The following is a 55,735-nucleotide window of genomic DNA, read 5'->3' as shown; positions in this document are numbered from 1 at the left end:
AGCTGAACTGACGCGATCTGAACTCCTTAAAAAAAGGCCGGCGCGAGCTCATCGCGCCGGCCTTTTGTTTTGTCCAAATTCGTCCGTTTGACGCGTTTTCTTCACGCGAACCGGCGTCCACTTCGCTCGAAAACGCGCTGTTACTTCTTCTTGTGTGGCGCGCGGGCCTTGGGCTCCGGCTTCAGGGCCTGCGGGTCGAAGCCGATATAGAAGATGTAATTGTCGTTGTCGGCCGGAGACGGCGCCGGATAGACGACGTCCTCGGCGACCAAGCTGAATGGCACGCTGCCGCTTTCGTCCATCTGCACCGTGGTGGTGTAGGCCTTGGTCATGATGGTCTTCTCGCCGACGCCGCCCTGCACCACGGCAACGCGCAGCGGCACCTGAATGCTCGGTGGCGCGCCCTGGGGACCGACAATGATCCGCCCCTGAATACCGATCTTGGCCGTGATCTGGCCGCTGTTCAGATTGCATTGCCGCGCCGTGCGCGTGATCGAGGCCAGGAACTTGACGTCGTTGCCGACCGCTTCCTTGCCGTTCGCGGCCACCGAATAGGTCGAGGCTCCGGAGCGGATCTGCACCGGCGGGCAGGTCAGTTCGGCGTCGGCATCGTTGAGCTGCTGCGGCGCTGCGGGCGTCGCCGGCTTGTCCTGGTCGGACGAGCCGCCGCCGAACAGGCTCTTGAAGCGGTCGCTCAGCGACTGCGCAGGAGCTGCCGAAGGCAACAAAGTGGCACCGAGACCGATCGATACCGCCGCTGCGAGCGCGAACCTGATCACCCTTTCACCCATCAATGTCCTCAAATTTCCCAACCGGGTTCCCTGTTTCGCGGCCGTTATAGCAAGGCAATGGCGGCGAACCCAAGGCATCGAAGGCGGCACCGCCATCCGCAAAAAGGCTTACGGATCAGCCGCGGAAATCCTCGTGCAGCAGGCCGAACAGCAGGTGGTCCTGCCAGATCCCATTGATGCAGAGATAGCGCCGCGCCAAGCCCTCGCGGGTGAAGCCGCACTTCTCCAGCACGCGGATCGACGAGGCATTGGAGGGAATGCAGGCCGCCTCGATGCGGTGCAGGTTGAGCTCGCCGAACAGCGAGGGCAGCAGCACCCGCAGCGCCGTCGTCATGTAGCCGCGATGGGCATGCGGCAGCCCGACCCAGTAGCCGATCGTGCCGGCCTGCACGATGCCGCGGCGGACATTGGCGAGCGTGATGCCGCCGATCATCACCCCGTCCGATTCCCGGAAGATGATGAACGGATAGGAGCGGTCGGCGGCGATATCCTCGGTGTAGCGGCGAAGCCTGCGGCGGAAGCCGGCGCGGGTCAGGTCGTCGGAGGGCCAAATCGGTTCCCATGGCGTGAGATAGGCGCGGCTGAATTCGCGCAATTGCGCCCATTGCGGGAAATCCGACATCTGCGGCGCGCGCAGCAAGAGCCCGTGACCGCGCGGCATCAGTGCAGCGGGTCCATTGGACGGCAAACGAAACAGGGCCATGGCCCAACACTCCCCGCCACTTCTCCCTCGCCCCGCCCTTGCGGGGAGAGGGTCGGGGTGAGGGGTCTTACCGCAGATTCAGTCTTGCGGCTCTACCCTCACCCGAAGCCTTCGGCCATAGCTGAGGCTCCGCCTCGGCGTATGTCCGTCAACGGCCGCCGGTAGGCGGCCTATGCTCTCCCCGCAAGCGCGGGGCGAGGTAAGCAGAATTCTTAATGCAGCAGCGTCTTTGCCTTCGAATTCGTCAATCCTTCCGCAAAAGCCACCGCCGTGTCCAGACCCCTGCCGCTGCCGAGCGCGACAACGGCGGGCCGGCTGCGCGCCAGCAGGGCACGGGCGGCGTTGCGGCTCGATTCGACGCTGACCGCGTCGATTCGGGCCACCAGTTCTTCCACCGTCTGCGGCCGGCCATAGGCTAGCACATGGCGTGCCAATTGTTCGGCCCGCGATGAACAGCTTTCCAGCGCCATCAACAGGCCGGCCTTCATCTGCGCCTTGGCGCGGGCGACCTCGGCCTCGGTCAGGGTTTCGACCGCGTCGTTGATGACGTCGACGATGACTTCCATCATTTCCGGCGCATCCGCCGGATCGGTCCCGGTGTAGAGGCCGAAGAAGCCGGTGTCGGTGTAGGGCGCGTGGAAGGTATAGATCGAGTAGCACAGCCCGCGCTTCTCGCGCACCTCCTGGAACAGCCGCGACGACATCCCGCCGCCGAGCGTGTTGGTGAAGACCTGCAGCGAGAACAGCGACGGGTCGGTCTGCGGCACGCCTTCGAGCGCCAGCGTCAGATGCGCCTGCTCGAGATCGCGATGCACCACCCGCGAGCCGCCCTTGCCGAACATCGCAACCTGCGGCTTCGGCGCCGGGGTGGCGTCGAAGCTCGCAAACTTCTGCGTGACGTCCTCGACGATCCGCGCGTGATCGACCGCGCCGGCGGCCGCGACCACCATGTCGGGGGCGCGGTAATGCGTCGAGAGATAGCCGCGCAGCATGTCGCGATCGAAGACCTTCAGCGTCTTGGCGGTGCCGAGCAGCGAGCGGCCCATCGGCTGCTCCGGATAGCAGAGCTCGTTGAGATGCTCGAACACGACGTCGTCGGGCGTATCCTGCGCCGCGCCGATCTCCTGCACGATGACGCTCTTCTCGCGCTCCAGCTCGTCCGGCACGAAGGACGGGTTGGCGAGGATGTCGGACAGCACGTCGAGCGCCAGCGGCACGTCGGCCTTCATCACCCGCGCATAATAGGCCGTGGTCTCGGTCGAGGTCCCGGCATTGAGGTCGCCGCCGACCGCCTCGATCTCCTCGACGATCTCGCGCGAGGAGCGCCGCGCCGTGCCCTTGAATGCCATGTGTTCGAGCAGATGCGAGATGCCGTGCTCGTTCGGCTTCTCGTCGCGCCCGCCGACGCCGGCCCAGACCCCGAGCGCCGCGGTTTCCAGATGCGGCATGGTGTCGGTGACGATTGTCAGCCCGCTCGGCAGCTTGGTGATTTCAACGCCCATCAGGCAACTCCCTGCTTGGCAGCACGGCTGACCGACAGCACGAAGCGCTCGACCTCGGCAGAATCATTCTTCATGACCGTGATGTGTTCGGATTTGCTCATCAGGCCTCCGAGCCAGACCGGCAGCTGCGGACGCACCCCGCAGGCGGCTTCCACCGCGTCGGGGAATTTGGCCGCGTGCGCGGTCGACAGCACGATGTTCGGGATCCTGGAATCCGAGGTGTCGCGGTCGGCGACCGCGAGCGCCACCGCGGTGTGGGGATCGACCAGATCGCCCGCCTCGCGCCAGGCGGCGCGGATCGCGGCCGCCGTCTCCGTCTCGTCGGCACGGCCGGCGTCGAAATCACGGCGCACGGCGGCCAGCGTCGCATCCGGCAGCACGAAGCGGCCGGACTGCTTCAGCGAGGCCATCAGGCGGCGGACCTGATCGGCGTCGCGGCCGCTCGCCTCGAACAGCAGCCGCTCGAAGTTCGACGACACCTGGATGTCCATCGACGGCGACGTCGTGGCGTGCACCTCGCGGACCTCGTAGATGCCGGTCTTCAGCGTGCGCGCCAGGATGTCGTTGACGTTGGCGGCGATGCGCAAGTTCCGGATCGGCAGCCCCATCCGCTTGGCGACATAGCCCGCGAAGATGTCGCCGAAATTGCCGGTCGGCACCGTGAAGTCGACGGTGCGCTGCGGCGAGCCGAGCGCGACCGCCGAGGTGAAGTAATAGACCACCTGCGCGACGATGCGCGCCCAGTTGATCGAGTTGACGCCCGACAGCGCCACCTGGTCGCGGAAGCGATGGTTGTTGAACATCGCCTTCACCAGCGCCTGGCAATCGTCGAAGGTGCCTTCGATCGCGAGCGCGTGGACGTTGGCGGCGCCGGTCGTCGTCATCATGCGGCGCTGCACCTCGGAGATGCGCCCGTTCGGGAACAGCACGACGAGGTCGACATTGTCGAGATTGGCAAAAGCCTCGACCGCGGCGCCACCGGTATCGCCCGAGGTCGCGACCACAATGGTGGTGCGCTGCGCGCGCTTGGCCAGCACGTGATCCATCAGCCGCGAGATCAGCTGCATCGCGACGTCCTTGAACGCCAGCGTCGGCCCGTGGAACAGCTCGAGCAGGAACTGGTTCGGCCCGGCCTGGTCGAGCGGCACCACCGCGGGATGGCGGAACGTGGCATAGGCCTCGTTGGCCATGCGGCCGAGCTCGGCGTCGGAAATCTCGCCGGCGACAAACGGACGGATGATCTCGACCGCGACCTCCCAATAGGGACGGCCGAAGAAGGTGGCGATGGTCTCGGGCGACAGCTGCGGCCAGGTCTCGGGCACGTAGAGCCCGCCGTCACGGGCAAGCCCGGTCAGCATCACATCGCAGAAGCCAAGCACCGGGGCCTCACCCCTGGTCGAAATATACCGCGTCAAACCGCCCTCCAAAGGCCTCGATCCGAGCCTTAAGCCTTTGATATCATGGAATTATCGAGTTCGCTCCATGCGACCCGAACGGTTCACCATAGAAGATCGGCCCGGCAATGGGTAGCCCGAAGCGCGCGCTTCGGGGTCGCGGGGTGAGTGACAAGGGGTATCGCTCGCGACCGACCGCCAGCTGCGCCGCATTCACCAATGTCGTCCTGGCGAAAGCCAGGACCCATAGCCACCGCACTTGATGATGAACGGGATCGTGGCCCCAGCATCGCACAACAGTTCTCATTTGGGGTAATGGGTCCTGGCTTTCGCCAGGACGACGATGAGGATGGTTCGTGATTCAAGACGTCAAACACCGCGGTGTCATCATGCGCGCATGCGGGTGATCCAGTATTCCAGGGGCTGTCGTTGCTTGAGCCGATGGGCCGCGGCGTACTGGATCGCCCGCATCTACCGGTGTCGTCCCCGCGTCTTTCGCAGGGACGACAGCAAATGTGTGGTGCCGCTTGTGAGTCATAATCACACGGTCTCGCGACATCCGCGCGCGAGGGGTACACGCCAATCAGCCTGGGTCGCGCCATCCACTAGCCGCTCGGCGGCGCCAGCGGCTGCACGATCTCCTGGAACGGCGGCAGCGCCTCGCAGCGCGCGGCGTGGGCCTTGAGCGCCGGATAGCGCGCGTCGAACAGATGCGGATGCGCCTCGCCGGTGAAGCGCAGCGCGCAGGCCACCGCGACGTCGGCATGACCAATGCGATCGCCCAGCCAGTACGGCGTCGGCACCGCCGCGCGCTCCTGCTCCAGCACCGCGAGCACGCCCGCGATCTGCGCCTCGCAGCGCTCGACCCAGAGCTTCAACTGCTCCTTGCGCAGCACGCGCTCATAGACAAGGCTCACCGCCTTGTCGGCAAGCCCGGTCGCCAGCGCCGTGATGCGCAGATGCTTGCGCCGCTCCGGCCCCGAGCGCGCGATCATCGCCTTGCCCGGCCCGACCAGCTCGTCGAGATAATCCAGGATCGCACTACTCTCGATCAGCGCCTCGCCGTCATCGAGCACCAGCGTCGGCACCCGCCGCACCGGATTGTAGGCCGCAACCTTCTCCGCATCGCCGAAGGTCGACCACGGCTTGTGCTCGAACGGCAATCCATAGAGCCGCAGCGCGATCGCGGTGCGGCGGACGAAGGGCGAGTCGTACTGGCCGATCAAAAACATCTGTCATCTCGTCGGTCATGCCGCAGGAGGCCGTGCCTCGAAAGCAGAGCTTTCGAAGTGTGCGGCCACGCCGGGTCAAAGGTTGCGCTTTGCACCATCGTAGATGGGCCGCGCCGCATTGCAACCGGATCCTGATCCGGTCCGTTAGGCGAGCTATGCAATCACCGGCACGTGCCGCGCCGCATCGCGCGGCAATTTGCCGTCGAGCCTCGGATCATCGGCCACCTCGATCTGCCGCAGGAACGGACGGAAGCCGGAGCGCTGGTAGAACGCGACGGCCGAGGGATGGTCGAAGGTGCAGGTGTGCACCCAGACGCGGCTGACGTCGCGTGACCAGGCGATCTCGAGCGCGCGGTTCATCAGGAAGCGCGCGGCGCCGGTGCCGATGAATTTTGCGGTGACGCCGAAATAGAGCAGCTGGCATTCGCCGGGCACGCTGAAATCGAGTTCGAGCAGGCCTTCATCCTGGCCGTCGACGGCCAGCCCGTAGAGCTCGTTGCCGGGGTCGTGAATCCTCGAAGCGAGATCGGCGTCTTCGAGCCCGGTGCGGGTGAACCACAGCCACTCCTCGCCGACCCGGCGATAGATATCGCGATACCAGTCGAGCGCGGGCGGATCGACCTTGCGCAGGCGCCACGCGCCGGGCGGGTCGACGCGCAGCGGCGGACGCGCGGTCATTTCCAGATGGGTGACGACGGCAGCGATCTTGCCGTGGGGGATGTCGGAGTAACCATCGGGCAGCAGCATCGCGCGACCTCTGTTTGCAGGCTGTCGGCGGGACATAACCGCACGTCGCCGCAGATGCAATGCAACGCTGCACGCAATGCCTGGTCAGGAGAAGCAGACGAGGTAACCCGCCGCATCCGCCGCTGCTCATTCGAGCGGCCAGGTCCAACGAGCGGGATAAACCAGTTTGAACGCGCTTTGAGGGAGGGCTCCCCAGGCCCTCCCGTACCCGGTTAGTTGCCGACCCACACGTTGCCGTTCGCGTCGAAATCGTTCTTCGGGTTGTAGCCGGACTCGCGAAGACTCCGCATGCGCATCGCGCGGTCGCTGACATCGCCATTGAGACTGGCGTTGGCATTGAGCACGGCAGGACTCAGTGCGGTACCCATCACGAGACGCTGGTGGGTCCGGTGTTGTGCCGTGCGTACATCGGCGAGTGCCGCCGTGGACAGAGAAACAACTGCGATCGAAACAAGAATAGTTTTCGTCATGGTCAGCTCCTGTGAAGTAACCAGCTGAGCTTTCAATCGCTTCCAGAAAATGCGTGCTCGCGCCGGATGTGAGAACCGTCACAGGCCGGCGGCGATCACGATCGGTCAGACTAGCAGGCAGATGCCAACGCTTCTTGGACGCCCGCGCACAGCGTCGCGGGAAGTCCGTGCGCAAATCGCAAACGTCAACTTGTAGTGATCCAGATGCGCCGCCGCGTTGATGGCACAAAGTGAATAGTGGCTGACGGCTGCTGTCCGCGTCGGCATTCGCACTGATGAGTCCCGGGTCGCGCTTCCGCTTTCAGGAGAAGCAGGAAAAGTGAGCGCGGTGCTCGCCACACGTTTGACGTCGACCCGGCGAAGGCCGGGACCCATTACCACAGGACTACGTTGTTGAACGACGCTGCGGCCCCAACATCGCAGGACAATTGGCATTCGTGGTTATGGGTCCCGGCCTTCGCCGGGACGACATTAGAGTTTGTGGCGCAGCCGATGAGACGTACTCGCTCCCTCATCTCGGCGTCAGCGTGATCGCTTCCGCAGTTGCGGCTTCCACCGCCGGCCGGCTGTAGAGCAGCGGCACATACTGGCCCGTCGCCCATAGCGGCGCGAGGTCGCGGTAGTGGCCGCTGAAGGGATCGCCGGATTGGCCCGGCGTGTTGACGGCGCGGCTCGCATCCCAATTGCCGACATCGAGCACCATGCGGAATGAAGCGCCGGAGATCAGATGATAGTCGGAGCGGCGATAGGTGGCGGCGCGCGGCACGTTGGCGGCGCCGCCGAAGGCGAGCGGGCCGACCTGCATCTGCGCCGCGGTTGCCTTGTCAGCGAGCGGCATTAGCGCGTGATTGAATTGCGCGACATGCAGCCGGCCCCAGCGCCAGGTCGACGCATCGGGGCCGAGCTTGTCGGCAACATCAGCGACCGCCTCGCCGAGACTGTCGCGCAGCACGCGGTCGCGCTCGGTTGAGGGATCGCTGCCGAGGGCGGCGTCGGGCTTTTCGAGATAGCCGACAATGGCGGAGATGCTGGAGGCCTCCGGCGCGATCAGCTCGGCCGCCTTCGGCGCGGTGGTCTTGAGCAGCACCGGGCCGAGATGGTTTGCGATCCACACCTCATAGACCGCGGCGGCTGCGCTGTCGGCCGCGTCGCGCGCATCCCACGCCTTGAGCAGATCAAGGCCCTTCTTGACGTTCACATCATCCGACGTGAGCGGCTTCAGCAGCGCGACGAGGCGCCGCGCGAGCATGCCGGTGTCGTCGTTCTGCAGCGCCATCGCGTCCGCCAGCGTCACCTTGCTGTTGGCCAGCAGCACCTCGGTGATGCGCTGCCAGCGCGCGCTGTCGGCCCATTCGAATCCGACCCTGCGCTCACCCACCGGATAATCCGCCGGCAGGTTCATCTGGTTGGCGGTGGCGATAAAGCCCTGCTTCGGCTGATACAGCTTCGGCAATTCGTCGAGCGACAGAAAGCCCTGCCACTCATAGCGGCCGTCGCCGGGCACCGGCATCAGGCCGTCGAAATTGGCTCGGCGCGGCGTCTTGCCGGCGGCGACCCAGCCGATATTGCCTGACGTGTCGGCATAGACCTGGTTCTCCGACGGCGCGCCCCAGCGCCGCATCGCGCCGAGGAAGCCGTTCCAATTCTTCGCCGTCATGTAGTCGGACGAGCCGAAATAGGCCGAGGTGCCCGGCTCGAACCAGATCGAGCGCACCGCGAACGCATGCTTGTTGTCGGCGTCGACGAAGATCACCGGGCCGTGGCGGGTGAACCTCAGCTCGAGGTCGCGGTCGGCCTCGCCCTTCACCGCTTCCTTCTCATGCACGATCCGCATGTCCTCCCAGCCGCTGCCGTAGCGGTACTGGTTCGGATTGTCGGGGTTGAGCTCGTAGACGTAGAGGTCTTCCTGATCGACGTTGAAGATGGTCAGCCCGAACGCGATGGTGTCGTTGTGGCCGATCGAGATGCCCGGCAGCGCCGGCTCGCCGGCACCGATCACGGAGATGCCGGGTGCGTTGAGCCCGACGATGTAGCGCAGCGACGGCACCGAGTGCTCGCGATGCGGATCGTTGGCGAGGATCGGACGTCCGGTCGCGGTGCGCGATGCCGCGATCACCCAGTTGTTGGAGCCGATGGTGTCGCGCTGCTGGTCGGCCTCGGCGAGGTAGGTGTCGGGATCATGCGCCAGCGCCGCCTTCTGGTCCTTCGGCGCGGCGAACTTCACCGGCCGCGTGGCAAGATCGTAGGCGGCGAGTACCGCCTTCGGCACGCTGCAGGGATCGAGCCCATCGGGGATCCTGGTGGTCCAGGTGGGCTCCAGCTTGACGCGGAAGCGATCGGCATCGAGGCCTGCAGCGCAGGCGACCCGCGAGCGCTTCACCTCGGAGGCGACATTGCGGGTCAGGCCATGGCTGCGGACGCGCACGACATCCTCTGCCGACCACAAATCCGGCATCGTGCCTGCGATCCTGAACTCGATCGGCAGCGCGCGCTTGCCCGCCTGGACGTCGGCGACATAGGCGTTGACGCCGGCGACGAACGCCTCCGCATAGGATTTCGCCTTCGGGCCATAGGCGGCCCATTCCGCATTCATGTCGCCGCGATAGAGGAACAGGCGCAGCGCCTTGTCCTGCTCGGCATAGGCAGGGCCAAAATCCTTCGCCAAGAGGCCGAGCCCGCGCTTGCGCCAGAGATCGATCTGCCAGAGCCGATCGCGCGCGGCGTTGAAGCCCTGCAGGAAGAACAGGTCGTGCTCGTTGCCGGCATAGATGTGCGGGATGCCCCAGACATCGACCAGGATCTGCCCCGGCGCCTTCAGCCCGGCGACGTCGGTCTTGACCTCGCGCGCCGCGACGAGCGGGCTCGGCTTCTCACGCGCGGTGGCGGGAGCGGCAAGTATTGCGGCGCAAAGTGCGGCAGTCAGTAGCTTGGTGACGCGGTTGAGATCCGTGTTCATGTTGTTCTCCGATGGTTGTTATTGGTTGTTGCGCGCACTTGGCGAGATTGAGCGGCAGCCGCAGCGGCGCCGCTTGCTTGGTGTGGAGAGAGCCCCCTCCCGTAGCGCATCTGATGATGCGCTACGACCTAAGAGCGAGCTTCGCTCGTCTCGACCCCGCTAGCGGGAGAGGTGCAGCGAGCTTGCCGCAGCATCAGATCATTACTACTCCCCCTCGTCGCTCGCCAGCACGCCCTTCACGGCGCGGGCCCAGCCGGCGAGCTTGCGCTCGCGTGTCGCCTGGCTCATCGCCGGCCTGAAGCGGTGCTCGAGCCGCCAATTGTCGGCGAATTTCGCGGGCTCCGGATAGACGCCGGCATCGAGGCCGGCGAGATAGGCGGCGCCGAGTGCGGTGGTCTCCTGGATCATCGGGCGGTCGACCGGGGCGTTGAGCAGATCGGCGAGCCGCTGCATGGTCCAGTCCGAGGCGGTCATACCGCCGTCGACGCGCAGCACGGTGTTGGCGGCGTTGGCCTCCGGCCAGTCGGTGCGCATCGCGGCCCACAGATCGAAGGTCTGGTAGCAGACGCTCTCCAAGGTCGCATGCGCGAGCTCGGCCGGGCCGGTGTTGCGGGTCAGCCCGAACAACGCACCGCGCACGCGCGGATTCCAGTACGGCGCGCCCATGCCGACGAAGGCGGGCACCAAATAGACGCTCTGCATGGAGTCCGATTTGTCGGCAAGCGGTCCGGTCTCCGCGGCGTGCTTGATGATGCCGAGCCCGTCGCGCAGCCACTGCACCGCGCTGCCGGCGACGAAGATCGAGCCCTCGAGCGCGTAGGTGCGCTGACCGCCGAGCTGGTAGGCGATGGTGGTGAGCAGCTTGTTCTTCGAGGCCACCGGCGTGGTGCCGGTATTGAGCAGCGCGAAGCAGCCGGTGCCGTAGGTCGACTTCATCATGCCGGGCTCGAAGCAGGCCTGGCCGATGGTCGCGGCCTGCTGATCGCCGGCAATGCCGGAGATCGCGATCGGGCCGCCGAACAGATCGGCGGTGCTCTCGCCGAAGCGGGCGGAGGAATCCCTCACTTCGGGAAGCATCGAGCGCGGCACGCGCAAGAGGTTGACGAGGTCGTCGTCCCAGGCGCCGGTGTGGATATTGAACAGCAGCGTGCGCGAGGCGTTGGTGGCGTCGGTGGCGTGGACTCTCCCGCCGGTGAGCCGCCACAGCAGATAGCAGTCGACGGTGCCGAACAAGAGTTCGCCGCGCTCGGCGCGCTCGCGCGCGCCCGGCACGTGATCGAGGATCCAGGCGACTTTGGTGCCCGAGAAATAGGGATCGATGATCAGACCGGTCTTGGCCGAGATCGCCGGCTCATGGCCCTCGGCCTTGAGTTTTGCGCAGATGTCGGCGGTGCGGCGGTCCTGCCAGACGATGGCGCGGTGCACGGCCTGTCCGGTGGCGCGGTCCCACACCACGGTGGTCTCGCGCTGGTTGGTGATGCCGATCGCGGCGATGTCCTTCGCCTTGAGGCCGGCCTTCTCCAGCGCCTCGCGGCACACCATCACGGTCGAGGTCCAGATGTCCTCCGGCTCGTGCTCGACCCAGCCGGAGGCGGGGAAATGTTGCGGAAACTCCTGCTGCGCGACGGCGGCGATGGAGATGTCGCCGCGAAACACCATGGCGCGCGACGATGTGGTGCCCTGATCGATGGCCAGCACGAAAGACATGAGCGTTTCCCTTAGAGAGCTTCATCCCGAGCGGGATTGGTGCAAGCGCCAAGGGAGCGGATTACCGCGGCGAGGTCAAGATTGCCGGTGAGTGCCGAGATGGTCGAAGCAAAAGCCCAGCCCCGTCATCCTGAGCTGCGAGCCCTTGCGAGCCTCGAAGGATGCACGGCCACCAGCCGGGCCGTCGACCCTTCGAGGGCCGCTGAAGAAGCGGCCACCTCAGGGTGACGGTGATGGAAATGAGCACACCGCCTCCACCGTCATTGCGAGGAGCGAAGCGACGAAGCAATCCATCCATCAGCGCAAGCGGACGAATGGATTGCTTCGCTTCGCTCGCAATGACGGTTGGAGCGGCCGGGCAGCCCGATCACATCGGCCGGTACGTCCTGACATCGGCGGGGACGTTGACGCCGATCTTGATCGCGCCGACCGAGCGGATGATGTCGTCGCCGAGCAACTGGGCGAAGCAGGCGTAGCCCCAGTCGTTCATGTGCAGGCCGTCGGCGATGACGAAATCGGTGATCGGGATCGCCTGTTTCTCGTGCCAGTCGCGCATCACCTCGAAGCGCGGGAAGATGCCGACATGGCGCAGCGCGGCGATGCGGCCGAGCAGCTTCACCATGCCGCGCGCGCTCTCGGGGCGCTCGGTGACGCGCGGCGAATATTGCGGATCGACCAGCACGACGTCGGCGCCGGACGCCTGAAGGCGCGCCACGCCGTCCTCGACCTGCTTGGCGGTCTCGGCAGGATCGAGGTTGCGCAGCACCGCGTTGGTGCCGACCTGCCAGATCACCATGTCGGGATGGACGTCGATGACTTCGGTCTGCAGCCGCTTCATCATCTCGGGCGCGTCCTCACCGCCCTTGCCGCGATTGAGCACGGTGATGTCGGCGGACGGATACTGCCGGCGCAACTGTCCGGCGAGCCGGTTCGGATAGGTGAATTCCGGCGCCGACGAACCATAGCCCTGGGTCGAGGACGAGCCGAATGCGATGATGACGACCGGCTTGCCGGCGGCGAGCTTGGCCGCGACATGCGGCAGCGAACCGGTGCTGTTCGGCACGCCCTTGGGCTGCTGACAGGGCACGCGGTGGAAGATGTCGCTGGCGGATTTCGCGGCCTGCTTCACCCTGTCGAACGCCTTCGCGGCGACGCCGGGTTGCGGCGGATTGGTCGCATCGGCCGTCGCAGCGGGCTGCGTTGCATCAGGCTTTGCGGCCTCGGTCTTGCCGTCGGACGAAAGCGCTGCATGCTGGTCGGTCTGCGCGCGCGACGGCACGACCGCGAGCGGCGCGAGCAGTGCCAGCGTCGCAACGGCGCACAGACTCCGCCCTGCAGAAGCACAAAAAGGGAAGGCAAAACGCATTTACTCTGCTTCCTTAATTCTGCTGCACCGGGCCCAGATGGGCCGCATCGATCACGAATTTCGCCAGTGCGCGGCCGAGACAGGCATGAACCTTCTTGGCCAGATCGACACCATGCGAGGTGCTGAACAGGTCAAAATATCCGGCGTCGCTCCACTGCTTCATAATCGCGAACCGGTCGAACAGCGGAACGTCGTGCTGCTGCGCCACCACCTTCATGTTGTCGAGATAGGGCGGTGCAGAGATCATCGTCTCCGTACGCGGGCTGTATTGCAGATTGACCAGCACCACGTCGGTCCCGGCGTCCCGCAACGCAACAACGCCTTCGTTGATGGCGGTACGGAAATCGTCGGGATCGATTGCTCGCATAGCATCGACGGTTCCGGTCTGCCAGATAACCAAAGTAGGCTTTTTTGCTTCAACAAGCTTAACAAGAGTTCCCGCGGTCTCCTCGGCGGTGCTCTTTCCCTGTAATTCTACGGATAGGTCGATCGTCGACGACGGCAACGCTTCCTTCAGCGCCGCCTGCAGCGTGGCCGGATAGGCGCTCGCCTCGTTGCCCTGGATGGTCGAGGAGCGGCTGCCGACCACCAGCACGTTGAGCGGCCGGTTGGACTTGATGGCGTCGGTGACCTTGGGCAGCGAGCTCTCGCTCGTAAGCAGATAGGCGGGCACGTCGCAGGGCGGCGGCGGGGGCGGCTCCGCGGTGTCGCCGGCGCGCGCGGGCGCCGCCGCCAAACCGGCCGTCAGGCAGGCTGCGAGCAGCGTCAGGCCCAGCATCGTCCGCGCGGACTTCATGCTCCCCCTCCCGCCAGATCGGCGTTGCCGGCGGCGCCTTTTTTCGAGGCGCCTTTGTCGGCGGAGTGTTTGTACCACGAAATGATCCACGCCATGCCGCACATGATGAGGATGCCGCAGACGCTGATCAAGGCGTGCAGTGCGGCACCGCCAGATACTTCGGCAAGCACGAAGTGACCGGCGAAGGCGAGGAAGACCCCGAGGCAGAATATCTCAAGCGAATGCTGGCCACACAGGATCAAAGGTCGCAGCCAGGGCGATTTCAGCCCCGGCCAGTCCTTGGGCAGGAAGCGCACGGTGAGCGCGGCGAGCGCCAGGAAGTGCGCGAACCGCAACACGTCCAGGTCGGTCTTGTTGATCGGATACATCCATTGCTCGATCACCTTCGGCATGATGTGGCCGAGCTGCGGCACGTACCAGGTCAGGGTCACGAAGAACGCCGCGACCAGATAGACGATGCAGATCCACATCGTGATGTTCGACGACAGGATCCGCGACATCCGCCGCGCCCCGCCAAGCGCGCACCAGGCGCCGAACACGAACAGCAATTGCCAGGCGAACGGATTGAACGCCCAGAAGCCGTTCGGATAAGCCGAGAGGTAAAGATCGAACTGCCAGGTCAGCGCGTAGAGCACGACCGACAGGCCGAGCGTGACGTCGGGCTTCCACTTCATCAGCCACAGGATCAGCGGCAGGAACAGCATCAGCACGATATAGAGCGGCAGCACGTCCATGTTGACGGGACGGAAGCGCAGCAGCAGCGCCTGGACGATGGTGACGTCGGGCTGCTTGAGGAAGTCCATGATCCCCATTTCCTCGCTGTAGAGCGGGTTCTCGAACGAGGTCGCGACATAGGAGATCTCGGCGAGGAAGATCGTGAACAAGAAGACGTGCGCGACGTAGATCTGCCAGACCCGGCGCAGGATGCGCGCGGTCGCGATCACGAAGCCGCCCTCCAGCATGGCGCGGCCGTAGACGAAGGCCGCGGTGTAGCCGGAGATGAAGATGAAGATCTCGGTGGCGTCGGAGAAGCCGTAATTGCGGATCGTCAGCCAGGTCAGAAGATTGGTCGGCAGATGATCGATGAAGATCAGCCACAGCGCGAGCCCGCGGAACAGATCGAGGCGGAGCTCGCGCTCGCCGGTCGCCGGCAGCGTGATCGCGGGCGCAGCAACCTTCGCCTCGGCCTCAGCCTTTACTTCGGTCTTGGCGTCAGCCACCGGCGAACCGGCTATGGGATCGGCAATCGAGCTCATCAAACACCGTGTCGGCCGCGGACGCCCCGCATGCCGTGCTGAAAAGATAATATCGGTCCGCGAGTTGCCGACAAAGCACGGAGTGCGGCGGCATGCGGCCGCGCTTTAGAGCGGAACTATGTTGAAACCGCGATGAACGGGCCGCCCCAAAATCCGGCTTTCCAAGCCCGCCTTTTCGCAGCCTGGCAGGCGATTGGTTCCGGCGGTTCAATTGGCTATGATAGCGCCCTGTTTGAGCATGATCCGGTCGAAAACGGACCATGCGCCAGGACCATCGGATTGAGCCGCATGTACCGCGCCGTTACCCGCCAGATCGAAGTCACCGTCGAGCCGAACTTCATGCCGGAGCGCTCGTCGGTCGACCGGCGCGAATATTTCTGGTCGTACAAGATCGTGATCGTCAATTCGGGCCCGGAGACGGTGCAGCTGCGGACGCGGCACTGGATCATCACCGACGCCACCGGCCGCCGCCAGGAGGTGCGCGGCGAGGGCGTGGTCGGCGAGCAGCCGGTGCTCGCGCCCGGCGAACGCTTCGAATACACGAGCGGCGTGCCGCTGCCGACCGCCTCCGGATTCATGACCGGCAGCTATCAGATGGTCACCGAAGCCGGCGAGCGCTTCGACATCGACGTGCCGACATTCTCGCTGGACAGCCCGAGCCCGGGCGGGAAAAGGGTGTTGAACTGACGCGCAGCAATGCACGTCATCGCCGGGCTTGACCCGGCGATCCATCGCTTCAAAAGCGCTTTTGCCATGATGAATGGCCGGGTCGAGCCCGGCCATGACGAAGGTCGCCTGTCACTCCACGCCGGCTTCCTGCGGCGTGAATTCATACACCGACGAGCAGAACTCGCAGGTCACGACGACCTTGCCGTCCTTGACCATCTCGGCGCGGTCGTTCGGCGCAAAGCTCTTCAGCATCGACGACACCGCGTCGCGCGAGCAGGAGCACTGCGCGCGCAGCGTTTGCGGGTTGAAGACGCGCACGCCGCGTTCGTGGAACAGGCGATAGAGCAGCCGCTCGCCGGACAGATCGGGATCGATCAGCTCGACGTCCTCGACGGTCGAGATCAACGACTGGCCCTCGACCCAGGCGTCATCGTCCGGCACGCTATGCGTGGCCGTGCCTTCCGGCGCATCGCCGGGATGCAGATCGGCCTGCTTGGCGCGCTCGGGCGCCTTGGGCAGGAATTGCAGCAGGATGCCGCCGGCGCGCCAGCGCAGCTTGCCGCCCTCGCCGCCGCGCATCTCCTCGCCGACCGCAAGCCGCACCCGCGTCGGAATCTGCTCCGAGCGCAGGAAATATTCATGGGCCGCCTCTTCCAGGCCGCCGCCGTCGAGCGCGACCAGTCCCTGGTAGCGGCTGGTGTTGGAGCCCTGATCGATGGTCATCGCAAGGTGGCCCTTGCCGAGCAGCTCGCCCGAGCTCTGGCCGTTCTTGAGGCGCGATGCGTCGTAGCGCGCATAGGCGCGCAGCCGGTCGGGCGCCTGGAAATCGACGATCAGGAGCGAGACCGGTCCTTCGGTCCGGGTCTGCAGGATGAAGCGGCCCTCGAACTTGACCGACGAGCCGAGCAGCGTGGTGAGCACGATCGCCTCGCCGAGCAGCTTGCCGACCGCGGGCGGATAATCGTGCTTGTGCAGGATCTCGTCGAGCGCGGGGCCGAGCCGGGTCAGCCGGCCGCGCAGGTCCAGCGCGCCGACCTCGAAGGCCAGCACGGCATCGTCGACCGGAACCGCTGAGGGCGCGCGAACCGGCGCCTCGGGCGTGATTTTGATGTCGGGGGATTGTGAAACCATGGCGCTCTATCTGGGGTCTCGGACCATGAAATAAAGGGGTTCACTAACGCGGATATCTCCGTCGTCCCTGCGACGGCAGGGACCCATAACCACCGATGTGAGTTGCTGCATTCAGCTGGTGCCCCAGCCTTCGCAACAATTGACAGCGGTGGTTGTGGGTCCCGGGTCGCGCTTCGCCCGGGACGACAACGCTTACTGATCTACGGCTACGCGACCGCGTCGAAACACCAGGCCAGAATGCCCTTCTGCGCATGCAGGCGGTTTTCCGCCTCGTCGAACACCACGGATTGCGGCCCGTCGATCACCTCGTCGGTGACCTCCTCGCCGCGATGCGCGGGCAGGCAGTGCATGAACAGTGCGTCCGGCTTGGCGAGCGACATCAGCTTGGCATTGACCTGATAGGGCCGCAGCACGTTGTGGCGGTGCTCGCCCTCCTTGTCGCCCATCGACACCCAGGTGTCGGTGACGACGCAGTCGGCGCCGCGCACGGCGGCTTCCGGATCGGTGCCGAGCATGATCGGCGCGCCGGTCGCCTTGATCCAGTCGCGCATCGGCTTTTTCGGCGAGAGCTCCGGCGGGGTCGCGACATTGAGCTGGAACTTGAATCGCTCTGCGGCATGCGCCCAGGAGGCCAGCACGTTGTTGTCGTCGCCGGTCCAGGCCACGGTCTTGCCCTCGATCGAGCCGCGGTTTTCCTCATAGGTCATGAGGTCGGCCATCACCTGGCAGGGATGCGAACGCCGGGTCAGGCCGTTGATGACGGGAACGGTGGCGTGCGCCGCGAGCTCGAGCAGCGCGTCATGGTTGAGGATGCGGATCATGATCGCATCGACATAGCGCGACAGCACGCGCGCGGTGTCGGCGATGGTCTCGCCGCGGCCGAGCTGCATCTCGGCGCCGGTCAGCATGATGGATTCACCGCCGAGCTGGCGCATGCCGACGTCGAACGACACCCTTGTGCGGGTCGACGGGCGCTCGAAGATCATCGCCAGCGTCTTGCCTTCGAGCGGCTTCCTGCCCTTCTCATGCGCCTTCAGCTTCGCCTTCATGGCGGCTCCGGCGGACAGCATGTTGCGCAGCTCGCCGAGCGGCAGCTCGTTGATATCGAGGAAGTGACGGACCGGCTTGCTCATTATCCAGCCGCCTTCTTCGGCTGCGCCGCCGACAGCACAGAGCAGGCGCGCTCGAGCGCGGTGATCGACTGGTCGATCTCGGGCTCGGTCACGATCAGCGGCGCCAGGAACCGCACCACATTGTCGCCGGCGCCGACAGTGAGCAGCTTCTCGCTGCGCAGCGCTGCGATCAGGTCGCCCGACGGCACCACCGCCTTGACGCCGATCAACAGGCCCTCGCCGCGCACCTCCGACAGCACGCCGGGATAACGGTCGACGACGGAAGCGAGCTTCTGCTTGAGCAGCAGCGACATCTTCTGCACATGCTCGAAGAAGCCGGGTTTCAGCATGACGTCGAGCACGGCATTGGCGGCGGCGACCGCGAGCGGATTGCCGCCGAAGGTCGAGCCGTGCGAGCCGGGCGCCATGCCGGCCGCAGCCTGCGCGGTCGCCAGCACCGCGCCGATCGGAAAACCGCCGCCGAGCGCCTTGGCCAGCGACATCACGTCCGGCGTGACGCCGGTGCGCTTGTAGGCGAACAGCTCGCCGGTGCGGCCCATGCCGGTCTGCACCTCGTCGAAGGCGAGCAGCAGGCCGTGCTCGTCACACAGCGCGCGCAGCGCCTTGAAGAACGCCTGCGGCGCCGAGCGCACGCCGCCCTCGCCCTGCACCGGCTCGATCAGGATGCCGGCGGTGTGCGGGCCGATCGCCTTCTTCACCGCCTCGATGTTGCCATGCGGCACCTGGTCGAAGCCGTCCATCGGCGGGCCGAAGCCCTCAAGATATTTCGCCGAGCCTGTCGCCGCCAGCGTGCCCAGCGTGCGGCCGTGGAAGGCGCCCTCGAAGGTGATGATGCGGTAGCGCTCGCCATGGCCCTTGGAGAAGTGATAGTGGCGGACCAGCTTGATCACGCCCTCCATCGCTTCCGCGCCGGAATTGCAGAAGAACACGAAGTCGGCAAAGCTCTGCTCGCACAGCCGCGCGGCAAGCGCCTCGCCGTCCGGGCTCTTGAACAGGTTCGACATGTGCCAGAGCTTGGTCGCCTGTTCCTGCAGCGCCTTGACCAGATGCGGATGCGCATGCCCGAGCGCGTTGACCGCGACGCCCGAGGTGAAATCGAGATAGCGGTCTCCGTTGGTTGCGATCAGCCAGGCGCCCTCACCGCGCTCGAAGCCGAGATCGACCCTGGCGAAGACGGGGAGCAGATGCGACGTGGCAGCGTTGGTCATGGCGTTCACTGACGGTTTTTAAGCCGACAATTGCCGCTGCGCCTTGACGCCAGCGCAGCAACGGCCAGCTTCGGAAAACAAAACGGCCGCCTTTGCGGGCGGCACGTGGCGGGCATTCTATGCTGCGGTCGGTAAGTGTCAATCGCTACGAAGTGGCCTTCCTGCAATGCGAAACGAGCGCAATCCGGAGCATTCCGGTGCGGTGGAAAAGCCTCATCGCGATGCTTAACTGTGTGGGAACATGTGGACGCACGACCGCGGACTCTTGCGCCAGAGTCACGCCATATTGTAGCGTTTGGCCTGTCGGGTACGACATCTCGTGCGGCGGTACTGGACCCTCTAAGTAGCCTTTGTGTCTCGCGTAAACGTTCGGGCGCAACACCGTGCCCGGCGAGGGCTAAGGGATTCTGGCCGCAGGGATATTTGTCCAGATTGGCTCGCAGCGCCGCTCCAATGATTGGCCGGCGCTACGCGAAGGGAAGAATGCGATGACTGTATTGACCTGGTCCGACGATCGCGTCGAGCAGCTGAAGAAACTCTGGGAGTCCGGCCTGTCGGCCAGCCAGATCGCGGCGGAACTTGGCAATGTGACGCGAAACGCCGTGATCGGCAAAGTGCATCGGCTCGGCCTTTCCGGCCGCGCCAAGGCACCCTCCACTGCCGCGCCGCGGCAGCGCAAGGCTCGCCCGGCCCAGCACATGATGCGGGTGGCGCGTCCGGTCTCGCGCGGCAACACCGCGCTGGCGCACGCCTTCGAGGTCGAGATGGAGCCCGATCCGATCTCCTACGACAATGTGGTGCCGATGAGCCAGCGGCTCTCGCTGCTCGAGCTCAACGAGGCCACCTGCCACTGGCCGGTCGGCGATCCCTCGAGCCCGGAATTCTTCTTCTGCGGCGGCAAGGCGCTCGCCGGCCTGCCCTATTGCGCGCATCACTCGCGCGTCGCCTACCAGCCCGCCGCCGATCGCCGCCGGCCGTCGGCGAAACCGCAGATCAAGTGAGCACTCGGGAAAACGACGGAAGACCTCAAAGACAAATCCCCGCGAAAGCGGGGATTTTTTTGTGTGACGCAGCCCGGATGGAGCCAACGGGGCGCTCGTTCGCGCGACCCGTCGGCTCCATCCGGGCTACCGCTACATCACCGGCGTCGTCCCGGCGCAGGCCGGGACCCATAACCACGAATGGGTGTTGTTAGAAAGCCGTCTGGCCGCGTGCCGATTGCGCTGGCCGCGGCGTATGGGTCCCCTGGCTTTCGCCGGGACGACGCCGTGTTGCGGTTTATGAGTGCCGCATGGCCGTTACGGCTGCGGCTCGGCCTTGGCAAAGCGGTCGTCGAGCGCGTAGCCGGCGCCGCGCACGGTGCGGATCGGATCCTGCTCGCGGCCCGGATTGAGCAGCTTGCGCAGGCGGCCGATATGCACGTCGACGGTGCGCTCATCGATGTAGATGTCGCGGCCCCAGACGCTGTCGAGCAATTGCTCGCGGCTGAACACGCGGCCGGGATGCTCGAGGAAGAATTCAAGCAGGCGATACTCGGTCGGCCCGAGATCGATCGGACGGCCCGAGCGCGCCACGCGGCGCTTCTCGCGGTCGAGCTCGATGTCGCCATAGGTCAACACGGTCGCAAGCCGCTCCGGGCTGGCTCGGCGCAAGAGGCCCTTCACCCGCGCCAGCAGCTCCGGCACCGAGAACGGCTTGACGATGTAATCGTCCGCGCCGGTGGCAAGCCCGCGCACGCGCTCGCTTTCCTCGCCGCGCGCGGTCAGCATGATGATCGGAAGCTGCTTGGTCTCGGGCCGCGCCCGCAGGCGGCGGCACAGTTCGATGCCGGACAGGCCCGGCAGCATCCAGTCCAGCACCACGAGGTCGGGAACGCGCTCCTTCAGCCTTGTATCCGCATCGTCGCCGCGCCCCACCGTCTCGACATCGTAGCCTTCCGCATCGAGATTGTAGCGCAACAGCGTCGTCAGCGCTTCCTCGTCTTCGACTACCAGAATGCGTGCGCTCATCGGTTTAAGTTCTTTCTCTGTAGTGATCCGTTGCCCAGACGCAAACCGAAACGCTTACTTCCTTGAGCATAGTCCCCGCGGAAACGATTTGTCGCGAGGATCGTCCAGTTTCGCTCTTGCCGGTTCCGTGCTTGCCGATCATGCCTCAGTTGCCCGGCACCGTGGTGGCAAAAGTGGTCATGTCGCCCTTCGGGCGCTTGTCGGTGATCTGCTGGCCCTCGATCATGTAGAACACGGTCTCGGCGATATTGGTGGCGTGATCGCCGATCCGCTCGATGTTCTTGGCGCAGAACATCAGATGGATGCAGAACGAGATGTTGCGCGGATCTTCCATCATGTAGGTGAGCAGTTCGCGGAACAGCGAGGTGCAGATCGCATCGACCTCCTCGTCGCCCTTCCAGACGTTCATCGCCGCCGGCAGGTCGTGCGCGGCATAGGCGTCGAGCACCGACTTGACCTGCGACAGCACGAGGTCGGTCATGTGCTCGAGGCCGCGGATCAACTTCAGCGGCTGGAAATCGCTCTCCAGCGCCGCGACGCGCTTGCCCATGTTCTTGGCGAGGTCGCCGATCCGCTCGAGATCGGTGGCGACGCGCATCGCGCTGACGATCTCACGCAGGTCGATCGCCATCGGCTGGCGGCGCGCGATCGTCAGCACCGCGCGCTCTTCGATGTTGCGCTGCAGATTGTCGATCTCGATGTCGGCGGCGACCACGCGCTTGCCGAGCGCGACGTCGCGACGGATCAGCGCGTCGACCGACTCGGTAATCATCCGTTCGACCAGGCCGCCCATCTCGGCGACCAGGCGGGTCAACTCCTGCAGGTCGCTGTCGAATGCCTTGGCGGTATGTTCAGAAGCCATCGCTTGTCTCCCTCAACCATGATCCCGGGGATCATGGCTTCGTGTCCTGAATTTTAGCATGACCTGATCGGAAAACCGGTTTCCACTTTTCCGGATCATGCGCCGGTCAACCGAACCGGCCGGTGATGTAGTCCTGGGTGCGCCGATCGCTCGGTGAGGTGAAGATCTTGTTGGTGTCGTCGAACTCGATCAGCTCGCCGAGATACATGAAGGCGGTCTTGTCGGAGACGCGCGCCGCCTGCTGCATGTTGTGGGTGACGATCGCGATCGTGTAGTCCTCGGAGAGCTCCTGGATCAGTTCCTCGACCTTGGCGGTCGAGATCGGGTCGAGCGCCGAGCACGGCTCGTCGAACAGGATCACCTCGGGACGCACCGCCACGGTGCGCGCGATGCACAGGCGCTGCTGCTGGCCGCCGGAGAGCGACAGGCCGGAGGCGTTCAGCTTGTCCTTGACCTCGTTCCACAGCGCGCCGCCGCGCAACGCCTTCTCGACCCGGTCGTCCATCTCGGACTTCGAGATCTTCTCGTAGAGGCGGATGCCGAAGGCGATGTTCTCGTAGATCGTCATCGGGAACGGCGTCGGCTTCTGGAACACCATGCCGACCCGCGCGCGCAGCAAGTTGAGGTCGAGCTTGGGGTCGAGAATGTTGGTCTGGTCCAGCATCAGCTGGCCGACCGCACGCTGGCCCGGATAGAGGTCGTACATCCGGTTGAAGATGCGCAGCAGGGTCGACTTGCCGCAGCCGGACGGGCCGATGAACGCCGTGACGCGGTTGGTGCCGAGCGTCAGGTTGATGTTCTTCAGCGCGTGGTGCTCGCCGTAGTAGAAGTTGAGGTTGCGCACCGTGACTTTCGGCGGCGCTTCCGGCAGCGGAACCTGCGGAATGTGGCCTGCGGCAGTCGTGGAGACGGAAAGCTCGGTCATTTTGCGGCCCTTTCGGCACCAAGGATACGCGCGCCGATATTCAACGCGAGCACGGTGAATGTGATGAGCAGCGCACCGCTCCACGCCAGCTCTTTCCAGTAGGCGTAGGGGCTCTGCACGAAGTTATTGATGGTCACCGGCAGGTTGGCCATCGTCTTGGTCAGATCCAGGCTGAAGAACTGGTTCGACAGCGCGGTGAACAGCAGCGGCGCGGTCTCGCCGGCGACGCGGGCGGTCGCCAGCAGCACGCCGGTGATCAGACCCGATCGCGCAGCACGATAAGCGATCCGCTTGATCACCAGCGAACGCGGCAGGCCGAGCGCGGAGGCGGCCTCGCGCAGCGGATTGGGCACCAAGAGCAGCATGTCCTCGGTGGTGCGCAGCACGACCGGGATCACGATCACAGCGAGCGCGAGACTGCCCGCGATCGCCGAGAAGCCGCGCATCGGCACCACCACCGCACCATAGATGAACAGGCCGATGATGATCGAGGGCGCGCTGAGCAGGATGTCGTTGATGAAGCGGATCACCGAGGTCAGCTTGTCGTGCTTGCCGTATTCGGCGAGGTAGGTGCCGGCGAACAGGCCAAGCGGCGCGCCGATGCCGACGCCGATCACGGTCATGATGACCGAGCCGACGATGGCGTTGAGCAGGCCGCCTTCGGTCGAGCCGGGCGGCGGCGTGTTCTGGGTGAACAGCTGCACGCTGAGGCCGGCAAGGCCGTTATAGAGCAGCGTGATCAGGATCAGCGCCAGCCAGGTGACGCCGAACAGCGCGGCGCCGACACAGAGTGCGCGGATGACGATGTCGCTGCGGCGGCGGGATTTGTAGATCGGGTTCATGGCGTTACTTCCCCGCCTTCTTTTCAAGCCGCATCAGCATCAGCCGCGCGCCGGCGAGCACGAAGAAGGTCAGCACGAACAGCAGCAGGCCGAGCAGGATCAGGCCGGACTGGTGCAGGCCGTCGCTCTCGGCGAATTCGCTGGCGATCGCCGCCGAGATCGTGGTGCCCGGCGCGAAGATCGACGACGAGATCCGGAACGAGTTGCCGATGATGAAGGTCACCGCCATGGTCTCGCCGAGGGCGCGGCCGAGCGCCAGCATGATGCCCCCGATCACGCCGACGCGGGTGTAGGGGATCACGACGCTGCGAACGACTTCCCAGGTGGTGCAGCCCATGCCGTAGGCGGCCTCTTTCAGCACCGGCGGCACGGTCTTGAACACGTCGACCGAGATCGCGGTGATGAAGGGCAGCACCATGATCGCAAGGATCAGCGCAGCGTTGAACAGGCTGAGATAGGACGGCGGGCCGGCGAACACCGCGCCCAGCACCGGGACGCCCTCGAAGATCCGGATCATGAAGGGCTGGAACGTGTTGGCCAGGAACGGGCCGAGCACGAAGAAGCCCCACATGCCGTAGATGATCGAGGGGATGCCGGCGAGCAGCTCGATCGCGATGCCGATCGGGCGGCGCAGCACTTGCGGGCAGAGCTCGGTGAGGAACACGGCGATGCCGATGCCGACCGGAATGGCGATCAGCATCGCGATGACCGAGGTAATCAGCGTGCCGTAGATCGGGCCGAGCGCGCCGAGCACCGGCGGATCGGCCGAGGGCGCCCAGCGCTGCGTCCACAGGAAGGCGAAGCCGTATTCCTTCATCGCCGGCCAGGCGCCGACGATCAGCGACAGGATGATGCCGCCGAGGATCAACAGAACCGAGATCGCCGAGATACGGGTGATCCAATAGAAGGTGAGGTCACCAAGCTTGAAGGCGCTGAGGGCCTTGGCGCGATCGTAAGGTCCCGCGGCTTCCATCACATCGCTCTGAACAGCCATGTCTGCCACGCCAATCCCCTCTTTAGTATGCAAAAGCCACGCAAACCGCTACGCCCCGAAGCGATCTTCACTGACGCATTTGGCCGGGCGTCGTCGTTCCAGCCACGCCCCTTGAGGCGCGAACCCCGGCCTCGATCCCGCGCTTGTCGCCGCGGTGATGGAGGCCGGGTCTTGGTCGCTCAACCTGTGCCGCGATCCTGTCGGCACAGGCCCTGTCGCAGCGTCGGACTTAGCTCTTGATGTCCGACGACCAGGTCTTCTCGATCAGCTTGACGACCGAGTCCGGCATCGGAATGTAGTCGAGCTCTTCGGCCGCCTTGTCGCCCTTCTCGAAGGCGTACTTGAAGAACTTGAGCGCTTCCTGCGAGGCCGCCTTGTCGGTCGAGTCCTTGTGCATCAGGATGAAGGTCGCCGCGGTGATCGGCCAGGAGGCTTCGCCCGGCTGGTCGGTCAGGATCACGTAGTAGCCGGGAGCCTTGGCCCAGTCGGCATTCGAGGCGGCAGCCTGGAAGGCAGCCATGGTCGGCTGCACGGTCTTGCCGGCCTTGTTGACCAGCCCGGTGTAGGTCAGCTTGTTCTGCTTGGCGTAGGCATACTCGACATAGCCGATCGCGTTCTTGGTCTGGCTGATGTTGCCGGCAACGCCTTCGTTGCCCTTGGCGCCGACGCCGACCGGCCACTCGACCGCGGTGCCGGAACCGACCTTGGACTTCCAGTCGGCGTTCGACTTGGAGAGATAGTCGGTGAAGTTGAAGGTGGTGCCCGAACCGTCCGAACGGCGCACGACGGTGATGGCATCGCCCGGCAGGGTCAGCTTCGGATTGAGCTTGGCGATCGCCGCGTCATTCCACTTGGTGATCTTGCCGAGATAGATGTCGCCGAGCACTTCGCCCGACAGGATCAGGTCGCCCGGCTTGATGCCTTCGAGGTTCACGACCGGGACGATCGCGCCCATCACCATCGGCCACTGGACGAGGCCGTCCTTCTCGAGCTGCTCGTGCTTGAGCGGCGCGTCGGTGGCGCCGAAGGTCACGGTCTTGGCCTGGATCTGCTTGATGCCGGCGCCGGAGCCGATCGACTGGTAGTTCAGACCGTTGCCGGTCTCCTTTTTGTAGGCGTCAGCCCACTTCGAATAGATCGGGAACGGAAACGTCGCGCCCGCGCCGGTAATATCGGCAGCGAAGGCCGACGTCGAAGCGGCGATCATGCCGGCTGCGACGATTGCTTTGATGAAATTCATGGGTGGTCTCCATCCTGTGAGCGAAGCGCCGAATGCGCCCGATCGCGCTCACGCCGGTCCATCTAGGAGCGGTCGGTGCTGCTTTTACGAAGGTTGGATGACAGTTGGATGACAACGCTAAGCTTCTGAAAACGCTTAGCTTTGGGTTGGTAACGGGGTCTTCGGCCGGGGAAAACAGGCGGTAAAAGTGGCGCCGTTCTTCGGCACGCTCTCGATCAAAAGACGCCCACGATGACGGTTAAGAATATGTTTCACCAGCGATAATCCGAGGCCCGTTCCGCCCTGGTTGCGGCTGTCGCCGACGTCGACCCGGTAGAAGCGCTCGGTCAGCCGCGGCAGGTGCTCCGGGGCGATGCCGGGGCCGAAATCCCGTACCATGACACGGATTTCGGGGGTCCCCTCGCCCGATGCGCCCGAAGCGGCCTGATTCAGCGACACTATGACGCGGCCCCCGGAGGCGCCGTATTTGAGGGCGTTCTCGATCAGGTTCTCGAACAGGCGGAGCAGTTCCTCGCGGTCGCCGGCGATCATGACCGGAGCCTGAGGCAGGTCGACCTCGATCTCGACCTGGCGCTCGCTGGCCAGTGCCTCGAGCCCGTCGGCGACCTGGCGGATGATCGGCACGATATCGATCGAGGCCTCGGGCCGCACATGGGCCGACAGCTCGACCCGCGACAGCGACAGCAAATCGTCGATCAGCCGCGCCATGCGGGTCGCCTGGGTGTGCATGATGCCGAGGAAGCGCTCGCGCGCCCGCGCGTCCTCGCGCGCCGGCCCCTGCAGCGTGTCGATGAAGCCGGACAAGGCGGCGAGCGGCGTGCGCAGCTCGTGGCTGGCATTGGCGACGAAATCGGCGCGCATCTCCTCGACCCGGCGCAGCGGCGTCAGGTCGTGGAAGGTCATCAGCATGCACTTCTCGGTGCCGCCGAACTGGGTCGGCACCGGCACCGGCGTGATCACCAATTCCATCCAGCGATCGACCGGAACGTGGTCGGTGTAGGTGGCGCGGCGCGGCTCGGTGGTCGCGATCGCCTCGCGCAGCGCGGTGATGATCTCCGGCGAGCGCAGGGCAAATTGCGCCAGTTCGTTCTTGCGCAGCGCGGGCGCGAGCTGCGCCGCGGCGGCGTTGAGATGGATGACGCGGCCGGCGCGATCGAGCAGCACGGCCGGATCCGGCATGCCGGCGACGACCGCGCTGACGGCGGCGGCCTCGACCGGATTGACGCCGCGGACATCCTCGCGCGAGGTTCCGGCATCATGCAGCCGCCACGGCACCAGCGCCGCGGCCGCGATGCAGACGAACACGGCGCAGGCGCGCACCAGCGACAATTCGCCAAGCGCGACCACCACGCTCAAGGCCAGCGCTGCGGCAAGCAGGATCAGCGCGGAATGGCGCAACCGGTCGGGCCAGGGCGAGAAGATGGAGGAATGCGAATCGTCAATTGCCATCGCGGCGGCTTTCATCCCGTCGGTTCATGTCTCGCCCAGGCGCGGTCATAGCGACCTTCCCTCGGGAGGCATCGGGCCGCTTCATCAGACCCCGGAGTCACCGCGCTTGCGAACCAGAACCGCCTCATGGTGCGGCTCGGCGCGGGGACCCGAATCAGCCTGCGGCAGCCGTTTGAGTCGGGCGCCGACGATAACCTCCCGAAACGTCAGCAAGATTACAGATATGACGAACGGCGCAATATAGTAGAGGAGCCGGAACAGCAGCATACCGCCGAGCAGGTCCTCGCGGTCCATCTGCCAGAGGCCGACCAGCATGGCGGCGTCGAATACCCCGAGGCCGCCGGGGGAGTGGCTGGCGAAGCCGAGCAGGGTCGCCGACACGAAGATGACGGCGACCACGACGAAGCCGAGATTTGGCTCGTCCGGCACCAGCACGTACATCGCCAGCGCGCAGAAGCCGAGGTCGAGGATACCGATCGCGATCTGCAGCAGCGTCAGCGGGCCGCCCGGCAGGGTCACCGTCCAGGGGCCGCGGCCGACCACCCGCGGCTGGGTCCAGACCCAGACCACATAGGCGACCAGCGCGGTGATAATCGCGAATGCCAGCGCCCGGTTGAGCCAGGGCGGCAGCTGGTCGATGTTGGCGGCCGCCTCCGGGTGGTAGGCGATGCCGAGCCCGAGCACCGCGGCATTGCCGAGCCAGAAGGTGAGCCCGGCAAGAAAGCAGATCTTGGCGACGTCGATCGCATTCAACCCCCACGCCGAATAGATCCGGTAGCGCACCGCGCCGCCGGTGAAGACGCTGGCGCCGACATTGTGGCCGATCGAATAGGAGGTGAAGGCCGCGAGCGCGTTGATGCGATAGGGCACATGGGCGTGGCCGATCGCGCGCACCGCGAACAGATCGTAGAAGGTCAACGTGAAGTAGCCCGCCGCGACGAACAGTCCCGCCAGGGCAATCTGCCGCGGCTCGGTGCTCTTGATGGCCTCGAGCACCTCGTTGGTGTCGATGCCGCGCAGCATGTGATACAGGACGTAGCAGGCGATGCCGATGACGGCGATGCTGATGACAACACCCAGCCGATGCAGGATTTGCTTCTGGCGCAGAAACGCCATCGCCCTGCGTATTGCTTCCAGCATCTAGACCTCGAATTGCGATCCCGCGACGACGGCTCCCGGGCGAACTCCGCCGGCGCTTCGCTGTGCCCTGGCCCGTGTAGCGCGTTTTAAACCGGAGTGGAATTCGTCAAAAGACAATAAAACGCGCATCTTCAAGATATTACGGATGATTCATGACAGCGGGTGCACAAATATGCGCGTTTCCCGCCGCCTTCGACAAGACTTGACATGCGCGTGCGGCAGTTAGCCCGCCGAACGGTCCGCAAGGCCATCCGGAAAACTACGGTGAAGCACCGGCACGGCCGAATAGAGAATGATCTTCCGGTACCCGCCGGGAGGCGCTCCGCCGATCATCAATCCCGCGCGGCCGTGACCGCGGCGACGATCTCGGCGGCATCGGGAAAATGTCCCTTGGCGCGCCTGGCGACAACCTCGTCGCCAAGCTTGACCTCGAAGATGCCGCCCTTGCCGGGGATCAGCGTCGCATCGACGCCAAGGCGCTCGCGCAACAGCGCCGCGGCCTCTTTGGCACGCTTCTCATAGCCGCACGGCCCGCAATAGGTGATCGAGACATTCTTCATGTCACGCCCTCCGTGCCCTCATGCGGCGTCGCGCTGCGCGGAGGCAGCCTCGACGCCGGCGATCCAGCCGGCCACAGAGCGGCCGATCGCCTCCGGATGATCCTCCTGCAGATAGTGCGCGCCCGCGCCGAGTTGAACGACCGCGCAATGCTTGAGCGTCTTGGCGAATTCGGCGGCAAAGGCCGGTGACACCAGCGCCCCGGGCGACCCCGCAAACAGCAGCTTCGGATAGGTCGATGCCGCGAGCGCCGCATGCGCTACGGTGAGCGCCTCGGCGACATCGGCCGGCTCGCCCGCGATCGGCAGTTCGCGCGCCAGCATCAAGGTCGGCTTGCGGCTCTCGCGTGTCGCAAACGGCGCGCGGTAGGCGGCCATCTCCTCCTCGCCGAGCGTGCGCAGGATCGAGCCGGGCAGCACGCGTTCGACGAACGCATTGTTGTCGAGGATCATCGCTTCGCCCTCGCCCGGCGTGCGGAATTTCCGGAACGTCTCACGCGCGGCGTCGTGCTGGTGGAAGTCCGACCAATCGCGCATCGGGCGGATGAACTCCATGAAGGCGAGCCCGCGCACCAGTTGCGGACGGCGTGCCGCGAGGTGGAAGGCGAGCGCCGTGCCCCAGTCCTGGGCGACGAGATAGGCCGAGGCGATGCCGAGCTCGTCGATCAGCGTGTCGAGATAGTCCGCCTGGTCGAAAAAGCGATAGCCGATGTCGGGTTTGCCGGACTGGCCGTAGCCGATCAGGTCGGGCGCGATGCAGTGCCCGACGGGGGCGACCAGCGGCATGATGTTGCGCCAGATGTAGGACGACGTCGGATTGCCGTGCAGGAACAGCACGTGCGGCGCGTCGCTGCGGCCGGTCTCGCGATAGGCGATCGTAGACCCAAGCACGGCGCGATGATGCAGGCTGATATCGGGGGATCTGGTCATGGCAACTCCTTGAACACGGTTTGGAATGCGATCGTCTTGAAACGCGTCAGCGCAGCTTCGCTGCGTTCGACCTTCATGCGCAGCATCGCGCCCTGCCACGATGCGAGCAGGAAATCGGCCAGCTGATCGGGATCGAAGTCGGAGGCGATCTCGCCCTTGGCCTGCGCTTCGGCAATGCAGGCCGCAAACGGCGCGCGCCATTCCCGGAAGATGTCGTCGAGCTGCTCGCGCAGCATCTCGCTCGAGCCCGACGCCTCGAGGCTGAAATCGCCGATCAGGCAACCGCGGGTGAAACCGTCATGCGCGAGCTTGCCGGTGATCAGATCGAGATAGCTTCTCAGCCTTTCGCGCGGCGTCAGCGTCGTGTCGCCTAGCGCTTCGGCGACGAGGCCGCGGACATAGAGGAAGTAGCGGTCGAGCACCTCGGACGCGAACAGCTCCTTCGAGCGGAAATGGTTGGTGAAGGAGCCCTGCGGCGCGCCGGCGGCGGCGGTGACGTCGCGCACGCTGGTGCCGTGATAGCCGGTCCGGAACATTTCCTTCAGGCCGGCGTCGAGGATGGCATCGCGGAGAGAGGGTTTTGGCATGGCTGCAATTTAATACGCACGTACGTATTAGTGTCAAGCACTAAAATCAATGCGACTCGCCCTTGCGCTTGGCGACGCCGCTCAGGCCTGCCGGATCAGGAGGTTGAGGTCAGCTCGCGGGCTTGCTGCGCGAAACCACCCAGTCGCGCAGCCAGGAGCCGATCGCGCAGCCGACGAGATAGAGCGCGAACATGACCAGGAAGAGATCGAGCCAGTAGCCGAACCGGCCGGGCACGATCCGCGCGAACGACGTCGCCACCAGCGCGGCGGCGAGCAGCGCCAGCCAGCGCATCCAGACCTTCGAGACGCCCTGCGCCCGATGCACCACCGCGATCCAGCCCATGCAAAAGCCGAGCAGCGCCGCGCCGAGCAGCCAACCCCAGAAGAATGTCGCGAGCACGGTCATCGCTACTTCACCACGAATTCGATGCGGCGGTTCTGCGCCTTGCCGTCTTCACTCTCGTTGCCGGCCAGCGGCTGCGTGCTGCCATAGCCGATCGGCGTGAAGCGGCTGGCAGGCAGCCCGGCGCGCACGAGGTAATCCACCACGGCCTGCGCGCGGCGCTCCGACAGCGCCTGGTTGGCGGCCTCCTCGCCGTCGCTGTCGGTATGGCCGGCGATCTCGATCGTCGCATTGGGGCAGCGCAACGCCGTCTCGATCAGGCGGTCGAGCAGGCCGGCGGAATCCGGCACGATGTCGGCCTTCCCCGGCTCGAAGCGGATCTTGCCCTTCGAGAGGATTTCGGAAAACAGCTGCTGGCACACCGTGGGATCGACCGGGGCAGCCGCAGGCTTGACCGTGACCTCGGCCTTGTACTGCCAGCCCTGCGGAAAATCCTTGCCGAGCCCGTCGCGGATCTGGCCGGCGGCGGCATCGTAGAGCGCATCGCCCGACAGCTTCACCTCGCGGTCCGATACCACCAGCGTTCCGGTCGACAGCCGCGACAGTGCGCCGAGCGCGGGCCCCACCGCGGCCGCGAAACCCGACGGCGCGCCGATGCTGGCCTTGAGATTGTCGACCACCTTCTCGCTGAAGAACTTGCGGCCGGCGGCGGCGACCAGCGCGGCGTGCACGTTGTTGTCGGGCACGTAGCCGGTCAGCGTCAGCGTCACCGCGACCGGGTCCTTGTAGGCCTGGAACACGTAAGGCGGCGCCTTGATGTCGTTGGCGGCGATCGAATAGCCTTCCGGCAGGTTCTTCAGCGCCGTGGCGACCGCTTCGCGTCCGCCGAGCTCGCGCGCCATGCCGGCGAGATTGACCTTGTTGTCGGTCAGCGTGATCTTGCCTTCCTTCAGCTTGCCGATCTGGTCGAGCAACAGCAGCGCCGCCGCGTCGAACCGCAGCGGCGCGCCGCGGGCGAGCACCATCTGATCCACCACCTCGACGCCGCCGAGACCGGCCTTCGCGGCCTCGGTCAACTTGCCCTTGCTCGACGGCAGCGGCGCATTGCCGCCGAGCGTGACCCGCACCACGTCGCGTTCGGCGGACCAGACAAAGGGCTTGGCTTCGGGAACAAGGCGGGTCTCGTCGTTGACCAGCCGCACGCCGGGCACGGCTTCGACCGACGCCACCGCGCTGAGGCGGCCGTCTTCGGAGAAGGCGTTGGCCGCGAACGTCACGTCGCGGCCGTCGACGCTGATGCGGCGCTTGTCGAGCACGGTGTCCTTCAGTGCGGCATTAGAGCGCGCGGCAAGGTCCGCTTCGACCGTTGCGGTGCTCGTCCAGGCCGCGATACCCCAAAGCACGACCAGTGGAATCACCCCCGGCCACCACTTGCTACTCCACTTGAAAAGTCCGTGCATTCAGCGTCCTGCGGGGTCGGGAACCAGAGAGAAAACAAACCCTTGGCTGACTGTCAAACCCCAAATGACGCGCCATGGCGGGGGCGCCATGTCGGACCGGGATAACAGTTTCTTCAGTGGTCTTTCGCTAAGTTTGCCGCGGAATGCAAATCGGCCGGCCCGCGCCCACATGAAACAACTCCGCAACACCGTGATCCGTGCCGGCATGGAGGCGTTGTATTTCTCGGGTGCGCATATCCTGCTGCGGCCGATCTTCGCCGGCGTCGGCGCCATCTTCATGCTGCACCACGTCCGCCCGCGGCGCGGCGACGCGTTCCAGCCGAACCATCATCTCGAGGTCACGCCGGACTTCCTGCGCGCGATGCTGACGCATCTGCGCGCGCTCGACGTCGACGTGATCAGCATCGACGAGGCGCATCGCCGTCTCGCCGAACGGAATTTCGCACGGCGCTTCGCCTGCTTTACCTTCGACGACGGCTATCGCGACAACCGCGATTTCGCGCTGCCTGTGATGCGCGAGTTCGGCGCCCCGTTCACGGTCTATGTCGCGAGCGATTTCGCCGAGGGCTGCGGCAGATTGTGGTGGATCGCGCTGGAGCGGGTGATCGCGGCGGCGTCCGCGATCGAGGTGCCGATCGACGGCACCATGACGCGGATCGACACCGCGACAGCGCAGGCCAAGCGTACTGCCTTCGGCCGCATCCACGACTGGCTGCGTTCACTGCCCGGCGAGCAGGCAATGCAGGCCGAGATATCAGCGCTGTGCGCCCGTCACGGCGTCGACGAGACCGGCATCGCGCGCGAGCTCTGCATGTCCTGGGACGAGTTGCGCGGCTTCGCCGAGGATCCGCTGGTGACGATCGGCGCGCACACCATCACCCATTGCAATCTCGCCAAGCAGAGCGAGACCATCGCATCGTTCGAGCTCGCGACCAGCCGGGCGCGGATCGAGGATGCGCTGCAGCGGCCGGCATTGCATCTGGCTTATCCCTATGGCGACCGGATCGCCGCCGGGCAGCGTGAATTCGCCCTCGCCCGGTCGATCGGCTTTCGGACCGCGGTGACGACGCGGCCGGGCATGCTGTTTCCCGAAAGCGCCGACCATTTGACCGCCTTGCAGCGTGTCTCGCTGAACGGCAATTACCAGGACGCGCGCCTGCTGCCGGTGCTGACATCAGGCGCCGCCACCGCGGTGTGGAACGGCTTTCGCCGCATCGACGCGGCGTAGCACCTGCTTCCCTTCTCCCCTTGTGGGAAACTGAAAATTCAGCTTCCCATCTGCTTTTCAGGGAGATGCGGCGTGCGGTTTGCGCGCTGAAATTCTAGGGCCGCTGATCTTCGTTTTCAAGCAGCGTGTACTTCACAACCACATCGCTGGCGGTGTCATCAATCACGGCCTTCACGACATCAATGGTCAGTCATCCGCATCGGCCTTCCCCTGCACCAAATTCAATGCATCTCGGTACAGAAACGGCACCCAAAAAGTTGGCTCTTCCCGTGTGCCCCGTTCTTCGAAGAAGCCCAATTCGACAAGCTTCTTAGCTTCGACAATGGCTTCATCACCTGGCAGCGACCACAAGGCGGAAAGGCTCTCCGGCGTCTGCTCGGCTTTACGCGCTAGCGATCATCGCGCAACAACTGCGTGAGTACGACGTGCGCGGTGCTGAGGTTGCGAAAGTATATAGCGCTCTGGAGGGAGCAAAACTGCTCGAAAAGGAGTTCAGCCTCAGGGGGCTTCTGCGAAGCGTGCACGAATATGCGAGACGAATTGTTGCTGCCGAGCAGATCGAGGGTGGCTTGACCTTTGATCCGGCAACGCAGATGCCAACCGGGATTTCTGGGAAAATCGTACTGAAAGAGCCGTCGGCCGATTTGCGAGCAAAAGGCGTTGCGTCGATCGACAGCCTGTTCTCGACCCTGAACGAGGCATTGGAAGAGGCAAACCTAAAGGTTTGCGACGGAGCCCTAGCTAGCTGGGCTTCTAATGAACTCGCGTCCATTTGCGGTCGATGATCTCGGCCATCGCTGGATCTAATTTCAAAGCGCTCATACGCTTAACGTCCCGCGGAAATTCGACTCTCTTCAGGATGCGCTGAAATCTCCGCCAGTTGACCTCGTTCGACTTCCCGGCGGGGTCCTGCGTGTAGAACCGATTAAAGACCGGCTCCTCATCCTTGAGCAGCACCCGCACGCGCCGGGTAACTACGGAGCGTTTGCGGTCCCGCGAATTCCAGATCTGGATGAGCGTGTCGCCTGCACGGCACTCCCTTCCGAAGCGGGACTTCTTTCCCCATTGGATCCAGCCTAAGTCGTCATCGTTCGTTCCGAGGCGCTTCTTTAACTCCCGGGTCCTCCGATCGATACGCTTCTGCTGCGGCTCGGTCGGATCCTTGACCTCTCTTACGCCGAGTATCCACGTCGCTTTCCCAAGACGGCGGACCGGATTGGACGCGCGTCGCCCACCCGCGAAACGGCCCGTTCGCACCACCTCGATCGCGCACAACTTCTGGATGTCTTGGGCGCTCAGCTTCGTTCGCACCGTTGAAAGCTTCTTGATGAATGCGGCCACGCCGGATACGACGACCGGGTTGTCGGTGATGACGGACGCTTCGATGAGGTTTGATCCGGACATGTTCGCGGAGCCGACTATCGCGTGCTTTCCGAACAACGCGACCTTGGAGTGCAGCCCCTCTCGGCTGTAGATCACGACGCCTGCGCCGTGCAACTTGAGCAGCAGCTTGGCGTCCGTCTGTCCTGATCGGATGGCTCGCGGTGATGCGTCGGTCACGAGCACATCGCCAGCGCGTAGTCCGATATCGTCGGTCGTCACGTAGGCGATAGCCGTCTTCCTCGTCGGCGCCGAACGGGCGCGCTTGGCGACCTCGCGCCAGATCCTGTCTGTCAGTACCTCGTTCACCTTGCGGTCTCCTTGCTTCGTGCCGAGCAAGTTACTGGAAAGTGCGAATAATATCAGGCGAGCGAAGATAGACCGCTTACCTTCAAGCGGCATCCGCTCCCGAGGATGAAAGCGAGGTGTGGCCTCCAGTGCTACCGCAACAACCGCGCGGTTCGGGGAACGCCCGGTGGAGGCTCATAGGGCGCGGCTGCTTAGGGCGCAAGTTCTCCCCTTGGGCGGCGCGGACGCAGTCCGCCCTGGATGAGGGGCATGTCTCCGCGGATAGAGACCCCTCACCCGGCGCCTGCGGCGCCACCCTCTCCCACAAGGGGGGAGGGTACTCAGCTTCCTTGACTCGATCCCCGGCCGCGCCCAGAACCACTGGCAACGCAAAGGAGGAGCGCATGTTCAAGGATCTGTTCTCGCTGAAGGGCCGCGTCGCATTGGTGACCGGGGGATCGCGCGGCATCGGCAAGATGATCGCGGCCGGCTTCCTCGCGCAGGGTGCCGCCAGGGTCTACATCACCGCGCGCAAGGCAGGTCCCTGCGAGGCGACCGCGCAGGAGCTGTCCGCCGCCTATGACGGCGAATGCATCGCGCTGCCGATCGACATCTCGACCGTCGAGGGCTGCGACAAGCTCGCGGGCGAGATCATCAAGCGCGAGCCGAAGCTCGACATCCTCGTCAACAATGCCGGCGCGGCCTGGGGCGCGGACTTCGACGAATTTCCGGAGAGCGGCTGGGACAAGGTGATGAACCTCAACGTCAAGTCGATCTTCTTCCTGACCAAGGCGCTGGCCAAGCCGCTGCGTGCGGCGGCGACGCACGACAGGCCGGGCAAGGTGATCAACATTGCCTCGATCGACGGCATCTTCGTCAACCCGATGGAGACCTATTCCTATGCCGCCAGCAAGGCTGCGGTGATCCATCTGACGCGCCGCATGGCGACACGCCTGATCAAGGACAACATCAACGTCACCGCGATCGCACCGGGCGCCTTCAAGTCGGACATGAACCGCGCCGCGCGCGACCACGCCGACGAAGTCGCCAAGCGCGTGCCGGCGAAGCGCGTCGGTACCGACGAGGACATGGCGGGCACCGCGATCTACCTCGCCTCGCGCGCCGGCGACTATGTCGTGGGCAACACCATCGCGGTCGATGGCGGCGTGGTCTACGCGACCGCGGGGCTGGAGATCGCGGGCTAAGCAGCCGCGCGACCGACCTACGGCAACGGCTCCGCCGAAGGGCGGGGCCGTTTTCGTCACTGGCTCACCTGCTTCCATAGGGCTGTGACACCTCTGGCGCTTGCCATTCAAATGCATTACATTGGATGCGAGTGAAGGAGATCGCTATGGCTTCGAATGCCCTGGTCCAAACCCGCATCGATGCGGACGTAAAGGAAAAGGCCACCGAGGTTCTGGAGAACATGGGTCTCACGGTATCCGACGCCGTGCGGATTCTGCTGACACGCACGGCCAATGAAGGAATGCTTCCACTGGAACTCGTGAGCAACAGCCAGGCTTACGACAGCTGGTTTCGCGAGAAGGTGCACCAGGCGTTGGCGGATGCCCGGCCCGGTCTCGATGATTCCGAGGTCGAAGCGCATTTCGCGCAACGCCGCGCCGCCGCGCTTCGAAAAGCGACAAGGCGTAAGCGGTGAAACTCGTCTGGTCGCGCTTCGCGTTATCCGATCGCGACGACATTTTCAGCTACATCGAGGCCGAGAATCCTCGCGCGGCGGTCCATGTTGACGAACAGATTGCCGATGCAGCGCGGCGCCTGCTCGACTTTCCTGTGGCCGGCCCGGGCGTGTTGCCGGCACGCGCGAGTTGGTCATCCCGCGCACACCTTATGTCACGGCGTACCTTGTTGACGGTGAGACTGTTCGCATCTTGCGCGTGCTTCACGGTGCGCAGATGTGGCCCGACGAACTTACAAATGACGATTGAGGCCGCGCCTCCGTACCGGCATCTGACCAAAAAGAAAGGGACGAGCCCGGGACCTTTTCGGCTCGCCCCTTCCTGTTCTCTCCCTGCGGAAAGAAACTGTTAGGTCACGATGCGATTTTCGCATCATGACCTATCCGTTGTTTGAGCATGATCTCTTCGGAAAACCGCTTCACACTTTTCCGGATCATGCTCGCGCCGATCAGCTCTCGATCCTCACATACTCGAAGTCGCCCGGCTTGTTGTCGATGCCGACCTTGGGCGGCGAGATCCAGGAGGCGAACTGGCCGGGTTCGGTCACCGGTTTCATCAGCGAGGCGATGAAGTCGCCGTCCGCGGTCGACGGCAGCCAGTCGTTCTTGCGCTTGGCCCAGGTGGCGTCGTCGATCAAGAGGCCATCGGGCGTCGCATGGACGTCCTTGAACTCGCCGATCTGGCGGTGGAAGGCGGTGTTCGGCACCGCGAGCTTGTAGTCGATGCCGGCGGTCGAGATCACCTTGTTCCAGCGCAGCATGCCCTTGACGCAATCCTGCGTGTAGTCGTCGCGCAGCCGCATGTTGAGCGCGGTCAGCGCCGGCTCGTCGACCATCTTGATCTGGCCGTCCACCATCTTCATGACCGGATAGGTCGAGCTCTTGAGCTGGTGGTCGTCGTCGATCGTGGTCTCCTTGTAGCGGCCTTTGATGCCGGCGTTGAAGGCATTGGCCGCGTTGGTCGACACTTCCGAGCCGAACAAATCGAGCGACAGCGAATAGTGCAGGTTCAGCTTCTTCTGGATGGTCGGCAGGTCGATCACGCCAAGCGCGCGGATCTTGGCGATGTCGTTCGGATCGATGATGCCGGCTTCCTTCATCGCATCGCAGGTGCGCTGCACGACGCGGGTGATGCCGGTCTCGCCGACGAACATGTGGTGGGCTTCCTCGGTCAGCATGAAGCGGCAGGTGCGCGACAGCGGATCGAAGCCCGACTGCGCCAGCGAGTGCAGCTGCATCTTGCCGTCGCGGTCGGTGAAGTAGGTGAACATGAAGAACGACAGCCAGTCCGGCGTCGCCTCGTTGAAGGCCCCTAGCATGCGCGGGCTATCCGCGTCGCCCGAGCGGCGGCGCAACAAATCATCCGCCTCCTCGCGGCCGTCGCGGCCGAAATACTTCTGCAAGAGGTAGACCATCGCCCAGAGATGGCGGCCTTCCTCGACATTGACCTGGAACAGGTTGCGCATGTCGTAGAGCGACGGCGCGGTCTTGCCGAGATGGCGCTGCTGCTCGACCGAGGCCGGCTCGGTGTCGCCCTGGATCACGATCAGGCGGCGCAGCATCGCGCGGTGCTCGCCGGGGACTTCCTGCCAGGCCGGCTTGCCATAGTCCTCGCCGAACGGGATGACGCGGTTCTCTTCCTGCGGCGCGAGCAAGATGCCCCAGCGATATTCGGGCATCCGCACATAGTCGAACTTGGCCCAGCCGCGCGGATCGACCGAATAGGCGGTGCGTAGATAGACCAGCGATTCCTGGAAGCCGTCCGGACCCATGTCGCTCCACCAGTCCATGTAGCCGGGGTGCCAGCCTTCCAGCGCCTTGAGCACCTGGCGGTCCTCGGCGAGATTCACATTGTTCGGAATCTTGGTCGAGTAATCGACGTTCATGATGTTCATGGCCGTGCTCCCTTAAACTCGCGTCATGTCGAATTGCGCCTTCTGGCCGGTGCCGTAGCGGCGCAGCGCGCCGTCCTCACCGACCGCGTTGGGCCGCTGGAAGATCCAGTTCTGCCACGCCGTGAGGCGGGAGAAGATCTTCGATTCCATGGTCTCCGGGCCGACGAAGCGCAGATTGGCTTCCATGCCGGTGAGACCGTCGGGCGAGAACGAGGTGCGCTCCTCGAAGAACACGCGAACCTCGTCGTCCCAGTCGATGTCGTCGAGCGCGAAGGTGACGAGACCGAGCTCCTCGGCCTCCTCCGCGTCGAGCGCCTTGCCGATCGAGCCTTGCGCGCGCTCCAGATCCGACGGATCGGCCTGGAAGCGCGATTGCAGCCGGGTCAGGCCGTGGCTCATCGGATAGGGCCCGAAATTCATCGCCGTCAGCTCGATCGCCGGCGGCGGACGGTTGTCGCCCTGCTTCTGGCCGATCAGCATGTAGGAGCGGTCGGCGGCGAACACGAGCTCGGCCAGCGTGCCGACGAAGCAGGAGCCGGGCTCGACCAGCGTCACCAGCGTGCGCGAGGTGACGTCGATGCGCTTGAGCACGCGCTTCCAGTAATGCCTGACCTCGTTGACCAGCCAGTGCGCCTTGTTGGCCTCCAGGAACGCGTCATAGGACACGACATTGCCGCGGTCGCCGTGGCTCTTGAACACCAGCATCGCGATCTCGAGCTCGTTGATGCGCAGATGCAGGATCGCGTCATCGAGTTCGCGGGCGACCTGCAGCGGCCAGAACGCAGCGCCTTGCGCGATCATGCCGTCGATATCCGCGGGCGCCGTGGTTTCCGGCGCCTTGATCGAGATGGTGGCGATGCGCGCTGCGCGATCGATGTCGACGCTGACGAAACCGTAGCGGATCGCGCTGTCGTCGATGGTGCGCGTCAGCGGCGCAAGCGCGATGCCTTTGCCGGCGCCGTTGCGCTTCGACTTCGCGGCGAATTCCTTGACGCGCTCGGCCAGCTTGCCCTCGAGCTTGGAGTTCGGCGCGATCTCGTCGACCAGGCGCCAGGAGACGGCGCGCTTGCCCTTGATGCCTTCCTCGATGGTGCAGAAGAAGTCGGCGTGGTCGCGGCGCACCTTGCGCTTGTCGACGACGCGCGTGAGCCCGCCGGTGCCCGGCAGCACCGCGAGCAGCGGTACTTCCGGTAGCGCGACGGCGGCAGCCCCGTCGTCGGCCATCATGATGTGGTCGGTCGCGAGCGCCAGCTCATAGCCGCCGCCGGCCGCGGTGCCGTTGACGACGGTGATGAAGCTCTGCCCGGAATTCTCGCTGGAGTCTTCCAAGCCGTTGCGGGTCTCGTTGGTGAATTTGCAGAAGTTGACCTTGTGGGCGTGGGTCGAGCCCGCCAGCATGCGGATGTTGGCGCCGGCGCAGAACACCCGGTTCTTGCCCGAGCGCATCACCACGACCTTGACCTCGGGATGCTCGAAGCGCAGGCGCTGCACGGCGTCCGCAAGCTCGATGTCGACGCCGAGGTCATAGGAATTCAGCTTGAGCTGATAGCCCTCGAACAGGCCGGCGTTCTCGTCGACGTCCATGGTCAGCGTCGCGACATCGCCCGCGACGTCGAGCTTCCAGTGCCGGTAGCGCGACGGGTCGGTCTGGAAGTCGATGTACTTCGCCCCGCCTGCAAGGACGCGATCGTCACCAGCCATGGGCCACCCTTATCTGTTGTCTTGCTGTAGTTCGTTTGAAGGTTCGTCGTCGAGGTCTTCATGCACAATAATGCATGTTTTCGGTCTGGTCTAGTTCAAAACGCAAAAACATGCATTTTGTTTCATGTTCAGGAAAATCGCCAGCTCGGCCAATGACCTGGCACCGGCACCAAAGGTCAGGCCGCCAGTGCCGGGTCGTCGCGCAGCGCCGCTTTGGCGAATTCGGCGACCGCCTCGAGCGTCACCGCGGGCGCCTCGCGATGCGGCGAATGGCCGGCACCATCGATGGCCGTGACATCGACCGGGCAGTAGCACTCCTCCTGGGCGATCTCGACCTGGCGCATGGTGCCGTACTGGTCGGCCGCGCCCTGCACGATCAGCACGGGCACGCGGATATAGGCGAGATAGTCGGAGATATCCCAGTCGCGGAATGCCGGATCGAGCCAGGCGCCGTTCCAGCCATAGAAGGCGTTGTCGACGTCCTTGTGCCAGCGCGCCAGCTTCTCCTTCAGATTGGTGGTCTCATACGCCGTCTTGATCTCGGCGATCGACTTCACCGAAATGTCCTCAACGATGAAGTGCGGCGCCAGCAGCGCCAGGCCGTGCAGGCGATGATCCTGATGCGCGCCGGCATAGATCGCGGCAATCGACGCGCCGTCGGAATGACCGAGCAGCAAGCCGCGGCGAAAGCCGATCCGATCGAGCAGCTTCGGCAGCACGTCGAGCGCCTCGCGGTGCATGTAGTCGACCGGACGCGGCAGCTTCGCCGGCGACGAGGCGCCATAGCCTGATCGCGAATAGACGAATACGCCGGCGCCGGTCGCCGCCTGCAGCTTCTCGGGGAAGTCGCCCCACAGCCCGACGCAGCCGAGGCCTTCATGCAGCATCACGATGGTCGGCGCCGCGTCCGGCGAGGGACCGATCATGCGGTATTCGAGATCGGCGCCGTCGATGCTGAGGAAGCCGGAGGGTTTCAAGTTTGTCATGGTAGGCCTTCCTCATCGTCGTCCCGGCGAAAGCCGGGACCCATAACCACAGGCGTTAGTTGTTGCGCAAAGCTGTTGAACAGCGTCTCTCGAAACGAAGGCCGCGGCGTATGGGTCCCGGCCTTCGCCGGGCGACGCGGGGAGCTAGTGCTCGTGTTCCCGCAATTTGAACCGCTGGACCTTTCCGGTCGCCGTCTTCGGCAGATTGTCGACCACATCGATCCAGCGCGGATATTTCCACGGGCCGATCTTCTGCTTGACGTGCTCCTTCAGCGCCTCGTGCAGGCCGGCGGGTGAACTGTCGGGCCGCAACACCACATAGGCCTTCGGCTTGAGCAGGCCTTCCGGATCGGCCTCCGGCACGACGGCGGCTTCCAGCACCGCGGGATGGGTGATCAGCGCGCTCTCGACCTCGAACGGCGACACCCAGATGCCGGAGACCTTGAACATGTCGTCGGCGCGGCCGCAGAAGGTGTAACGGCCGTCGGCAGCGCGCGTATATTTGTCGCCGGTGCGGGTCCAAGTGCCCTCAAAGGTGGCGCGGCTCTTGGCCCGTTGATTCCAGTAGCTCTCGCCGGCCGAGGGCGCATCGACCAGCAGTTCGCCGACCTCGCCGTCCGCGACGTCGGCGCCGGCCTCGTTGACCAGCCGCACCTTGTAGCCGGGCACCGGACGGCCGGACGAGCCGTATTTGATGTCGCCGGGCGCATTCGACAGAAAGATGTGCAGCAGCTCGGTCGAGCCGACGCCATCGAGGATGTCGACGCCGAACCGCGTCTTCCAGGCATTGCCGACCGACTCCGGCAGCGCCTCGCCGGCCGAGGTGCAGACGCGCAAACGGTTGCCGCCGGACTGCGCCTTGGTCGCCTCGTCGTTCAGCATCGCCGCGAACAGGGTCGGCACGCCGAAGAAGATGCTGGGGTGATATTTGTTCATCAGCGCGAACATCACCGCCGGCGTCGGCCGCTCGGAGTTCAACACCGTGGTGGCGCCGACCGACATCGGGAAGGTCAGCGCATTGCCGAGCCCGTAGGCGAAGAACAGCTTTGCCGCCGACAGGCCGACATCATCCTCGCGGATCCCGAGCACCTGCTTGGCGTAGGTCTCTGCGGTCGCCGCGAGATTTGAATGCAGATGGCGCACGCCCTTCGGCATGCCGGTCGAGCCCGACGAATAGAGCCAGAATGCCGGCTCGTCGGCGTGGGTTGGCGCAGTCGCGAACACGTCGCTCTCGCGCGCGATCTCATCGGACAGCTTCTTGTGGCCGTGCGCGTCCTTGCCGGAGACCACCACATGCTCGAGGTCGGGCATCCGCGCGATGATGTCGTTCACGACCGGCAGCAGCGCTTCCGACACGAACAGCACGCGGGCGCGGCAATCACCGAGGATGTAGGCATACTGCTCCGCAGTCAGCAGCGTGTTGAGCGGCACCGGCACCACGCCGGCGCGGATCGCGCCGAGGAACACGATCGGGAAATCGACCGTGTCCAGCATGATCATGGCGACCCGCTCCTCGCGGCGGACGCCGAGCCGGCGCAGCATGTTGCCGACGCGGCGGGTCTGCTGCTGCAACTGGCCATAGGTGATTTGCGACAAGGTATCGTCGAACACGACCTTGTCGCCGCGGCCTTCATCGACGTTGCGGTCGAGCAGCCAGGAGACCGCGTTGTAAGTCATGCTCCGCTCCTCGGACCCGGACGTGCCACGCTTCCCTCTCCTGTGAATTTAAGAATTATAATTCATACAAAGCCACCACGTTGGCTTGCTGTCAATCCTTATCGGCACTATGTTTCCTAGAACCTCGGTCTGATTCAGTCAGGACCGCGCGTCGCACAGGGATCATGACCGCAGCCAACGACCCGGAAACCGACTTCCTTGAACAGCTCGGCCAGCGCGTGCGCACGATGCGCGCCCTGCGCGGCATGTCGCGCAAGGTGCTCGCCAAGGTTTCCGGCATTTCCGAACGCTACATCGCCCAGCTCGAAAGCGGCAAAGGCAATGTCTCGATCGTGCTGCTGCGCCGTGTCGCAGGCGCGATGGGTGCACATCTCGAGGACCTGATCCCCTCCAGCGAGCCCGTGCCGGACTGGGCCGTGATCCGCGACCTGCTGCGCAAAGCGTCGCCGAACCAGATCGCGCAGGCCAAGGACATGCTCGCCGGCAGCAGCCCGTTGGCGCCGCGGCGCGCCTCGTTCTCCGGCATCGCGCTGATCGGCCTGCGCGGCGCCGGCAAGACCACGCTCGGGCGGATGCTGGCGAAGAAGATCGGCTGGAGCTTCGTCGAGCTCAACAAGGAGATCGAGGCGCAGAACGGCCTCTCGGTCGCCGAGATCATCGCGCTGTACGGCCAGGAAGGCTTTCGCCGCATGGAGCAGGCCGCGCTGACGCAGCTGTTGGCGCGCAAGGAATTGATGGTGCTGGCGACCGGCGGCGGCATCGTCTCCGAGGCGCTGACCTTCGATTTGATCCTGTCGTCGTTCTACACGATCTGGCTGAAGGCCGAGCCGGAGGAGCACATGGCGCGCGTGCGCCGCCAAGGCGATCTGCGCCCGATGGCGGACGATCGCTCGGCGATGGCGGAATTGCGCAACATCCTGGTCAGCCGCGAGCCGCTCTACGCCCGCGCATCAGCGGTGGTCGACACCGCCGGCCTCTCGGTCGACGCCGCCGCCGCGCGGCTGATCGATTCGGTGCGGCCGGTACTGCAGAACGAGGCGCGCTCGTTCGGTCTGCGCAGCGTGGCGCTGTAATCTCTCAGCACAAAAAGAAACACTATCCCCGTCATTGCGAGCGAAGCGAAGCAATCCATCTCTCAGCGCGTGTGGATGCATGGATTGCTTCGTCGCTATCGCTCCTCGCAATGACGAACCATGCGATGGTGTGAGAGATCCTCCCCCCTACAAGAGTCTGCTCTTCACATCATCTGCACCATCCCGCAGCAGCGGTAGGAAGCGGTCGATCAATTCCTGCATCGGCACGCGGTCGACATGCGCGCCCATGTTGATGGCGGCGACGATGGTGCCGTCGTAGCGGTGCACCGGCACCGAGATGGAGCGGAAATGCGGCTCGGCCTCGCGGTCGACCAAGGAATAACCCTGCGCGCGATCGGCGATGATGGTGGCGAGCAGCCTCTTCGGATCGGTGACGGTCTGCGGCGTCACGGGATCGCGGCGCATCGCCTTCAGCCGCGCCGCGAGCTCGGCATCAGTGAGCCGGCCGAGCATCGCGCGGCCGACCGAGGTGCAGAACGCCGGCAGCCGGTAGCCGATGTCGAGACCGGCGGAGAACACGCGGGTCGGGCTCGAGCGCGCGACGAACACAACGTCGTCGCCGTCGAGCAAGGCGAGCGAGGCGATCTCCTGCGCTGCCGTCGCGATGCGGTCGAGCACCGGTTGCAGGACCGTCACCACCTGGTTGGATTGCAGGAACGAGCCGGCGAGCGTCAGCACATGCGGCGTCAGCGTGAACAGCTTGCCGTCGGTCGCGACGAAACCGCCATGCGCGAGCGTGAACAGGATGCGGCGCGCGGTGGCGCGCGGCAGATCGGCGGCGCGCGCCAGATCGCTCAGCGTCGCCGGGCCGGACACGGTGCCGAACACCTGCAGCAGGCGCAGGCCGCGATCGAGCGCCTCGACGAAGTCGGTGGCGCGCTCGTCCTGGTCGGTCCGCTTCAGCTTGGGCATGGCGTTTTAGGTTGGGTCGCGGCTTTGAACGGTTCAAAAATTGCGCTTGCTGTCCAAAACAGACATGGCATAATTCGCACATTCGTTCAATAGGCGAACAAATCCAAATCCGGGAGACGGCGCCATGATGAGCCAGGAAGCGAACGATCTGATCACCCGCACCGGCCGCAAGGACCCGTGTGGCAGCCTGATGCGGAGTTACTGGCAGCCGGCGGCGCTGGTCGACGAGCTGGAAGGACCGCGCCCGGTTCGGCCGGTGCGGCTGCTTGGCGAAAACCTGGTTCTGTTCCGCGGCGAGGACGGAAGCTACGGGCTGATCGATCGCCACTGCGCGCATCGCGGCGCCGATCTCGCATTCGGCCGGCTCGAGCATGGCGGGCTGCGCTGCGCCTTCCACGGCTGGCTGTTCGACACATCAGGCCAGTGCATCGAGACGCCGGCGGAGCCGGCCGGCTCGCAACTCTGCAAGGGCATCAGGCAGCGCTCCTATCCCGTGGTCGAGAAGAGCGGCATCCTGTGGGCCTGGCTCGGCGAAGGCGCCCCGCCCGCCTTTCCGGAGCTCGACTGCTTCGTCGCGCCCGGCAGCCATACGTTCGCGTTCAAGGGCCACATGAACTGCAACTGGCTGCAGGCGCTCGAAGTCGGCATCGATCCGGCGCACGCCTCTTTTCTGCACCGCTTCTTCGAGGACGAGGACACCTCGGCCGCCTACGGCAAGCAATTCCGCGGCGCGTCGGCCGGCAGCGACATGCCGATGACCAAGATCCTGCGCGAATATGACCGGCCGATCATCAATGTCGAGCACACCGAATACGGCCTGCGCCTGATCGCGCTGCGCGAGCTCGACGCGGAGCGCACCCATGTGCGCGTCACCAACCAGCTGTTCCCGCACGGCTTCGTGATCCCGATGTCGACCGAGATGACGATCTCGCAGTGGCACGTGCCGGTCGATGACGAGAATTGCTACTGGTATGCGATCTTCACCAGCTACGCGGCGCCGGTCGACAAGCAGAAGATGCGCGACCAGCGGCTCGAGCTCTATACGCTGCCGGACTACAAGTCGCGCAAGAACCGCAGCAACGACTACGGCTTCGATCCTCACGAGCAGGCGACCGCGACCTATACCGGCATGGGCGCCGACATCAATGTCCACGACCAGTGGGCGGTGGAGTCGATGGGGGCGATTCAGGACCGCACCAACGAGCATCTCGGCCAGAGCGACAAGGCGATCGTGCAGTACCGCCGCCTGCTGCGGCAGGAGATCGAGAAGGTTGAGGGCGGGCAGACACCGATGCTGTTCCTCGACGACGCCTCCGCGCGCAGTATCCAGGGCCCGGCCACGATGGACGGCATCGGCCCGACCCAGGGCTGGGAGCTCTACTGGATGGAAGTCGACGTCAAGCGCCGCCGCGGCGCACCATGGGCAGCTCCCGTGCCGCGCGAGATCGCCGGCAAGGTGCATCATCTGACGGCGGCGGAGTGATGGTTATGGCATCGTCATTCCGGGGCGGTGCGCTAGCACCGAACCCGGAATCTCGGGGTTCCCCGATGCGCAGTGCGCATCTGTGGTCTGGTCCTTCGGACCATCCCGGAACGACGGCAACAAAGGAGTGACGCGGTGAGCTTCGTCGAGCGTCACGGCCTGTGGTCGGATGAGCAGAAGGAGGCCGCACAACGCCTCCGCCGCATCGTCGAGGAGAAGAACCTCGAAGTCATCCGCCTGTCGTTCCCCGACCAGCACGGCATCCTGCGCGGCAAGACGCTGATCGCCAGCGAAGCGGTGCGCTCGCTGGAGGGCGGCTGCTCGATCACCACGACGATGCTCGCCAAGGACACCTCGCACAAGACGGTGTTTCCGGTGTTCACATCAGGCGGCGGCTTCGGCATGAAGGAGATGGAGGGCGCGGCCGACGTGCTGATGGTCGCCGATCCCACCACGTTCCGCGTGCTGCCCTGGGCGCAAAACACCGGCTGGCTGCTCTGCGACCTTCATTTCAGCGACGGCCGGCCGGTGCCGTTCGCGACCCGCAACCTCTATCGCAAGGTGCTCGATCAGCTCGGAAGCCGCGGCTACGATTTCGTCGCCGGCCTCGAGGTCGAATTCCATCTGTTCAAGCTCGACGACGCTCATATGGCGCCGGAGGATGCCGGCCAGCCCGGACGGCCGCCGTCGGTCAGCCTGCTGTCGCACGGCTATCAGTACCTCACCGAGCAGCGCTACGACCTGATGGAGCCGGCGCTCGAGATCATCCGCCGCGACATCATCGCGCTCGACCTGCCGTTGCGCTCGGTCGAGGTCGAGTTCGGCCCGAGCCAGTGCGAATTCACCTTCGCGCCGACCGTCGGGCTCGCGCCGGCCGACACCATGGTGCTGTTTCGTTCGGCGGTGAAACAGATCGCGCGCCGCCACGGCTATCACGCGACCTTCATGTGCCGGCCGAAGCTGCCGAACGTGTTCGCGAGCGGCTGGCACCTGCACCAGTCGCTGGTGTCGCGCGCCAATGGCGAGAACGTCTTCATGGCCAAGGAGACCGGCGAGCCGCTCAGCGCGCTCGGCCGCGCCTGGCTCGCCGGCCTGATCGAGCACGCGCGGGCCTCGACCGTATTCACGACGCCGACCATCAACGGCTACAAGCGCTACCGCTCCTATTCGCTGGCGCCGGACCGCGCGATCTGGGGCCGCGACAACCGCGGCGTTATGATCCGCGTGCTCGGCGGCGCCGGCGATCCCGCAACCCGGCTGGAGAACCGGATCGGCGAACCCGCCGCCAATCCCTATCTCTACATGGCAAGCCAGATCCTCTCCGGCCTCGACGGCGTCGACCGCAAGCTCGACCCCGGCCCGTCGGCCGACACGCCCTACGAGGCCAAGGCCGCGCTGTTGCCGAAGTCGCTGCGCGAGGCCGTGTTCGCGCTCAACGACGATCCGTTCTTCCGCCAGGCGCTCGGGCCGGAGTTCGTGGACTATTACGTCTTCATCAAGAACGCGGAGATCGAACGCTTCCAGGCCGAGGTGTCGGACTGGGAGCACCGCGAATATTTCGAGATGTTTTGACGGAAGCGTCGGCGCAGGCGCTCCGCCGCTCTAGAGCATGATCCGGAAAAGTGTGAAGCGGTTTTCCGAAAGATCATGCTCAAACAAAGAGCTAAAGCGCGATGACGATTCAACCCAATCTCATCGCGCTTTAAACGCTTGCAAGGTGAGCCGCAACGGCCGCTTCGTTCCATTCCAGACCGACACCCGGCGTGTCGGGAATATGCAAAAGACCATCCTTGATTTCATACGGCCGTTCAAGAATCGGATCGGCCCAGTCCTGCCATTCCAACCAGTGAGCGGCCTCCGTCGCGCGCATGACGTGGGCAGCGACTTCCGGATAAAGATGCGTTGAGATGGGGATGCCCGCGGCGCCGGCGATCGCAGCCGCCCGCATCCAGCCCGTCACTCCTCCGATGCGCATGAAATCCGGCATCACCAGGTCGCAGGCCTTTCTCGCGATCGCCTTATGCATCTCCCTCGGACCATAGAAGTTCTCGCCGATCTGGATCGGCGTCTTCAGCTCCGCCGCCAGTTGGGCGTGTCCATCGAGATTGTCATAGACGACAGGCTCTTCGATCCAGTCGAGGCCATAATCATCGATCGCATGGCACCGCTCGATGGCTTCGGCGAGATTTAGCCCCTGGTTGTAGTCCACCATCAAATGCATCCGATCCCCGACTGCTTTTCGAACGGCGTCGAGGGTCGTCAGATCCTCGCGCGGATCGCTTCTACCGAGGCGCAATTTCAGGGCTGAGAACCCTCCTTCGTCGCGCAATTCCAAAGCCTCGGCCGCGACGGCGGCCGGCTCCTTCAGCCAAAGGCCGTTGCTGTTGTAGGATCTCACGGCGCCGACCGTCGCCCCCAACAGCACGCACAGCGGCTTGTTTGCGGCTTTCGCCAACGCGTCCCACGCGGCCATGTCGAGGCCCGACGCCGCGATCATCGACAATCCCTCATAGCCGACAAAGTGAAGCGATTTGCGCGCCGCCTCGAACAACTCGACAGGCGCCACGCTCCGACCTCTGAGCAATTCGCCGAGATCATGCAACGCCGGAACCAGATATCGCAGCGATTTCACGATGTAAGGCTCGAGATAGCTTCGCCCGATAATGCCCTCCTCCGTCACCAGATCGATGAGGACGAGCGGCCACTCCGATATCGTGACAATGCGCGCGACCACGGGCCACTTCAGCTTGAGCACCACCGGACGAGCTTTGATTTCTCTGAGCGTCAACGAATCGGGCATGGCAATGACTTTCGCAGCGCGAGGAAGCTGACTGGCGCGGGCCGAAAAATCCCGGAAGCCATTCCAATTGGTTTTTCAACCGATGTAAATTCACTACTCGGTATAGTTAAGAGGTGACTGCATGGCGCGATCTGCAGAACCGACACGGCGGCGCATCCTTGCTGCCGCATACGTCCTGTTTCGCCAGCGCGGATATAGCCGCGTGAGCATGGACGAAATCGCATCGGCGACGAGGGTGACGAAGCGCACGCTCTACAATCATTTTCAAAGCAAGGATCAGCTGCTCGCCTTCGTGCTCGAAGCTCAGAACGAACTGGCCTTGGCCGCGTTCGCGACGTTCGGCGACAAGCTGTCCGGCTCGCCGGCGGCGATCATCGACGGTCTGTTCCGCGACCTGGCGGTCTGGGCGGACAGGCCGCGATGGGCCGGCTCGGGATTCACCAGGCTGGTCATCGAGCTGGCCGATCTCCCTGGCCATCCCGCACGCGCAATTGCGCGCCGGCACAAGGCCTTGCTCGAAACCCATCTCGGCGCGCTGCTGAAGCGGGCCGGTGTCCGCGACGCTCACCGCCGTGCGCGCGAGATCTGGCTGCTGTCCGAGGGCGCGATCTCCCTGATGCTGGTGCATGGCGATCGCGCCTATGCCGCAGCAGCGGCCGACGCAGCGAAACGACTGCTGCGAAGCTCTTCACGGTAAGCCGCGGCAGCCCGCCTCTCTGATCCGTCATCCTGAGAGCCTGACTGAAAAATGGGTGAGTGATCTCAGTGGGGTGTGATTCCATCGGATTTGCAAAGATTCGAGGGAGAGCACGATGCCCTGGACCAAGATCACTCGGGAGCAATATCGGCGGGACGATCTGCGTTATGCAAGCGATATGACCGATGCGGAGTGGGCGCTGATCAGACGCCTGTTGCCGCGAGCGAACCGGCGCGGCCGGCCGCGTAAGACGGAGCTGCGTCGTGTGATCGAAGCGATCCTCTATATCGTTTCGACCGGCTGCCAGTGGCGGGCGTTGCCGCAGGAGTTCCCGCCCTATTCGACGGTGCAGGGCTATTTTTATAGATGGCGGGATACAGGCCGGTGGCAGAGGATTGTCAGCGTGCTTGTCCGACGGGCGCGAAAAAAGCTTGGACGGACACCGAAGCCGACGGCAGCCGTGATCGACAGTCAAAGTGCGCCGACCACGCAAGCTGGCGGACCGCGCGGCTACGATGCAGGCAAGCGCATCTACGGCCGCAAGCGGCATATCGTGACGGATACCAATGGCCTCCTCCTCGGGGTTCATGTTCATCCGGCCAACGTTCAGGACTGCCATGGCGCCGTACCGCTGCTGAAGAACGTGCGGATGAACTTCCCCCGGCTGCGCCACGTCTTTGCCGACCGGATCTACCGCGGAAATCAACTCCTCGACGCGCTCTCAGACTGCGGTCCATGGACTGTCGAGATCGTCGAGCGGCCTCAAGGCGTCAAAGGCTTCCAGCTTCTGCCGAGGCGGTGGGTGGTTGAACGCACATTCGCTTGGTTCGGCAGATGCCGCCGCCTCGCCAAGGACTTCGAGGCGACGGTGGCAACCGAAGCTGCCTGGCTGCTGATTGCACACATCAGGCTCCTGACCCGCAGACTCGCGGCTGCAGCTAAGGTTGGGTGATTTATGAGTCAGACTCTGAGGAGCGGGTAGCGCGTCTCGAAGGATGCACGGCCACCAGCCGGGCCATCGATCCTTCGAGACGCCTGCTACGCAGGCTCCTCAGGATGACGGCGATACGGCAATGCTTGCTGCTCAAATCCCCAGATACTTGTGCTGCAGATCCGGCTCGGCGATCAGCTCCCCGCTGGTGCCGCTCCACACGGTGCGGCCGCGCTCGATGATGTAATGGCGGTCGGCGATGCGGGCGAGGTTTCCGACGTTCTTGTCGATCACCAGCACCGACTGCCCGCGCTCCTTCAGCATCGACAGGCAGCTCCAGATCTCGTCGCGGATCAGGGGCGCAAGACCCTCGGTCGCCTCGTCGAGGATCAGCAATTTCGGATTGGTCATCAGCGCGCGGCCGATCGCCAGCATCTGCTGCTCGCCGCCGGACAGCGTGACGCCCATATTATTCGTGCGTTCGGCGAGCCGCGGAAACAGCGCGTGGATCCTGTCGATGGTCCACGGATCGGAGGCACTGAAGCGATTGCCTGACGCGGCGACGAGATTTTCGCGCACCGTGAGGTTGGGGAATATCTGGCGGCCTTCCGGCACCAGGCCGATCCCGAGCTTTGCGATCTTGTAGGACGGCAGGCCGCGCACCGCCTCGCCGGCGAAGCGGATGGCGCCTGATCGCGCCGGCGTCAGGCCCATGATCGAGCGGATCGTCGTGGTCTTGCCCATGCCGTTGCGGCCCATCAGCGCGACCATCTCGCCCGACTTGATCTGGAGCGACAGGCCGAACAGCACCTGGCTCAGCCCGTAGCAGGTCTCGATCGCGTCGACCTCAAGCAGGGTTTCAGCGGTTTTGGTTTCAGCCATCCTGGTATCAGCCATGGCGCGTCACCGCATGCTGTTCGCCGAGATAGGCGCGCTTGACCTCGTCGTGCTTGCGGATCGCGTCCGGCACGTCGCAGGCGATGACGCGGCCATAGACCAAGACCGTGATGCGGTCGGCCAGCGCGAACACCGCCTCCATGTCGTGCTCGACCAGCACGATGGTGACTTCCTTGCGCAGCTCCTTCAGCAGCGCAACCATCCGCGTCGATTCGGTGACGCCGAGCCCGGCCATCGGCTCGTCCAGCAGCAACAGTTGCGGCCTAGTGGCGAGCGCGACCGCGAGCTCGAGCTCGCGCTGCTCGCCATGGCTCAACTGCGACACCACGATATCGGCGCGCGTGCCGAGGCCGACGCGCTCGAGCGCCGCGCGCGCGGCCTCGCGCAGATGCCGCTCCTTGCGCGCATTGCCCCAGAAGCGGAACGAGTGGCCGTCATGCGCCTGCGCCGCCAGCGCGACATTGTCGATCGCGGAGAAATCCTTCAGCAGCGAGGTGATCTGGAACGAGCGCGCCAGCCCGAGCCGGCTCCGCTTGTAGGACGGCAGGTTCGTCACGTCGCGGCCGGCGAAGCGGATGGTGCCGGAGTTCGGCATCACCTGCCCGGTGAGCTGGCTGATCAGCGTGGTCTTACCGGCGCCGTTGGGGCCGATGATGGCGTGCAATTCGCCTGGCACCACCTCCATCGAGAGGTTGTCGGTCGCGGTGATGCCGCCGAAGCGGCGGACCAGATTGTCGACGCGGAGCAAGGGATCAGGCAAGGAATCAGCCACGGCGCATCCTCCCGAGCAGGCCCATGATGCCGCCGCGCGCGAACAGCACGATCAGGAGCAGCACCGGGCCCAGAATCAGCCCCGAATATTCGGTGAACTGCGACAGCAGCTCCTCGAGCAGGAGATAGACGATCGCGCCGATGACGGGACCGAACAGCGAGCCCATGCCGCCGAGGATCACCATCACCATGAGATCGCCGGAGCGGGTCCAGTACATCACGGCGGGGCTGACGAAATCGGTGTTGTTGGCAAGCAGCGCGCCGGCCAGGCCGCAGATCGTGCCTGATATCACGAAGCAGACCAGGCGGTAGCGGTTGGCATGGAAGCCGATCGCCTGCATGCGCTGCTCGTTGGAGCGGACGCCCTGCACCACGAGGCCGAAGCGCGAATTGACGATGCGCCAGATCAGATAAAGGCCGCCGAACAGGCAGGCCAGGCAGAGGTAATAGAACTGGTTGCGATCCGACAGGTTGATCAGACCGGCGAAATCGCTGCGCTTGTAGACGGTGAGCCCGTCGTCGCCGCCGTAGCGCGACAGCGCGGAGGCGATGTAGTAGGCCATCTGCGCAAAGGCCAGCGTGATCATGATGAAGTAGACGCCGCGGGTGCGCAGCGAGAGCGCGCCGATCAGCAGCGCAAACAGCGCCGAGACGGCGAGCGCCACCGGCCACTGGATGAAGCCGGAGCCGACCCCCTCGGCGGCGAGGATGCCGACGGCATAGCCGCCGATGCCGAGATAGGCGGCGTGGCCAAAGCTCATCATGCCGCCATAGCCCATGATCAGATTGAGGCTCGCGGCGGCGAGCGCGAAGATCACGATCCGGGTGAACAGCGTGAGGATGAAGATATTGCCCGTGACCGCCGAATAGAGCGGCAGCAGCATCAGGGCGGCACACATCAGCGCCGCGACCGCATTGGAGACGTTGAGCTTTCGCATCATCGTTTGGCCGCCGGGAACAGCCCCTCGGGCCGCAGCACAAGGATGATGGCCATCAGGAGGTAGATCAGCATCGAGGACAGCGCCGGCGCCGCGGTGGACGCCGCCGCCCCGCTCAGCACCTTGCGCAGCAGGTCCGGCAGGAAGGCGCGGCCCATCGTGTCGATGATGCCGACGAAGATCGCGGCCATGAACGCGCCGCGGATCGAGCCGATGCCGCCGATCACGATGATGACGAAGGCCAGGATCAGGATGTTCTCGCCCATGCCGATCTGCACGGTGAGGATCGGTGCCTGCATCAGCCCGGCGAGGCCGGCGAGCGCCGCGCCAAGGCCGAACACCAGCGTGAACAGCAGCTTGATGTTGATGCCGAGCGCCCCGATCATCTCGCGGTTGGAGGCCCCGGCGCGGATCAGCATGCCGATGCGGGTACGCATCACGACGAGATAGAGCATTGCTGCGACCGCCAGCGCGACCACGATGATCATGAGGCGGTAGGCCGGATAGTAAACGCCGGGAATGATCTGCACCGGCACGGTGAGCCAGGCCGGCAGCGGCAGCGCGAGGCCCGCCGGGCCCCAGACCAGCCGGACAGCGTCGTTGAAGAACAGGATCAGACCGAACGTCGCCAGCACCTGGTCGAGATGGTCGCGGCCATAGAGATGCCTAAGCGCGACATATTCCAGCACGATGCCGAGCAGCAGCGTGGCGCCCAGCGCCATCAGCGCGCCGAGCACGAAGCTGCCGGTCCAGGCCACGAAGGTCGCCGCGAAATAGGCGCCCATCATGTAGAGCGAGCCGTGCGCCAGATTGACGAAGTCCATGATGCCGAACACCAGCGTCAGCCCGGCCGCCAGCAGGAACAGCAGGAGACCGAATTGCAGGCCGTTCAGCAGTTGTTCGACGACGAGATACATGGATCCTTCATACCGGGCTGAAACAAAACAGCGGCAGCGCAAGCACGCCGCCGCATTGCACATTGCGGGTTCTCCCTCGCCCCGCTCTTGCGGGGAGAGGGTTGGGGTGAGGGGCTCTTTCCGCAAACCGAATGAAAGAGCCCCTCACCCAATCGCTTCGCGATTGACCTCTCCCCGCAAGAGCGGGGCGAGGTAAAGAGAAGCAAGCCGCGCGCCAAAAAGACGCCCGACAATCACTTCATCGGACACTTGTCGTGGAAGCGGTCCTGGTCGTCCTTGACGATGGTCGCGACCGTCTTCAGCGACAGCTGGCCCTCGGCATCCTTGACCACGTCCTGCAGATAGAAGTTCTGGATCGGAATGTGGTTGTTGCCGTACTTGAACGGTCCGCGCACCGATTTGAAGTTCACCTTCTCCATCTCGGCCTTCATTGCGTCCTTCTTCGTCAGGTCGCCCTTCACCGCGACCACGGCGCTGTCGATGAGGTTGGCAGCGTCGTAGGACTGTGCGCCGTAGAAGGTCGGCCGCAAGCCCGGATACTTCTTGCGGTAGTCGGCGACGAACTTCTTGTTCTCCTCGTTGGGCAGGTCGTTGACCCATTGCTGCGCACCGGGAACGCCGAGCGCATTGTCCTTCTGCAACGGCAGCGACAATTCGTCGATGGTGAACGCAGTGTAGAGCGGGATCTGCTGCTTGATGCCGGCCTGCGCATACTGGTTCAGGAACTGCACCCCGGCCGCGCCCGGATAGAACACGAAGATCGACTCGGCCTTGGAGTTCTTCGCCTTGGTGAGTTCGGCGGAGAAGTCGAGCTGGCTCGGCCACACCGTATATTCCTCGCCGACGACCTGGCCCTTGAACGTGCTCTTGACGCCGGCCAGCATGTCCTTGCCCGCGGCGTAGTTCGGGCCGATCAGGAACACCGACTTGACGCCCTTCTGGTTCATGTAGGTGCCGACCGCCTGTGGGGTCTGGTCATTCTGCCAGGAGGTCGAGAACACGTAAGGCGAGCACAGTTCGCCGGCGAGTTGCGACGGACCGG

The 55,735-nt window shown here is 64.8% G+C and carries 53 protein-coding genes and 1 pseudogene (2 of these 54 cut by a window edge); 13 read left to right on the top strand and 41 right to left on the bottom strand.

Annotated features, from left to right (window positions below):
- On the top strand, positions 1–11 hold the 3' portion of the coding sequence (locus tag ACVIYL_RS12665) for a F0F1 ATP synthase subunit B family protein (RefSeq protein WP_057019441.1). Its footprint begins 475 nt before the window's first position; the window shows 11 of its 486 coding nt (coding positions 476–486); its start codon lies beyond the left edge, outside the window; it ends in the stop codon at positions 9–11.
- 129 nt (positions 12–140) lie between these two features.
- On the opposite strand, the gene ACVIYL_RS12660 is transcribed toward ACVIYL_RS12665, so the two are convergent.
- The 12 genes from ACVIYL_RS12660 to ACVIYL_RS12605 form a co-directional block, all read right to left on the bottom strand.
- A complete protein-coding gene (locus ACVIYL_RS12660) occupies positions 141–791 on the bottom strand; it encodes a hypothetical protein (protein ID WP_057019442.1) in 651 nt (216 codons plus the stop codon).
- Positions 792–906: 115 nt separating this feature from the next.
- Positions 907–1,494 carry a GNAT family N-acetyltransferase gene (locus tag ACVIYL_RS12655; RefSeq protein WP_026191927.1) on the bottom strand — a complete coding sequence of 196 codons (588 nt, stop codon included), beginning with the start codon at positions 1,492–1,494 and terminating at the stop codon, positions 907–909.
- A 212-nt stretch (positions 1,495–1,706) separates the two neighbouring features.
- The gene (locus tag ACVIYL_RS12650; RefSeq protein ID WP_076830951.1) at positions 1,707–2,996 is read right to left on the bottom strand and encodes a M16 family metallopeptidase; all 1,290 of its coding nucleotides are present in this window, start codon (positions 2,994–2,996) and stop codon (positions 1,707–1,709) included.
- A complete protein-coding gene (thrC, locus tag ACVIYL_RS12645) occupies positions 2,996–4,411 on the bottom strand; it encodes a threonine synthase (protein ID WP_168858994.1) in 1,416 nt (471 codons plus the stop codon). The genes ACVIYL_RS12650 and thrC overlap by 1 nt, the downstream gene beginning before the upstream one ends.
- Positions 4,412–4,995: 584 nt before the next feature.
- Positions 4,996–5,622, bottom strand: coding sequence for a glutathione S-transferase family protein (locus tag ACVIYL_RS12640; protein ID WP_253606435.1), 627 nt, complete (start codon positions 5,620–5,622; stop codon positions 4,996–4,998).
- 153 nt (positions 5,623–5,775) lie between these two features.
- Positions 5,776–6,369 carry a GNAT family N-acetyltransferase gene (locus tag ACVIYL_RS12635; protein ID WP_456778698.1) on the bottom strand — a complete coding sequence of 198 codons (594 nt, stop codon included), beginning with the start codon at positions 6,367–6,369 and terminating at the stop codon, positions 5,776–5,778.
- Between the two features lie 212 nt (positions 6,370–6,581).
- The gene (locus tag ACVIYL_RS12630; protein ID WP_456778697.1) at positions 6,582–6,839 is read right to left on the bottom strand and encodes a hypothetical protein; all 258 of its coding nucleotides are present in this window, start codon (positions 6,837–6,839) and stop codon (positions 6,582–6,584) included.
- 511 nt (positions 6,840–7,350) lie between these two features.
- Entirely contained in the window at positions 7,351–9,795 is a 2,445-nt protein-coding gene (locus ACVIYL_RS12625; RefSeq protein WP_456778696.1) for a penicillin acylase family protein, read from the bottom strand.
- A 204-nt stretch (positions 9,796–9,999) separates the two neighbouring features.
- Positions 10,000–11,502, bottom strand: coding sequence for a glycerol kinase GlpK (gene glpK, locus ACVIYL_RS12620; RefSeq protein ID WP_456778695.1), 1,503 nt, complete (start codon positions 11,500–11,502; stop codon positions 10,000–10,002).
- A gap of 367 nt (positions 11,503–11,869) precedes the next feature.
- Positions 11,870–12,868 (bottom strand): SGNH/GDSL hydrolase family protein, encoded by a 999-nt coding sequence (locus ACVIYL_RS12615; protein ID WP_456778694.1) that lies wholly within the window; start codon positions 12,866–12,868, stop codon positions 11,870–11,872.
- Positions 12,869–12,881: 13 nt separating this feature from the next.
- Complete coding sequence (locus ACVIYL_RS12610) at positions 12,882–13,664, bottom strand: SGNH/GDSL hydrolase family protein (protein ID WP_456778693.1); 783 nt, start codon at positions 13,662–13,664, stop codon at positions 12,882–12,884.
- Positions 13,661–14,920, bottom strand: a complete 1,260-nt coding sequence (locus ACVIYL_RS12605; RefSeq protein ID WP_225647808.1) for an OpgC domain-containing protein — start codon at positions 14,918–14,920, stop codon at positions 13,661–13,663. The genes ACVIYL_RS12610 and ACVIYL_RS12605 overlap by 4 nt, the downstream gene beginning before the upstream one ends.
- A 288-nt stretch (positions 14,921–15,208) precedes the next feature.
- Between ACVIYL_RS12605 and apaG the strand changes: the two genes are divergently transcribed.
- Positions 15,209–15,607, top strand: a complete 399-nt coding sequence (gene apaG / locus ACVIYL_RS12600) for a Co2+/Mg2+ efflux protein ApaG (protein ID WP_028333747.1) — start codon at positions 15,209–15,211, stop codon at positions 15,605–15,607.
- Positions 15,608–15,718: 111 nt separating this feature from the next.
- Here apaG and ACVIYL_RS12595 read toward each other — a convergent pair whose 3' ends face one another.
- The 3 genes from ACVIYL_RS12595 to ACVIYL_RS12585 form a co-directional block, all read right to left on the bottom strand.
- On the bottom strand, positions 15,719–16,720 hold the full coding sequence (locus tag ACVIYL_RS12595) for an Hsp33 family molecular chaperone (RefSeq protein WP_253606424.1): 1,002 nt from the start codon (positions 16,718–16,720) through the stop codon (positions 15,719–15,721).
- 206 nt (positions 16,721–16,926) lie between these two features.
- Entirely contained in the window at positions 16,927–17,853 is a 927-nt protein-coding gene (argF, locus tag ACVIYL_RS12590; protein ID WP_028342316.1) for an ornithine carbamoyltransferase, read from the bottom strand.
- A complete protein-coding gene (locus ACVIYL_RS12585; protein WP_456778692.1) occupies positions 17,853–19,061 on the bottom strand; it encodes an acetylornithine transaminase in 1,209 nt (402 codons plus the stop codon). The genes argF and ACVIYL_RS12585 overlap by 1 nt, the downstream gene beginning before the upstream one ends.
- Positions 19,062–19,549: 488 nt before the next feature.
- On the opposite strand from ACVIYL_RS12585, the gene ACVIYL_RS12580 reads away from it, so the two are divergent.
- On the top strand, positions 19,550–20,062 hold the full coding sequence (locus tag ACVIYL_RS12580) for a GcrA family cell cycle regulator (protein WP_018269585.1): 513 nt from the start codon (positions 19,550–19,552) through the stop codon (positions 20,060–20,062).
- Positions 20,063–20,359: 297 nt separating this feature from the next.
- Here ACVIYL_RS12580 and phoB read toward each other — a convergent pair whose 3' ends face one another.
- From phoB to ACVIYL_RS12515, 13 genes are all read right to left on the bottom strand, one after another.
- Positions 20,360–21,070, bottom strand: coding sequence for a phosphate regulon transcriptional regulator PhoB (gene phoB, locus ACVIYL_RS12575; protein WP_016844067.1), 711 nt, complete (start codon positions 21,068–21,070; stop codon positions 20,360–20,362).
- Between the two features lie 145 nt (positions 21,071–21,215).
- Entirely contained in the window at positions 21,216–21,932 is a 717-nt protein-coding gene (phoU, locus tag ACVIYL_RS12570) for a phosphate signaling complex protein PhoU (protein WP_016844066.1), read from the bottom strand.
- Between the two features lie 106 nt (positions 21,933–22,038).
- Entirely contained in the window at positions 22,039–22,857 is an 819-nt protein-coding gene (pstB, locus tag ACVIYL_RS12565; protein ID WP_074131128.1) for a phosphate ABC transporter ATP-binding protein PstB, read from the bottom strand.
- Positions 22,854–23,699, bottom strand: a complete 846-nt coding sequence (pstA, locus tag ACVIYL_RS12560; RefSeq protein ID WP_050386784.1) for a phosphate ABC transporter permease PstA — start codon at positions 23,697–23,699, stop codon at positions 22,854–22,856. Before pstA ends, pstB begins: the two co-directional genes overlap by 4 nt.
- Before the next feature lie 4 nt (positions 23,700–23,703).
- Complete coding sequence (gene pstC / locus ACVIYL_RS12555; RefSeq protein WP_016844063.1) at positions 23,704–24,693, bottom strand: phosphate ABC transporter permease subunit PstC; 990 nt, start codon at positions 24,691–24,693, stop codon at positions 23,704–23,706.
- A 229-nt stretch (positions 24,694–24,922) separates the two neighbouring features.
- Positions 24,923–25,933 (bottom strand): phosphate ABC transporter substrate-binding protein PstS, encoded by a 1,011-nt coding sequence (gene pstS, locus ACVIYL_RS12550; protein WP_092078490.1) that lies wholly within the window; start codon positions 25,931–25,933, stop codon positions 24,923–24,925.
- A gap of 135 nt (positions 25,934–26,068) precedes the next feature.
- On the bottom strand, positions 26,069–27,382 hold the full coding sequence (locus tag ACVIYL_RS12545; RefSeq protein ID WP_456778691.1) for an ATP-binding protein: 1,314 nt from the start codon (positions 27,380–27,382) through the stop codon (positions 26,069–26,071).
- Positions 27,383–27,466: 84 nt separating this feature from the next.
- The gene (locus ACVIYL_RS12540; protein ID WP_026192163.1) at positions 27,467–28,522 is read right to left on the bottom strand and encodes a putative bifunctional lysylphosphatidylglycerol flippase/synthetase; all 1,056 of its coding nucleotides are present in this window, start codon (positions 28,520–28,522) and stop codon (positions 27,467–27,469) included.
- A 332-nt stretch (positions 28,523–28,854) separates the two neighbouring features.
- The gene (locus ACVIYL_RS12535; protein ID WP_456778690.1) at positions 28,855–29,082 is read right to left on the bottom strand and encodes an Rdx family protein; all 228 of its coding nucleotides are present in this window, start codon (positions 29,080–29,082) and stop codon (positions 28,855–28,857) included.
- Positions 29,083–29,100: 18 nt separating this feature from the next.
- On the bottom strand, positions 29,101–30,009 hold the full coding sequence (locus tag ACVIYL_RS12530; RefSeq protein WP_456778689.1) for a haloalkane dehalogenase: 909 nt from the start codon (positions 30,007–30,009) through the stop codon (positions 29,101–29,103).
- Complete coding sequence (locus ACVIYL_RS12525; RefSeq protein WP_310882334.1) at positions 30,006–30,596, bottom strand: TetR/AcrR family transcriptional regulator; 591 nt, start codon at positions 30,594–30,596, stop codon at positions 30,006–30,008. The genes ACVIYL_RS12530 and ACVIYL_RS12525 overlap by 4 nt, the downstream gene beginning before the upstream one ends.
- 109 nt (positions 30,597–30,705) lie before the next feature.
- The gene (locus tag ACVIYL_RS12520; protein ID WP_016844056.1) at positions 30,706–31,002 is read right to left on the bottom strand and encodes a hypothetical protein; all 297 of its coding nucleotides are present in this window, start codon (positions 31,000–31,002) and stop codon (positions 30,706–30,708) included.
- Positions 31,003–31,004: 2 nt separating this feature from the next.
- A complete protein-coding gene (locus tag ACVIYL_RS12515; protein WP_456778688.1) occupies positions 31,005–32,399 on the bottom strand; it encodes an OmpA family protein in 1,395 nt (464 codons plus the stop codon).
- 169 nt (positions 32,400–32,568) lie between these two features.
- Here ACVIYL_RS12515 and ACVIYL_RS12510 point away from each other — a divergent pair, with 169 nt between their 5' ends.
- Positions 32,569–33,627: a polysaccharide deacetylase family protein gene (locus ACVIYL_RS12510; RefSeq protein WP_141339768.1), complete on the top strand. Its 1,059-nt coding sequence runs from the start codon at positions 32,569–32,571 to the stop codon at positions 33,625–33,627.
- Between the two features lie 186 nt (positions 33,628–33,813).
- Here ACVIYL_RS12510 and ACVIYL_RS12505 read toward each other — a convergent pair whose 3' ends face one another.
- The gene (locus ACVIYL_RS12505; RefSeq protein ID WP_456778687.1) at positions 33,814–33,978 is read right to left on the bottom strand and encodes a hypothetical protein; all 165 of its coding nucleotides are present in this window, start codon (positions 33,976–33,978) and stop codon (positions 33,814–33,816) included.
- Positions 33,979–34,052: 74 nt separating this feature from the next.
- Between ACVIYL_RS12505 and ACVIYL_RS12500 the strand changes: the two genes are divergently transcribed.
- Positions 34,053–34,412 (top strand): hypothetical protein, encoded by a 360-nt coding sequence (locus tag ACVIYL_RS12500; protein WP_456778686.1) that lies wholly within the window; start codon positions 34,053–34,055, stop codon positions 34,410–34,412.
- On the opposite strand, the gene ACVIYL_RS12495 is transcribed toward ACVIYL_RS12500, so the two are convergent.
- Positions 34,381–35,316 (bottom strand): phospholipase D family protein, encoded by a 936-nt coding sequence (locus tag ACVIYL_RS12495; RefSeq protein WP_456778685.1) that lies wholly within the window; start codon positions 35,314–35,316, stop codon positions 34,381–34,383. The genes ACVIYL_RS12500 and ACVIYL_RS12495 overlap by 32 nt on opposite strands.
- A 383-nt stretch (positions 35,317–35,699) precedes the next feature.
- On the opposite strand from ACVIYL_RS12495, the gene ACVIYL_RS12490 reads away from it, so the two are divergent.
- From ACVIYL_RS12490 to ACVIYL_RS12480, 3 genes and pseudogenes are all read left to right on the top strand, one after another.
- Complete coding sequence (locus tag ACVIYL_RS12490) at positions 35,700–36,500, top strand: SDR family NAD(P)-dependent oxidoreductase (RefSeq protein WP_253606409.1); 801 nt, start codon at positions 35,700–35,702, stop codon at positions 36,498–36,500.
- A gap of 146 nt (positions 36,501–36,646) precedes the next feature.
- The gene (locus tag ACVIYL_RS12485; RefSeq protein WP_253588712.1) at positions 36,647–36,955 is read left to right on the top strand and encodes a type II toxin-antitoxin system RelB/DinJ family antitoxin; all 309 of its coding nucleotides are present in this window, start codon (positions 36,647–36,649) and stop codon (positions 36,953–36,955) included.
- Positions 36,952–37,244, top strand: a pseudogene (locus ACVIYL_RS12480) (type II toxin-antitoxin system RelE/ParE family toxin). Before ACVIYL_RS12485 ends, ACVIYL_RS12480 begins: the two are co-directional and overlap by 4 nt.
- A gap of 199 nt (positions 37,245–37,443) precedes the next feature.
- Here the strand turns inward: ACVIYL_RS12480 and boxB are convergent.
- The 4 genes from boxB to ACVIYL_RS12460 form a co-directional block, all read right to left on the bottom strand.
- Positions 37,444–38,880: a benzoyl-CoA 2,3-epoxidase subunit BoxB gene (gene boxB / locus ACVIYL_RS12475; RefSeq protein ID WP_200844636.1), complete on the bottom strand. Its 1,437-nt coding sequence runs from the start codon at positions 38,878–38,880 to the stop codon at positions 37,444–37,446.
- 21 nt (positions 38,881–38,901) lie between these two features.
- Positions 38,902–40,590 carry a 2,3-epoxybenzoyl-CoA dihydrolase gene (gene boxC / locus ACVIYL_RS12470; protein WP_253606406.1) on the bottom strand — a complete coding sequence of 563 codons (1,689 nt, stop codon included), beginning with the start codon at positions 40,588–40,590 and terminating at the stop codon, positions 38,902–38,904.
- A gap of 176 nt (positions 40,591–40,766) precedes the next feature.
- Entirely contained in the window at positions 40,767–41,576 is an 810-nt protein-coding gene (locus ACVIYL_RS12465) for an alpha/beta fold hydrolase (RefSeq protein ID WP_076831004.1), read from the bottom strand.
- Positions 41,577–41,720: 144 nt separating this feature from the next.
- Positions 41,721–43,253, bottom strand: a complete 1,533-nt coding sequence (locus tag ACVIYL_RS12460) for a benzoate-CoA ligase family protein (protein ID WP_456778684.1) — start codon at positions 43,251–43,253, stop codon at positions 41,721–41,723.
- Positions 43,254–43,333: 80 nt separating this feature from the next.
- On the opposite strand from ACVIYL_RS12460, the gene ACVIYL_RS12455 reads away from it, so the two are divergent.
- Entirely contained in the window at positions 43,334–44,326 is a 993-nt protein-coding gene (locus ACVIYL_RS12455; protein ID WP_256521265.1) for a helix-turn-helix transcriptional regulator, read from the top strand.
- A 147-nt stretch (positions 44,327–44,473) separates the two neighbouring features.
- Here ACVIYL_RS12455 and ACVIYL_RS12450 read toward each other — a convergent pair whose 3' ends face one another.
- Positions 44,474–45,259, bottom strand: a complete 786-nt coding sequence (locus ACVIYL_RS12450; RefSeq protein ID WP_456778683.1) for an IclR family transcriptional regulator domain-containing protein — start codon at positions 45,257–45,259, stop codon at positions 44,474–44,476.
- A 124-nt stretch (positions 45,260–45,383) separates the two neighbouring features.
- Between ACVIYL_RS12450 and ACVIYL_RS12445 the strand changes: the two genes are divergently transcribed.
- Complete coding sequence (locus ACVIYL_RS12445; RefSeq protein ID WP_456778682.1) at positions 45,384–46,742, top strand: aromatic ring-hydroxylating dioxygenase subunit alpha; 1,359 nt, start codon at positions 45,384–45,386, stop codon at positions 46,740–46,742.
- Positions 46,743–46,877: 135 nt separating this feature from the next.
- The gene (locus ACVIYL_RS12440; RefSeq protein ID WP_092078531.1) at positions 46,878–48,314 is read left to right on the top strand and encodes a glutamine synthetase family protein; all 1,437 of its coding nucleotides are present in this window, start codon (positions 46,878–46,880) and stop codon (positions 48,312–48,314) included.
- A gap of 130 nt (positions 48,315–48,444) precedes the next feature.
- Here ACVIYL_RS12440 and ACVIYL_RS12435 read toward each other — a convergent pair whose 3' ends face one another.
- Positions 48,445–49,542 carry an enolase C-terminal domain-like protein gene (locus tag ACVIYL_RS12435; protein ID WP_456778681.1) on the bottom strand — a complete coding sequence of 366 codons (1,098 nt, stop codon included), beginning with the start codon at positions 49,540–49,542 and terminating at the stop codon, positions 48,445–48,447.
- Between the two features lie 121 nt (positions 49,543–49,663).
- On the opposite strand from ACVIYL_RS12435, the gene ACVIYL_RS12430 reads away from it, so the two are divergent.
- Entirely contained in the window at positions 49,664–50,239 is a 576-nt protein-coding gene (locus ACVIYL_RS12430; RefSeq protein ID WP_456778680.1) for a TetR/AcrR family transcriptional regulator, read from the top strand.
- A 115-nt stretch (positions 50,240–50,354) separates the two neighbouring features.
- Entirely contained in the window at positions 50,355–51,191 is an 837-nt protein-coding gene (locus ACVIYL_RS12425) for an IS5 family transposase (RefSeq protein ID WP_225164260.1), read from the top strand.
- 132 nt (positions 51,192–51,323) lie between these two features.
- Here ACVIYL_RS12425 and ACVIYL_RS12420 read toward each other — a convergent pair whose 3' ends face one another.
- The 5 genes from ACVIYL_RS12420 to ACVIYL_RS12400 all read right to left on the bottom strand — a co-directional run.
- On the bottom strand, positions 51,324–52,052 hold the full coding sequence (locus ACVIYL_RS12420) for an ABC transporter ATP-binding protein (RefSeq protein WP_225649425.1): 729 nt from the start codon (positions 52,050–52,052) through the stop codon (positions 51,324–51,326).
- A 7-nt stretch (positions 52,053–52,059) separates the two neighbouring features.
- Positions 52,060–52,827 (bottom strand): ABC transporter ATP-binding protein, encoded by a 768-nt coding sequence (locus ACVIYL_RS12415; RefSeq protein ID WP_456781814.1) that lies wholly within the window; start codon positions 52,825–52,827, stop codon positions 52,060–52,062.
- 4 nt (positions 52,828–52,831) lie between these two features.
- Positions 52,832–53,779, bottom strand: coding sequence for a branched-chain amino acid ABC transporter permease (locus ACVIYL_RS12410; RefSeq protein WP_375162573.1), 948 nt, complete (start codon positions 53,777–53,779; stop codon positions 52,832–52,834).
- Complete coding sequence (locus ACVIYL_RS12405; protein ID WP_456778679.1) at positions 53,776–54,693, bottom strand: branched-chain amino acid ABC transporter permease; 918 nt, start codon at positions 54,691–54,693, stop codon at positions 53,776–53,778. Before ACVIYL_RS12405 ends, ACVIYL_RS12410 begins: the two co-directional genes overlap by 4 nt.
- Before the next feature lie 233 nt (positions 54,694–54,926).
- Positions 54,927–55,735: the 3' portion of an ABC transporter substrate-binding protein gene (locus ACVIYL_RS12400; RefSeq protein ID WP_456778678.1), read on the bottom strand. The gene runs 364 nt beyond the window's last position; the window shows 809 of its 1,173 coding nt (coding positions 365–1,173); its start codon lies beyond the right edge, outside the window; it ends in the stop codon at positions 54,927–54,929.

Source organism: Bradyrhizobium sp. USDA 3315, assembly GCF_054056795.1.
This window is presented reverse-complemented; position numbering and strand designations above follow the sequence as displayed.

What these genes read in the sequence shown, in the direction of transcription:
- ACVIYL_RS12660 (WP_057019442.1), bottom strand. Translation starts at nt 791, where the DNA reads ATGGGTGAAAGGGTGATCAGGTTCGCGCTCGCAGCGGCGGTATCGATC.
- ACVIYL_RS12655 (WP_026191927.1), bottom strand. Translation starts at nt 1,494, where the DNA reads ATGGCCCTGTTTCGTTTGCCGTCCAATGGACCCGCTGCACTGATGCCG.
- ACVIYL_RS12650 (WP_076830951.1), bottom strand. Translation starts at nt 2,996, where the DNA reads ATGGGCGTTGAAATCACCAAGCTGCCGAGCGGGCTGACAATCGTCACC.
- ACVIYL_RS12640 (WP_253606435.1), bottom strand. Translation starts at nt 5,622, where the DNA reads ATGTTTTTGATCGGCCAGTACGACTCGCCCTTCGTCCGCCGCACCGCG.
- ACVIYL_RS12635 (WP_456778698.1), bottom strand. Translation starts at nt 6,369, where the DNA reads ATGCTGCTGCCCGATGGTTACTCCGACATCCCCCACGGCAAGATCGCT.
- ACVIYL_RS12630 (WP_456778697.1), bottom strand. Translation starts at nt 6,839, where the DNA reads ATGACGAAAACTATTCTTGTTTCGATCGCAGTTGTTTCTCTGTCCACG.
- ACVIYL_RS12625 (WP_456778696.1), bottom strand. Translation starts at nt 9,795, where the DNA reads ATGAACACGGATCTCAACCGCGTCACCAAGCTACTGACTGCCGCACTT.
- glpK (WP_456778695.1), bottom strand. Translation starts at nt 11,502, where the DNA reads ATGTCTTTCGTGCTGGCCATCGATCAGGGCACCACATCGTCGCGCGCC.
- ACVIYL_RS12615 (WP_456778694.1), bottom strand. Translation starts at nt 12,868, where the DNA reads ATGCGTTTTGCCTTCCCTTTTTGTGCTTCTGCAGGGCGGAGTCTGTGC.
- ACVIYL_RS12610 (WP_456778693.1), bottom strand. Translation starts at nt 13,664, where the DNA reads ATGAAGTCCGCGCGGACGATGCTGGGCCTGACGCTGCTCGCAGCCTGC.
- ACVIYL_RS12605 (WP_225647808.1), bottom strand. Translation starts at nt 14,920, where the DNA reads ATGAGCTCGATTGCCGATCCCATAGCCGGTTCGCCGGTGGCTGACGCC.
- apaG (WP_028333747.1), top strand. Translation starts at nt 15,209, where the DNA reads ATGTACCGCGCCGTTACCCGCCAGATCGAAGTCACCGTCGAGCCGAAC.
- ACVIYL_RS12595 (WP_253606424.1), bottom strand. Translation starts at nt 16,720, where the DNA reads ATGGTTTCACAATCCCCCGACATCAAAATCACGCCCGAGGCGCCGGTT.
- argF (WP_028342316.1), bottom strand. Translation starts at nt 17,853, where the DNA reads ATGAGCAAGCCGGTCCGTCACTTCCTCGATATCAACGAGCTGCCGCTC.
- ACVIYL_RS12585 (WP_456778692.1), bottom strand. Translation starts at nt 19,061, where the DNA reads ATGACCAACGCTGCCACGTCGCATCTGCTCCCCGTCTTCGCCAGGGTC.
- ACVIYL_RS12580 (WP_018269585.1), top strand. Translation starts at nt 19,550, where the DNA reads ATGACTGTATTGACCTGGTCCGACGATCGCGTCGAGCAGCTGAAGAAA.
- phoB (WP_016844067.1), bottom strand. Translation starts at nt 21,070, where the DNA reads ATGAGCGCACGCATTCTGGTAGTCGAAGACGAGGAAGCGCTGACGACG.
- phoU (WP_016844066.1), bottom strand. Translation starts at nt 21,932, where the DNA reads ATGGCTTCTGAACATACCGCCAAGGCATTCGACAGCGACCTGCAGGAG.
- pstB (WP_074131128.1), bottom strand. Translation starts at nt 22,857, where the DNA reads ATGACCGAGCTTTCCGTCTCCACGACTGCCGCAGGCCACATTCCGCAG.
- pstA (WP_050386784.1), bottom strand. Translation starts at nt 23,699, where the DNA reads ATGAACCCGATCTACAAATCCCGCCGCCGCAGCGACATCGTCATCCGC.
- pstC (WP_016844063.1), bottom strand. Translation starts at nt 24,693, where the DNA reads ATGGCTGTTCAGAGCGATGTGATGGAAGCCGCGGGACCTTACGATCGC.
- pstS (WP_092078490.1), bottom strand. Translation starts at nt 25,933, where the DNA reads ATGAATTTCATCAAAGCAATCGTCGCAGCCGGCATGATCGCCGCTTCG.
- ACVIYL_RS12545 (WP_456778691.1), bottom strand. Translation starts at nt 27,382, where the DNA reads ATGGCAATTGACGATTCGCATTCCTCCATCTTCTCGCCCTGGCCCGAC.
- ACVIYL_RS12540 (WP_026192163.1), bottom strand. Translation starts at nt 28,522, where the DNA reads ATGCTGGAAGCAATACGCAGGGCGATGGCGTTTCTGCGCCAGAAGCAA.
- ACVIYL_RS12535 (WP_456778690.1), bottom strand. Translation starts at nt 29,082, where the DNA reads ATGAAGAATGTCTCGATCACCTATTGCGGGCCGTGCGGCTATGAGAAG.
- ACVIYL_RS12530 (WP_456778689.1), bottom strand. Translation starts at nt 30,009, where the DNA reads ATGACCAGATCCCCCGATATCAGCCTGCATCATCGCGCCGTGCTTGGG.
- ACVIYL_RS12525 (WP_310882334.1), bottom strand. Translation starts at nt 30,596, where the DNA reads ATGCCAAAACCCTCTCTCCGCGATGCCATCCTCGACGCCGGCCTGAAG.
- ACVIYL_RS12520 (WP_016844056.1), bottom strand. Translation starts at nt 31,002, where the DNA reads ATGACCGTGCTCGCGACATTCTTCTGGGGTTGGCTGCTCGGCGCGGCG.
- ACVIYL_RS12515 (WP_456778688.1), bottom strand. Translation starts at nt 32,399, where the DNA reads ATGCACGGACTTTTCAAGTGGAGTAGCAAGTGGTGGCCGGGGGTGATT.
- ACVIYL_RS12510 (WP_141339768.1), top strand. Translation starts at nt 32,569, where the DNA reads ATGAAACAACTCCGCAACACCGTGATCCGTGCCGGCATGGAGGCGTTG.
- ACVIYL_RS12490 (WP_253606409.1), top strand. Translation starts at nt 35,700, where the DNA reads ATGTTCAAGGATCTGTTCTCGCTGAAGGGCCGCGTCGCATTGGTGACC.
- ACVIYL_RS12485 (WP_253588712.1), top strand. Translation starts at nt 36,647, where the DNA reads ATGGCTTCGAATGCCCTGGTCCAAACCCGCATCGATGCGGACGTAAAG.
- boxB (WP_200844636.1), bottom strand. Translation starts at nt 38,880, where the DNA reads ATGAACGTCGATTACTCGACCAAGATTCCGAACAATGTGAATCTCGCC.
- boxC (WP_253606406.1), bottom strand. Translation starts at nt 40,590, where the DNA reads ATGGCTGGTGACGATCGCGTCCTTGCAGGCGGGGCGAAGTACATCGAC.
- ACVIYL_RS12465 (WP_076831004.1), bottom strand. Translation starts at nt 41,576, where the DNA reads ATGACAAACTTGAAACCCTCCGGCTTCCTCAGCATCGACGGCGCCGAT.
- ACVIYL_RS12460 (WP_456778684.1), bottom strand. Translation starts at nt 43,253, where the DNA reads ATGACTTACAACGCGGTCTCCTGGCTGCTCGACCGCAACGTCGATGAA.
- ACVIYL_RS12450 (WP_456778683.1), bottom strand. Translation starts at nt 45,259, where the DNA reads ATGCCCAAGCTGAAGCGGACCGACCAGGACGAGCGCGCCACCGACTTC.
- ACVIYL_RS12445 (WP_456778682.1), top strand. Translation starts at nt 45,384, where the DNA reads ATGATGAGCCAGGAAGCGAACGATCTGATCACCCGCACCGGCCGCAAG.
- ACVIYL_RS12435 (WP_456778681.1), bottom strand. Translation starts at nt 49,542, where the DNA reads ATGCCCGATTCGTTGACGCTCAGAGAAATCAAAGCTCGTCCGGTGGTG.
- ACVIYL_RS12430 (WP_456778680.1), top strand. Translation starts at nt 49,664, where the DNA reads ATGGCGCGATCTGCAGAACCGACACGGCGGCGCATCCTTGCTGCCGCA.
- ACVIYL_RS12425 (WP_225164260.1), top strand. Translation starts at nt 50,355, where the DNA reads ATGCCCTGGACCAAGATCACTCGGGAGCAATATCGGCGGGACGATCTG.
- ACVIYL_RS12420 (WP_225649425.1), bottom strand. Translation starts at nt 52,052, where the DNA reads ATGGCTGAAACCAAAACCGCTGAAACCCTGCTTGAGGTCGACGCGATC.
- ACVIYL_RS12410 (WP_375162573.1), bottom strand. Translation starts at nt 53,779, where the DNA reads ATGATGCGAAAGCTCAACGTCTCCAATGCGGTCGCGGCGCTGATGTGT.
- ACVIYL_RS12405 (WP_456778679.1), bottom strand. Translation starts at nt 54,693, where the DNA reads ATGTATCTCGTCGTCGAACAACTGCTGAACGGCCTGCAATTCGGTCTC.